Raw genomic sequence first — 52,367 nt, 5'->3', positions numbered from 1 at the left:
GAAGCATTTGAAGACCAAGTAAGAGAAATTTTATATAACTAAATACACAAATTATTACAGTTTGAAATTAGTTCAATTTAATATTGCAATTTAAGTAATTATTTCTCTTGAAAATTAATCTATTTTTTTAACCATAAATCTAAGAATTTATAAATTAAGTAATATATTAAAGCCCATGAAATAAAATCAATCATTAATTTTGTAAAATTCATCCCTTCTACAAAAAAATTATAATTAAAATTAACAAAATTAAAAATCAAACGTGTAATTATATAACTAAATATAAATGATAGAATACTCTGCTTCATAAATGCACTCCTTATATAAAATAGTTAAACCTATCTAAAAATTAATTTAACTTTAAAATAATTCATCTGTAATTTTTACAAAGTTACTAGCTAAATCCAAGATTAATTATTAGCTAATATAAAAACAAAGGGTTTTAGCTAAAACCCTTTGTTTTTATAATTTTCTATAAATCTCTCCATGGATGTTCATAAGTATCTGCATCATACTTATAATCTTTATGTTTATCTCCATACCAATCAATGTATGCATCCATAGCTTTTGAAGCAGCATATCCTACAAAAAAGCTAGTTACGGGGTCTAATCCACCATCAACAGATATTAATTCTTTCTCTTTCAACTCTCTCATTAATTCTTCACCCTTTCTTCAATTATATAGTTTTTTACCTCTCGAGAAGTACTACACCTATATATTACCATACTTGTGTTAATTTGTACACTGTACTATAGTACAAACTTCTTCCTCATTTCCACTTCTGACTATACTATCGTACAGACTTTCTTAATAATTAATTCAAAATTTATACGATAGTATAGTTTTAAGTGACCATAAATTTAAATAAAAAACGAGCTACTCGCTCGTTACTGAATATTACTATAAAATATTCTAAGTTAATTATATGACCTACTCAAATGTAATAGCTGCATCCCTTTTTACTAAAAAACCCAATTATTCCTATAAACATGCCTAGTAATAAAGTTTTTAATTGACGACTAGGAGCCACATTAAATATAGATGGTAAGTTGTTAATCATATCTTCTGTCATGTATATACTTATGTTAACTAGAGTAATTAATACAATAAGTATAACAACTGATAATAAAGATTTAATTCCCCAGTGCAAAGTATTAATTTTATCCACTATCCTTTTTATTGATTCATTTTTCATTTTTCATTGCTTTTTTTATTAATAAATGAGCTAATCCAAGCCCTAATACCAAAGATAAAAGTTCTATCAAAATAGATATTAATAAAATATTTGACACTCCTCTTTAATAAAAAGTATTCTTAAGAGTAAATAGTAGCTATTAAATTTCCTTTAACATTACCTGCTGAACTGAAAGTCTTGTTGCTGCACTACCAATAGTGTTTAATATTAAAGCATATCTGCTTCCATCAACCTTTAACACTGGATAACTTCCAATATATTCACCTGAAAATGTACAATCTCTTCCTTCATTCTTTAAGTATTGAACTGTTGCTTTTATTAATCTACTTGAATCAATATACATCTCGTCTAATTCTAATCTTATGGTATTTGTACTTCCAAAAGGAGTGTGTAATGAAAGGAAAAATTTGATCCCCTCTAGAAAATTAGTTATACTCTCTTTATCAAACATATAATCATCCTTTCAGATTTAATTTGTAATTCTTCTATCAAGAATTTATTAAAAACTTATATTGTATAATTGAGTGAAAAAGTTATGCAAATTACTGAAAAATTAATTTCTACAAGCTATAATATTAAAAAATTACTGGTTTTTTAATAGAGTTGCAGGAGACAGTATACATGAAAAATACAAGCGAAAAACTAATTTACAAATATTGATGGAATATAGGATTCCATCGGTTAATTATCAAAAAACTGCTTAAGTTGACACGTATGATTTATTTATATATTTTTCTTTAAAAATTGATAAAGCAGTTATTTTAAAACAACTTCTCGAAAAGGAGATCACACCTATATATTGCTATATAAGTTGAACTAATTATTTTTACAAAAAATTCAAATAAAAATATTTTTTACCACTAATTTATACTAATAGTTCAAAAGAGTTTTATTTATAAGTTAATTCTTTAGTTCTTTATTCGTGTTTCCTTGGTGTTAACTCGTGGCTAAAGAAATTTAAATTCTTTTTCGTGTTTTATACTTTATACATATTAGGATTAATTCAATTTATCATTCAAATTTAGAAACCTTTTTCCATAAAGTTTTAAATCCGTAATTTCTAACAATAGAATTTTCAGGAACCTTAACAAAAATAAATAAAGCACTAATTAAATCTAGACCAGATCCAATTATATTTGCTAAAATTATATATAAAATAAATTCAGAATCTATTCTATATATAAGTAATATTAACAAGAAACAAAAAGATAAAATAAAAAAAGGAAACAAATATACCAAAATCATCCTATTGCGTGTTATTACTCCATCATAATAAACATAAAAATATAATTTTCTTAAGTGCAATCCTAAAATTGTCTTGTCACTTAAACCAAAATTTGGATGACAAATAATATGTAGAAATTCATGAAAAGGAACAACAATAAATACAATATCAAAAAATATATTCAAATTTCTTAACTCTATTTCAAAAAAAGATTCAACCAATAGATATGAAAAGTATGCCAATAATATACCAAATAAAATACCATATATTATAAATTTATCTTCACATGGTTCTTCTAATATATTCCAATCATTTTCTTCTAACATAAATTCTTTGTTTTTAGGTATATCACCAATTTTGAGTTTCATTTACTAATATCACCAACTAATTTCTATAATTTAAATTGCTTATTGTATAATTAATTCAAAAGAGAAACCAACCTTATTTTACTTGGTTGGTTTCTCTATAAAATAATTATTCTTATGCTATGTCGTCACCATACTTCATTTTATTATATTGCTTCATCCCTAAGTTAGTTAAAGTTCCAAGAATTCTCCAATATGAAAAACCACTAAAAGGATAACCTGGCATACTCCCACCATCAACCATCATTAACTCTTGCTCATTCAATTCTTTCATCTATTCTTCACCCTTCCTCATTATTATTTTTGTCTCTGCAGAAACTTTCTAACTATATATTACCACAATTACTTTTATTTGTACACTGTACTATAGTACAAACTTTTTCCTCATTTCCACTTCTGACTATACTATCGTACAGACTTTCTTAGTAATTAATTCAAAATTTATACGATAGTATAGTTTTAAGTGACCACATATTCAAAAAATATTTAATTTCTCTACTACACAATTTAAAAAGGAGCCTTTCAGCTCCCATAAATATTTTTGTTTACTTATCACTACTTACTACAAGTCTTTTAGACTCAACCTGCAGAGAAATAAAGTTTCATCTTTTTTTAAGAAACTTTATAATCACGGAGGGTTTAAATTTAAACTCGAAGAACAAAAATTCCCTAGCTAATTTTTCCTATCTTATTTGACCATTTCCAAAGATGATAAATTTATTGGTAGTTAACTGATTGACACCCATTGGTCCACGAGCATGAAGTTTCTGTGTACTGATTCCAATCTCTGCACCCAAGCCAAACTGACCTCCATCGGTAAATCTAGTGGATGCATTGACATAAACAGCAGCAGCATCAATTAAATCTAAGAACTTATGAGCTTTAGTATAGTTCTCTGTAATGATTGCTTCTGAATGTTTAGAGCTATACTTATCTATATGCTCTAAAGCCTCATCTATATCTTTAACAACTTTTATTGCTAAAATATAATCAAGATATTCTGCCTCCCAGTCCTCTTCTGTAGCAAGCTCTACCTCAGCAACTATTTCTTGTACCTTAGCACAGCCTTTTACTAGAGTATCCTTCTGCTTTAACTCCTTTACAATCACAGGCAAAAACTCTTCTGTTATATCTTGATTGACAAGCAAAGTCTCCATAGAGTTACACACACCAGGGCGTTGGCACTTAGCATTGATAACTATTCTTTTAGCCATCTCTAAATCAGCCTCGCCATCTACATATGTATGGCAATTACCAACACCAGTTTCAATAACTGGAACAGTAGAGTTCTGAACTACAGCCTGAATCAAACCTGCTCCTCCACGAGGGATCAGCACATCTAAATACTCATTTAGCTTAAACATCACCTGTACTGCTTCTCTATCAGTACTTTCAACCAATTGCACGCTTCCCTCAGGCAATCCAGCTTGAACAGCAGCCTTAGCCAAAGCATTAGTGATAGCCTTATTGGAATTAATAGCATTAGAACCACCACGTAATAAGACAGCATTACCAGCCTTCAAACAAAGTCCTGCTGCATCAGCAGTTACATTAGGACGAGCTTCATAGATTATCCCTATCACACCTAAAGGAACTCTTACCTCTCCAATCTTTAAGCCATTAGGACGCTTCTTCATTCCTAAGACCTCACCAATTGGATCATCAAACTTGGCAACCTCCCTTAAGCCATCAGCCATCCCTTTAATTCTCTCTTCAGTCAATAATAACCTATCTAATAAAGACTCAGGTAGTTCGTGCTCACGACCATAATCCATATCCTGCTCATTAGCAGCTAAGATTTGTTCAGTCTGCTTCTCTAATTCATCGGCCATCTCTAATAAAGCCTTATTCTTAATCTCAGAACCGATATGAGCCAACTTCCTGGCTGCTTTCTTAGCTTGTTTAGCTTTGCTAACAACCTCTTCTCTTATACTCATCTACACCACTCCTTTTATTAGCTAATGGCTATCAGCTAGTAGCCATTAGCTAAATCATAAGTACTAAATTATCACGATGAACCACTTCATCATAATCTTGATAGCCCAGTCTCTCCTTAATCTTACTTGTATGTAGACCTTTAATCTCTTCAATCTCCCTTTGAGAGTAATTGACCAGACCTCGTGCCAAAATCTCCCCTGCTTGATTAACGATATCTACAACAGCCCCTGCTGAAAAACAACCTTGACTAGCTAATATACCACAGGGCAATAAACTCTTACCTTTTTCAAGTAAGGCTTTAACAGCACCTGAATCTATAACTATCTCTCCCTCTACATCTAAGTTAAAAGCAATCCACTTCTCACGGCTAGCTAACTTTTCTTGGGATAAGAATAATGTTCCTACCTCTGCCCCTTGGGTAATCTGTGACAAGACATTATCTAGACTACCATTAGCTATTATTAGAGGTATCCCAGAACGAGTAGATACCTTAGCAGCCCTAATCTTAGTAATCATGCCTCCAGTTCCTCGTTTAGTTCCTGCATCACCTGCTAATGCTTCTATTTCATGACTAATATCATCAATCCTACTAAGTAACTTAGCAGTAGGGTCATGACGAGGATCTGCTGTATAGAGCCCATCAATATCTGATAAAATAATCAATAAATCAGCATCAATCAAACTGCTTACCAGAGCAGATAAGGTATCATTGTCACCAAACTTAATCTCTTCAACTGCCACTGTATCATTCTCATTAATAACTGGAATTACTCCATAGTTTAGAAGCTGATTTAAAGTATTTCTGGAATTGAGATATCTCTTACGATCAGTTAGATCCTTCTGAGTCAACAATACCTGTGCCACTTTCTGGCCATACTCACTAAATAACTTCTGGTAGGTCTTCATCAGTATTCCTTGACCTATTGCAGCTAAAGCCTGCTTCTCTGGAATAGTTTGAGGGCGCTCTGCTAAATCCAGCTCACCCTGTCCTGCTGCCACAGCTCCAGAACTAACTAATATAACCTCTTTATCTTGATTCTTTAAATCGACAATCTCTCTAATTAACTTTTCTATTCTTCTTAAATTAAGCTTAGCATTCTGATAAGTCAAGCTACTACTTCCAACCTTAATCACAATCCTCTTTGCCCTTTTAACACTATCACGCATAAAAGTCACCCACTTTATCTCAGTAATCGGGAATCAGTTATCAGTAATCAGTAAGCTTTTACTGATTCCAAACTCCAGATCCCTGACTCCTGATAACTAAACTACCGTGATATATCCATTAAACTATATAATTTAACAACTTATTTACACTAAATATCCATACTAAAAATTACTTAGGCAGATTATATTTCTTAATCTCTTTATTCTCACGATAAAGCACAAAGACATTACCGATAGCTTGAATAAACTCTGCCTTACAAGCTTCTGCCAATTCATGGGCCGCTTCTTTAGCACTATATAATGAATTGTTCAATACTCTAAGTTTAATCAACTCTCTTGCCTCTAAAGTCTCATCAACCTGGGCAATTACATTTTCATTAATACCATCTTTACCGATTTGGACTATAGAGTCCATATTATGCGCCTTACTCTTTAAAAAACTACGTTGTTTTCCTGTTAACAATTTTATCACTCCTATTATTCTGAATATTCAAATTCCCATCCTTCAATCTCAATAGTGTCTCCTTCTTTAGCTCCAGCCTCTTTTAGAGCATCATCTACTCCCATCTTACGTAAGGTTTTAAGGAAGTAATATAAGCCCTCATCAGTAGTAAAGTCTGCCATAGCTGTTTTACGTTTAATCTCTTTACCAACTACTCTATAAACACCGTCTTCTTCTATTATCTCATAGGCATCTTCTGCTTCACCAGGCTGAGGTCCACGGATAATAACCTCTTCCTCTTCTGCAACCTCTTCATCAAAGAAGTCTGGTGCTTCCTTAACCAAGGCATCAGCCCGTTTAATCAATTCATTTAACCCTTTACCTGTAGCAGCAGAGATCGGATAAACCTCATAGCCTTCTGCTTCTAGTACCTCTTTGAGCTTGAGCAGATTCTCTTCTGAGTCTGGTAAGTCCATCTTGTTAGCCGCCACTATTTGAGGTCTCTCCATCAACTTTTCATTAAAACTCTCTAACTCTTGATTAATTCTTCTAAAGTCTTCTAAAGGGTCTCTTCCTTCAATCCCCGAGATATCTAAGACGTGAATTATCACCTTAGTTCTCTCAATATGGCGTAAGAAGTCATCTCCTAACCCTACACCAGTATGAGCACCTTCAATCAGTCCAGGAATATCAGCCATAACAAAAGAACTATAATCACCTACTTTAACAACACCCAAATTGGGCTTTAAAGTGGTAAAATGATAGGCACCAATTTTGGGTTTAGCTGCAGATACCTTGGAGATAATAGTTGATTTACCTACACTAGGATATCCTACCAGACCTACATCAGCTAAGACCTTCAATTCCAACTTAACCTTTCTCTCTTCTCCAGGCTCACCATTCTCTGAAAACTTAGGGGCTTGCCTAGTAGAAGTCTTAAATCTAGCATTACCTCTACCTCCACGACCACCATGAGCAATTACAACCTCTTGATGTTCATGAATTAAATCAGCAATTACCTTTCCAGTATCTACATCAGTTACTGTTGTCCCAGGAGGCACCTTGATAATCAGATCATCAGCATCTTTACCATGCATGTTCTTGCTTCCTCCACGCTCTCCTGACGAGGCTTCATAGAACTTTCTTTCTCTAAAATGTAATAATGTATTCAAACCCTCATCAACAGTAAAGATTACATTACCTCCATGACCACCATCGCCACCACTTGGTCCACCAGCAGCAACAAATTTTTCACGGCGAAAACTACTCATACCGTCTCCACCATCGCCACCCTTTACTTCAATCTCTACTTCATCTACAAACATCTTTTATCGACCTCCAATAAACAGTTGATAATCTATAATAATAAGGCTATTAATGTCTATGTGCTAAACAATCAACTGTTATTAACATTTCCTAAAATAGTTAATCTTATTAAGACATTATAACATAAACTAACTTTAAGTTTAAGCCTGAGTTTAAGATTATTTAAAATCAACAGTAGGGGACAGTCTAGACTGTCCCCTACATATTCTTTAACTAAAAAAAGCTCCCAGTCTACAACTGGAAGCTTTTTTGTCGATTTATGCCATAGCTTGAACTTGGTCTTCAGTATAAACACTTACTTGCTTCTTGTCTCTACCTTTTCTTTCGAAAGCTACGTATCCATCAACTGTAGAGAATAAAGTGTCATCTCCTCCACGACCTACGTTTAGGCCAGGGTGGAATTTAGTTCCACGTTGACGAACGATGATGCTACCAGCACTAACGTATTGTCCATCGTGTCTCTTAACTCCAAGTCGCTTAGCGATACTGTCACGACCGTTCTTAGAACTTCCAACTCCTTTTTTCTTAGCGAAAAGTTGTAAATTCATCTTAATCATTCTTTCCACCCCCTTCAATTATTTTTATATATTCCGAATACTCTTCTTGTATACCCTTTAGACCAACGAGCATTGTCTCTAAAATAGCCTTTACCTGTTGATCTTGAGCTATATCTGATACTAATTGACAATCTAACCATCCATCTTTAACATCTATATTTATATCAAAGTCTAAATAGTCTGTCAAACCTAAAACAGCAGTCTGCATAATTGCTGAAATTCCTGCACAGACAATATCTTGTCCATACTCTCCATATTCAGCATGCCCACTACCAGCAAAACTAATGATATTATATTCTGTATCTCTTTTAATTTCAATGGTAATCATTAGTCACCATTACGCCTCAATACTCTTAATTTCTATTGCTGTATAAGGTTGTCTATGACCATTCTTTTTACGGAAATTGTTTTTAGGCTTATATTTGAAAATGATAACCTTCTTACCTTTTCCTTGAGCAACCACTTCAGCAGTTACTTTAGCACCTTCTACAGTTGGAGTTCCAACCTTTAAACCATTGTCAGTAGATACTAATTTAACTTGGTCAAACTCAACAGTTTCACCAGCTTCATTATCTAGCTTTTCTACTCTAATTACTTGACCTTCTTCTACTTTATATTGCTTTCCACCTGTTTGAATAATTGCGTACATTCTGTGCACCTCCTCTACCTCAGACTCGCCGATCACTAGGTACTCTTTAGAGTTTTTTAACCCGTATCGTGCGGTTTTGGCAGTGGCTTATATAAACCACTCACGACTATGAATTCTAACATAGAATTCCAAAGATGTCAAGATGAATTTAAGTATAAGTATGAGTCTGAGAATTTACTTAACCTTAAACTCAAACTAAGACTTAATAATCAATTGTTTTTACTACTTCGGCTATTGCATAAGTCTTCTTAACTTCTATAATTTCAACTCTAACTCTCTGTCCTACAAGTGATCCACCTTCTAAAATATCAATTATATAACCATCTAATCTAGCAATTCCATCATCTAAATTGTTCATATGCCTCTCTTCTACTTTAAGGTTTAATCGCTCTCCTATATTTAAGGGCTTAGCTAGAACTTGAATCTCTGAATTAGAACCGATCTTTAATACATTAATATCCTCTAAATGTAACTCCTTATTACCCATGATGTAAATCTCTTTATTTAATTCTTTCTCCAACTTCTCTAAGTTTTTTCCAGATACTCCAATCAACCTAGAAGCTAGTTTAGGATGAACTTCCAACAATATAGCTTCTGCTCTACTCTCCCAGAATATCTCTTTAATTTTACGGATTACCTCTAAAAAGATAGTATCTTCAGACAAAATGCTCCCTGTCCCTTGACAATAAGGGCATTCTTGCTGTAAAAACTCGCCAACCCTCTCTCTTTCATTCTTACGGGTCATCTCTACCAGCCCCAATTTGGTTAAACCTAAGATATTACTCTTAGTCTTATCCTTAGTTAATTCTGATCTTAAAGTATCTAAAATCAACTCTCTATCTTTATCTATCTTCATATCTATAAAATCAATAATGATAATTCCACCGATATCTCTAAGCCTTAACTGTTTAGCTATCTCTTTGGCTGCTTCTAAATTGGTCTTAACAACAGTATCCTCTAAATTATCCTTACCAACATAGCTTCCTGTATTAACATCAATTGCTGTTAAAGCTTCAGTACTATCGATGATGATATATCCACCACAATTTAAAGGAACTTTACGTTTTAATAAGCTCTTAATCTCCTCTTCAATATTATAATAATCAAAGATAGGCTTAGGGTGATCATAATAATAGACTCTACTCTCCAATTCTGGTGAGATATGATCAAGGGTTCTTATCGCTTGATGATAATCTTTCTTGTTGTCTATAATCAACTTGTCAATTTCAGAAGTAAATTTATCTCTAATCACCTGTTTAACAGAGTTAAGATTCTTATAAATCAAAGAAGGTGCTCTCTCTTTACTTGCTTCTTCCTCTATTTCATTCCAAAGATCAAGTAGTAAGCTAAGATCCTTTTTAAGCTCTTGCTCACTTTTATAGGCTGCCACCGTTCTGACAATTAATCCTTTATCTTCAGGAAGAAGTTCAGAAGCTATATTCTTTAGCCTCTTTCTCTCAGAATTATCATCAATTCTCCTAGAAACCCCTACATGCCTTTTACTATTCATCAATACAAGGTATCTTCCTGCAAGGTTTAACTTACAAGTACCTCTAGGACCTTTAGTTCCTAAGGGCTCTTTGGTAATCTGTACTAAAAGTTGCTGCCCTGTTTTAATTAGTTCTTCAATTCTAAAGTTCTTTCTTTCTGCAAGAGGAATCAAGTCTTTAGCATGTAAAAAGACATTCTTTTCTAATCCAATATCTATAAAAGCTGCTTGCATCCCTGGAAGCACACTCTCAACCCTACCTTTATAGATATTACCAACTATCTGCTCAGAAAAATCCCGTTCATAAATAATCTCTACTAACTCTCTATTCTCCAAAATAGCAATCCTTGTTTCTAATCCCATATCATTAATAACTATCTCCTTACTCAACTTCTCACCTCCCCTGTACAGCAGTTGATAGTAAATAGCTTAAAAATAAAAATTTATCTTCATAAGTAATTTAATGGTTCTAAACTCAATTATCAACTATACACTGTCCACTATCTTTTTATCGCTTCTATTGGAGGAATAATTTCCCCATTATCTTCAATATATAATCCAGAGCGATGAATATTAACTAGCTTTGCAGGTTTAACAAATTCTAAATAGTCAGCTAAAGCATCAACAACCTCTTCAGGTCTAAGATTTCCCGAGCTTCCTGTCTGTATCAACATCTCAATCGTTGCCAAATCACTCTGCACCCCAATAACCTCTAACCTATATATCATCGGCTTGATATCAAAGACTCTATCCTTCTTTCTTCTTCTCTTTCTTCTAATTACAAGCTCCTTTTGAGATAAAAAGTTAGCTACCTCTTCTCTCAATTTATCTATACTAAGCTCTTCAGTCAACTCTAATCTAGCAAAATAACTTGATTGTCGAAGCAGCGAAGCTAAAGATTTGCTCTTAGATAGTAACTGCTTTGCTTCTAAAATTTCAATTCCTTGTGGTAAAACTTGATTTAAATTATCTTTAAACTCTTGGATATCGATATCTTCTTCCAGCTCAAAATCAATATATTCACTATCACTGGTCAATCCCACTGCCAAAGCAGTTGCAAAAGAAATATTAGGGGTAGGATTGTACCCTTGAGAATAAGCTATCGGAATATTTGCTCTACGCAAAGCTCTATTCATTGTATTTAAAAAATCTAAATGAGAGATAAACCTTACCTTATCACCCTTTAATACTCTAGCTCTAATCTTATTATTTCCCACTATTCTCACCACCTATTAGTGAGATTCTTGCATCTAAATTCTTCAAAATCCCACACCCAGTACAGTTATTAAATCTACAATCTGGTGTCAATTCTACATCAATAGCTTTCTGATACTCTTTCCTTAAATATCCCTTATCGACACCTACTTCTAAGTGATCCCAAGGTAGTCTTCCCTCTAAATTAAAGTTACGATAGACATACTCTTCTAAATTATACCCAGACTCTTCAAAGGCCTGCTTCCAACGCTGATAATCAAAGTGCTCACTCCAGCCATCAAATTTTGCTCCAAGCTCCCAAGCTCTTTGCATAACCTCAGCTGCTCTTCTATCACCACGAGCAAAGACAGCTTCCATAGTACTTAGATATGGATCAGTCCAAGTAAAGGATAAGTCCTTACCTCTTAGCTCATTTCGTAATAATTGTTGCTTCTCTTTAATCTCTTCTAAAGTATTGAATTTAGACCATTGAAAAGGAGTATGGGGCTTAGGTACAAAGGTAGAGACACTGACTCCTACCTTGACTCTTCGCTTATTATCAGAATTTCTTCTAATCTCATCGCCCATCTCAGCTACCTTCTTAGCCAAATCAGCAATCCCTTTGATATCCTCTAAAGTTTCAGTAGGTAAGCCCATCATAAAGTATAGCTTAACCCTTCTCCAACCCTCTTTAAAAGCAGCTTCAGTAGTCTTTAATAAGTCCTCTTCATTAATACCTTTATTAATAACATCCCGTAACCTCTGAGTTCCAGCCTCTGGAGCAAAGGTTAATCCCGTCTTTCTGACTGCTTGTAACTCTTTAGCTAAATCTACTGAAAAGGAGTCAACTCTCATTGAAGGTAAAGCAACACTTACTCTTTGGTCTTTATACTCTTCTAAGAGCTTCTTTGCTAAATCCTCTATCTTACTATAATCACTGGTACTTAATGATGATAAGGAAATCTCTTCATAACCAGTACTTTCAATCAACTTCTTTGCTAAATCCTTAATTCTCTCATGGCTTCTCTCTCTAACAGGTCGATAAATCATACCTGCTTGGCAGAAACGACAGCCCCTAGTACATCCTCTAGCCACCTCTAAAGTTACTCTATCATGAACAATCTCCATATAGGGCAAAATCAACTTCTCTGGATAATAGGACTCATCTAAATTCTGAATGACCCTCTTTTTTAAAATTTCTGGAGCATCATTCTTAGCTTCAAATTTAACTACCTCTCCATCATCATTATAATCTATCTCATAAAAACTAGGTATATAAAGACCTTCAATCTGGGATAAACTCTTTAATAGATCTTTTTTAGAAGCACCGCTATCCTTCCAAACTAAATATTGATCTACTAACTCTCCAATAGCAGCCTCAGCTTCTCCTAAGAGTACTACATCTACAAAAGGTGCTAGAGGTTCTGGATTAAAAGCACAAGGTCCTCCTACAATAACTAATGGAAACTCCTCACCTCTATCTTTACTTTTTAATGGTATTCCTGCTAAATCTAACATATTCAAGATGTTTGTATAACTCATTTCATACTGTAAAGTAAATCCTAAGATATCAAAGTCAACTACTTTAGCTCTGTTCTCTAGAGTAAATAATGGGAGATTATGCTCTCTCATCTTCTGCTCCATATCAACCCAAGGTGCATAAACCCTCTCAGCTACTGTATCTTCTCTTTCATTCAATAGATGGTATAAAATCTTAATCCCCAAATGGGACATAGCCACCTCGTAAACATCGGGAAAAGCAAGGGCAAACTTAACCTTCACCTGATTTAAATCCTTCTTAATCATATTCAACTCATTTCCCATATAACGGGTTGGCTTGCTTACTTCTGGAAGAATCTCTTCTATCTTATTAGCTAAATCTATTGTCATAAATTCCACTCCTTATCTTACAATTATTATCATCAACTAGAGGGGCGTAATATAGTAATATACTACGCCCCTAGATAACAGTCAATTATTAAAGTATTTATTTAATTTTTCAAATAGTAAAATATCGCAATATCTATCCTTTAAATCCATCTAATAATAAAGCAAAACTACTCTAACAGATCCCTTATTGGTTTATCTATTCCGTCATTAACTAAAGAGTTGATAAACTGATCCTCTGTTACCCATCCTAATAACTTCAAATCATAATCTACTACTCTAATCATATGAAAGCGATTAGGAACTAGCCGTTCAATGATATCTTTTAGTGGAGTATCTTCAACAGCAATTAACTGTTGAAGATATACAACCCTCTCCTTTAAAAGCTTCCCCTTCTTTTTAGCAATATATTGCATCAAGACATAAGAAGCATACCTACCTTCTTTTAAAGTAGCAAAGTAGATAAAAAAGGCTATAAATAATAGAATAATATTAGCATACCCATAACAAATCCCAATCACACCTATAATCCCCAAAAATATAGCTATCACTCTACTCAGTCTCAGTGTATAATATGTAGCCTCTTTAAACCCAATCTTATTGGTCAAAAATGCTCTAAGCACACGCCCTCCATCTAAAGGCAAAGCAGGAATTAGGTTGAATAATCCAATGGTCAAATTAATCTTAATAAAATAGAAACCTGATAGTAACGGAATGATCTTATACCTTAATAGAATTAGCGTTATTGCTGCTAGGATAAGGTTAAAGATAGGTCCTGCTAAAGAGATTTTCATCTCACTTTTAGGCTTTAGTTGAATCAAATCTCGAAATTTTGCTACTCCTCCAAAAGGCAATAACTCAATTTCATTGACTCTAACCCCTTCTTTTTGTGCTATCACAGAATGAGCCAATTCATGTAAGATTACAATAATAAAATTTATACTGGCAGTCAAGAATAATCCTGAAATAGAAAATAAGAATAATATCAACAAAAATAATATATTCAATTTAAATTTCATTCCTAGCATCTTTAGCATCCTATTGCCACCTTCTTTCATTAATATAAATATTAGTGGCAATAATCTATTATGTCTGTTAAATACAGTAACAAGTGACGAGTAACAAGTAATAAATCGCTTATCACTCATTACTTATCACTAGTCACTAAAAGAGCATCTTCTTTCTTCTAATATTAACATTCATAATAATAGCGATTGCTATTAAATTTGTCAGCAAAGAGCTACCCCCATAACTAAGAAATGGAAGGGGAATTCCTGTAACAGGCATTATCCCAATAGTCATACCCACATTCTCCAAAATATGGAAGGTGAACATCGATAAGATACCAACGACCAATAACTGTCCAAACTCATCCTTAGCTTCCATCGCTACCTTTATACCCCTCCATAAGAGTAGCAGATATAATAATAGAACTAATATAGCACCAATAAAACCAAATTCCTCACCTAAAACTGAAAATATAAAATCAGTATGCCGCTCAGGTAGAAAATTAAGCTGATTTTGAGTGCCTCCAAAAAGTCCTTTTCCTAAAAGACCTCCAGAGCCTATAGCAATTTTAGATTGAATAACATTATATCCTGCCCCCAAAGGTTCTAATTGTGGATTGACTAAAACCAATAACCTCTTTAACTGATATGATTTCAAAGGGATCGGTACCCCCCAATAAATATGGACTGTTATCCAAGCAACCACTGTACCTACTCCCGTTAAAAAAGTCCCTACTAGAAACTTAGCATTAGCTCCAGCTACATAGATCATTCCAACAAAAATAGCTATTAATACTAAAGCTGAACCCAAGTCATTCTGTAATAGAACCAATGCAAAGGGGATAGCCATATATATTGCTGGAACTGTTAGGCCTAAGATATGATAAACATTATATCTACCTTTAGATAAAACATCAGCTAAAGCAATAATCACAGCCAATTTAGCAGTTTCCGCTGGCTGAAAATTGACGGGCCCCAATTTAATCCACCCTTGTCCACCTTTAATAGTGCTTCCTAAAAATAAGACTATAATTAAAACTAAGATATTTAAAATATAGATAATATTGACGTAATCCCTCAAAATCCTATAGTCAAAAAATAGACTGATAGTAACCAGAGTAATTCCAGCTAAAGCAGCTATAATCTGTTTCTTTAAAAAGATATTTTGCAATAGGGGATTATCAGTAATATTAGTAGCACTCCCAATAATAACTAGTCCTGTTAAGATTAATAACAGAGTAATTATTGGTATTAAATAGTCGATATTCTTAATTAGCTTCTTAATTATAATCCCCTCCCTTACGAAATCTTAATATAATCTTAAATTATTATCTCTTTTCACTAATAAATTATATAATATTAAATAATATTAGTCCACCAAAAATTAAGACCAGGTTAACCTGGTCTTAATCTTCAAATCTATTCTCAAATAGTTAAAGGCTGAATAAAGTTTATAGAATAAAAGTTAAAATAACTCCAATATATGAGATAGAATGTAGAACTCTACCTCTTCTTCTTTAATCTTCTAACTGGTATATTAGCAATCAAAGCTACCGAATTATCTTGTCGCTCTAAATCCATATCTATTCTGTCATTATCTATATCTAAATATTTAGAGATTACTTCAATCATCTCTTCCTTCATTTCTTCAATTATCTCTGGAGACACCCCTATTCTATCATGCACTAACACTAACCTCAACCTCTCCTTAGCAACATCTTTACTAGAAACATCTTCCTTATTATTAAAAATTCCTTTCATTATATCCAACAAGCTTCTCTTCCCTCCCATAACCCTATTTTCATCATTCAAAAAGACTTAGAGTTAAATAGCTGTTATAAATAGCTATCATGTAAACTTTTCTTCATCAATAAGGTTTTTTTTTAGGGCTTTTATTGAGCTAAGAGCTTCAACAAAAATTCAGATCTTATATAATCTTAATACTTATTATCTTAATCCCACCAACCGCTTTATCTTATTTAATAGTCCTTCTTCCAAATCAATCAAGGGAACCTCTTCCCCTTCAATTCTGCGAGTGATATTCCAAAAAGCTTCACCTGAACGAGTATTCTCTAATAAGACTACTGGCTCACCTTTATTTGTAGAAACAACAATCTTCTCATCTTCCGGTACAATTCCTAATAATTTTATAGCCAAAATTTCAATCATATCCTCAATATCCATCATATCTCCACGATTTATCATATCTATTCGTACACGATTGATAATCAACTGTGGATCATGAACGCCTTCTGCTTCTAACATACCAATAATTCTATCGGCATCCCTAACTGCTGAAACCTCTGGAGTAGTTACTACTACCGCTTCATCAGCCCCTGCTATAGCATTTTTAAATCCTTGCTCAATGCCTGCAGGGCAATCGATGATAATATAATCAAATTCTTCCCTTAATTGGTCAGTTAATTCAACCATCTGTTCAGGATTAACAGAAGTCTTATCTCTAGTTTGAGCCGCAGGCAACAGACATAAACTACTATATCTCTTATCCTTAATTAAGGCCTGTTCTAATCTACAGTTTCCCTCTACCACATCAACAATATCATAGACAATTCTATTCTCCAAGCCCAAAACTACATCTAAATTACGCAACCCTATATCAGCGTCTATCAGTACAACTCTCTTTCCTAATTTGGCCAAACCAGTTCCTAGATTGGCAGTTGTTGTAGTCTTTCCAACACCACCTTTTCCAGAAGTAATAACATAAGCCTTTCCAGCCATCAAAATACCCCCTTTACTTTCTCAAATAATCAATAATAATCTGCTTACCTTTCAACGAAGCAATCTCTGGAGTGTTAGGAGAATTAGGAGGAATATCAGGAGCACGAGTAATATAATTAGCAATCCTAAGCTGAGTAGGCTCTAGTCTAAAAGCTGATATAGTAGCTGATGTATCGCCTTTAGCCCCCGCATGGGCAATACCCCTAAAATGACCCATAACCACTATATCACCTGCTGCTACAATCTCGGCTCCAGGATTTACATCCCCTAAAATTACAATATTCCCCTCAAATCTTACAGTCTGTCCTGAACGGATTGTACGTTTAACCAGTAATGTATCTCCTTCTTCCTTAGAGTCTACAAATCTATTATCATTATTGATAAACTCAATTACCGAAATACCCTCTTGTTCTCTGAATATCTCTAATAATTCACTCTTTTGTTTAGAAGTTAAGCCTCTCCTACCCAGTTTAATTCTAACCATCAGATCATCATCGAAAAAATCACCTGCTTGAATAAACTTACTCCTTAACTCTTCTTTAATATAATTAAATTCTAATTCATCATTTAAAATTATAATAAGCCCTTCTAAATCACCCTTAAAAGTCACTCCTCTATTCAACATCTTACTTCCTCCTAGATACTCAATGAATCCAAAATATAATAGTAACTATTAATCTTATATTCATAATATAATCCATTGATTTTATATCTCTTAATCAGAGCCTTCATCTTCAGAGATTAAGTCTAAATCAAAATAATCCTTTATAATCTCTTTTGCTATAGGTAATGTATTACCACTTGAGGTTCCATACTCAATGAAAACAACAATTGCTATCTCTGGATTATCAGCAGGTGCATATCCAGCAAACCATCCATGATTGGGTCTACCCTTTCCAGTTTGAGCAGTTCCAGTCTTTCCAGCTATAGTTATAGGCAGATCTTCAAAAGTCCTTCTTGCTGTACCATAAGTAGTAACTGCTTTTATCCCCTTTTGAATAGTATCTAAAGTATCTTTGGAAAGAGATAACTCATTTAATAACTTAGGCTCTAAATCCTTAATCAACTTACCATCTCTATCAACTATCTTATCAACTAATAAAGGTTGATATAACTTCCCACCATTAGCTACAGCACTAACAAGATTCACCAATTGAATAGGAGAAGTTCTTAAGTTACCTTGTCCAATAGATAAGTTAATACTATAGCCAGGATACCAAATCTTATCCTCATTATTCTTAAAATAACTCCTTCTCCATTCAGGATCAGGTACTAACCCAGTAGCTTCATTATTCAAATCAACTTCAGTTTTTTCTCCTAAACCAAACTTGCGAGCATATTCTTGTAAAACAGTCCTATCTTTCTTATATAATTGATGTCCTAATTGAAAGAAGACCGGGTTATTAGACCAAGCAATAGCTTCTAAAAAATCAAGCTTACCTCTACCTACATCAGACCAGTTGCGGAAAGTAACCCCACCAGTCTTATAATAACCTGGATCATAAAATTCTGTATCTGCCTTTACACCCAACTCCTCCATACCAGCCACTCCAGTTACTATCTTAAAGATTGATCCTGAAGGAGCACTGGTACTAATAGCTCTATTTAATAGAGGCTTTTTAGGATCGGTACTTAGCCTTGTCCAATCCTTTTGAGAGATTCCCCCTACAAATAGATTGGGATTGTAATCAGGTAAGCTTGCCATAGCCAAAATACTACCATCATAGGGGTTTGTCACTATTACTGCTCCCCCTCTAGGAGGTTCAATAATATCCTCATCCTCCTTGGCTTGCTCAGTCAATAAGTCCAGTTCTTGAGCCAATATTCTTTCAACATTCTCTTGTAATTGAGCATCTATATTCAAAACTAAATCATAGCCTGCAATAGGTTCTTCTATCCCAAGAGTCCTTATCTTTTCTCTTACATTATTAACCTCTACCAGTTCTCTTCCTTCTTTTCCACGCAGATACTTCTCATAATATAATTCTAAACCTGTTTTACCAATTATATCTCCAACATTATAACCCTTTTCTGAGAGATTCTCTAATTCACTGGCTGAAATTTCCCCTACATATCCTAAAACATGGCTAGCCAGTTTATCATAAACATATTCCCTCATTGGAGTCTCTTCTAAAATAACTCCAGGTAACTCACTTTTATTCTCTTCTAATAAAACCAACTCTTCATGGCTTATATTTCTCTTCAATCTAACGGTCTTTCCCTTTGCTGCTTTCTCAATCTTCTCATGGGCTAATGCTATATCTAAACCCATAATCTGATTTAGCTTTTCTAAAATCCCATCTAAATCTTCAACATCTTCTGGAATAATAGATAAGGTATAGGCCAACTTATTGGAGACCAATACTTTTCCATTTTTATCATAGATTCTTCCTCTAGGAGCACTAATCGACCTAAGAGAAGTTCTATTTCCTTCTGAAAGTTCTTTAAATCTCTGACCTTGATAGATCTGCAGATAATAAAGTCTAGCAATTAATAAGAGAAAGATAGCCACTAATATCAACATAAAGGGAATTAGTCTTTTCTCATTATTATCAATCAATAAATTTCCTCCTAGCCAAATAATTGTCAATTTTATAGATCACTATATTAATGACTATAGATAATATAGAATTATAAATCACCAAAGGAATGATCACAGATTTAAATACAGCCTCAATAGAAAGCCCTGTTAGAAGATAATCTGTAAAAGAGACTACTAATAACTGATTAATAATAGTAGCAATAGCTACTCCAACAGGAGGCACCATGATATTTTTGGGATAGATATGATCCTTAAGAAATCCAAATAAATACCCTACAATGGTTTTACTGATAGCATTAATTCCAAAAAGTCCACCAGAAAACCAGTCCTGTAAAAGACCTGTAATAAAACCTAAAACTCCTCCTACAGTCTTTCCACGATAGATAGCTAAGAGAGTGATTATAATTAAAAGTAAATCAGGTATGATATTATAAAAAAGGCTATAAGGAATTATAGTAGTTTGTAAAATCAAAGCCAGCAATATTAAAAAACCATATAATAAATAAACCATCATTCTCTTTCTCCTTCGAGTTGATGATCAGAATTTAAAGGTTCAAGCAAATCGACTTTAGTACTAAAATCAGTAATAACCAACACCTCTTCTACTCTTCTAACATCTATAAAGGGGGCTATTAATGCTGCTTGGGTTAGACCATAATTATCAGGACTCACTGATATAACCTTTCCTATCGGTAAACCTTTAGGATAATACTGTGAACCTGATGTAACAATTGTATCACCCACTCTAATATCAGCATCCCAAGCTAGATTGTTCATCAAAAGCCTACTCTCTTGAGTCTGCCCCTTAATCACCCCTAAATCACGGGAATCTTTTCTCTGAACAAGGCCTCCTGCTACAAAGTTACCATCATTAATCAATAAAATCTGTGCTGTATGTGCAGTAACTTGCTGGGTAATCCCTAGCAAATATCCATTTTTAGCAACTACAGGCATTTTGCGTCTAATACCAGCCTTGCTTCCCCTATCTATGACCAAAACATTAGACCAATTCTCAGAACTATGTCCAATAACACTTCCACCTACTACTTTATATGGTGCAAACTCTTTAAAATTTAATAATTCTCTTAATCTATGATTCTCTAGCATTATCTTCTCAATCTGCTTTAAATTATAATTTAAATTTTCTACCTTATCCTTTAGCTTCTCATTCTCTTCTTTTACACTCTTGTAATCTAAGATTACTCTAAAAGTCCCTTTAGAAAACTCTTCGATACTATTGACCACAACAAATCCCGGTTTCAATAAGTCGATAATTAAACCTTCAAATCTATTATAATCTCTATCCCTTCCTACAAGATTAATAAATCTGATCAAAACTATAACAAATATAATAATCAATATCTTCTTCCGATGTTCCTTTAAAAATTCTAACACAGCTATCACCTTAATCTCAGATTACTATTTTTGTAACTCTTTAAAATCAACCTATTACAATTACGATATTACAAGTTATGCAACCTATAACAACAAACCCTAGCCACCTAACCTCTATCTAAAGTTTGATGGCTGTAGAGTCTGTACTTCATAATAATAGCTTACTATAATAATCTAGGATAATCTTTTGGGACTAATCAATACATTTTTGAGGTTGTTTATCTCTTCTAATACTTTACCAGTACCATAGACAACACAATCTAAAGGATCATCTGCTAAATAGACTGGCATTCCAGTCTCCTGAGAGATAAGTTGGTCTAGACCTGCTAATAATGAACCTCCACCAGCCATCACAATTCCCCTATCCATAATATCAGCCGATAATTCTGGTGGAGTATTTTCTAAAGTACTCTTAACTGCTCTAATGATATCATTAACTGGCTCTCTTAAAGCCTGTTGAATCTCTTCAGCAGTTATGGTCACTGTCTTAGGCAGACCGTTGACTAAATCTCTACCTCTAATGTCCATAGTATCATCTAAACTAAGTTCTGAATTAGAGCCGATATAAGCAGAACCTACAGAAATCTTGATCTGTTCAGCAGTTCTCTCTCCAATCATCAAGTTGTATGTATTCTTGATATAATGTACAATTGCATCATCAAGCTCATCTCCACCAACTCTGATAGAATCTTTAGTTACAATCCCACCTAAAGAGATTACTGCTACCTCTGTAGTTCCTCCTCCAATATCTACAACCATATTACCTGTAGCTTCATGAACAGGGAGACCTGCTCCAATTGCTGCAGCCATCGGCTCTTCAATCAAATAAGCCTCTCGAGCACCAGCATGTAAGGAAGCATCGATAACTGCACGTTTTTCTACCTCAGTAACACCAGAAGGAACACAAACGATAATTCTTGGTCTGACCAGACGTTTACGTTTATGGGCCTTAGTAATAAAATATCTTAACATCTTCTCAGTAACTTCAAAATCAGCAATAACACCATCCTTCATCGGTCTAATTGCTACGATATTACCAGGAGTACGTCCAATCATCTTCTTAGCCTCATCACCAACAGCCAATACCTCCTCTTTAGAAGTATTCTTCTGAATAGCAACTACAGATGGCTCACGAATTAATACCCCTTTTCCTCTAATATAAACCAAAGTATTAGCAGTTCCTAAATCTATCCCCATATCTCTCGAGAATGGAGCAGTGAAAATATTCATTACCATAACTATATCCCCTTTCAGAATAACTGTTTAAAATAAATTTTTAGACTTCAAACTATTATATTTACCTTTACCAATAATTAAATGGTCTAAAACATCAATTCCTACCAACTTTCCCACTTTAAAAAGCCTTTTAGTGACATCTACGTCCTCTAAACTAGGTGTTAAGTCCCCACTAGGATGATTATGGGCTAAGATCATTGAAGCACCACTCTTTTTAATAGCATAGCGAAAGACCTCTCTAGGATGAACTATCGAGCTATTTAAACTACCTTTAGAAATTTCACTAATCCCTATAATCTGATTCTTAATATCAAGTAGAACAACTATAAACTTCTCTTGATGAGCATAGCCTATCTTAGGAATTAAGATTTCAGCTACTTCACCTGGCGAATTAATCTTAGTTAAATCTCTTCTTGCAATATTTAATCTTTTAGCAAGCTCTGCTACTGCCTTTAATTGAGTGGCTTTAGCTAGTCCAATTCCTTTAATCTCTTGTAGCTCCTCTATACTATACTCTACCAAACAATTTATCCCTTCACAAGTGGTCAACAGCTTATTAGCCAAATCCAGGGCAGTGTTCTTTTGAGAGCCTGTCCTTAATATCAAAGCCAATAGCTCGGCAGTCGATAAGGTTTCAGAGCCGTATTTTACCATCTTCTCCCTTGGTCGCTCTTCAGTAGGCATATCCTTGATCGTTAGATAATTATTAATACTCAATTTAAAGCTACCTCTATATCAAGTAGTCTTAACATCTCCACAAGCTTAACTAAGGATAAACCAACTACATTATAAAAACAACCATCTACCTTTTTTACAAAGACAGCACCTTGATCCTGAATACCATAAGCTCCAGCCTTATCTAAGCAAGCCCCTGTAGAGATATACTCTCTAATCTCCCTTTTATCCAAATCTCTAAAGATTACATCGGTCTTTTCATAATCTGTTAGAGCTTCTTCACCCTTAATTACTGTAATACCTGTCAAAACTTGATGGGTTCTTCCACTTAAATCAGATAGCATCTCAAAAGCCTCCTTATCATCCTTAGGCTTTTCTAAAATTTTATTATTTAAACACACTATTGTATCTGCTGCAATTATAACTCCTTCTTCAACTTTGGCAACAGCAGTTGCCTTCAAATAAGATAGTCTTTTTACCAATTCTTTAGGATCCACTTCCTTGACTTTAGATTCATCCACATCGCTTACTACAACCTTAAATTTAAGACCTAACTGTTCTAACAAGGACTTTCTGCGCGGTGAACCAGAAGCCAATATAATCTTTTTCATATAGATTCCTCCATACTACAGGCTTAGATAGCCTTCGGTATTTAATTCGTTAATTTTTGTCAAATTCCTGCTTATTTATTAAATCAAATTTTAAATATTTCTCTAATTTTAATACAATTATCCCTATAAATACACCTGTTGGTAAAGATAAGATTAAAAGATAGGGTAAATAAAATATTATCCTCCAGTTTGACATAAGAAGATAGGCCATAATTACTTGTCCTAAATTATGGGAAGCAGCCCCCCAGACACTAATACCAATCAAACTGAACTTAGAGCTATAATAATAAAAAGCACTCATAATCAGAAAGCTAAAGAGCCCCCCTGTCAAGCTTAAAAAGAAGCTTGTTGTCAAAAAAGTACCTATTATTAATGAAGAGATAATTATCCTCATTAATAATACCTGTAAGCCACTTAAAAATCCATAATTCACTAATACAAATAAAGTAATAATATTAGCCAATCCCAACTTTGCTCCAGGAAAAAATAGAGTGGTAGGCAGCATAAACTCTAGTATATGTAGTACAATTGCCCCTGCCACTAATAATGATAATATTAATTTATCTCTAGTAGAATTCATAAATTAAAACCTTCTTTCAATATTATAACAAAATCCTAGCTTTTATAAACTAGTTAACTCAATAAATACTAATTAAAAACAGATATAACTCCATAAAATTTATAATAAAAACATTATATATTTATTATAACATGATTAATTGCTGATTGTTATGATTTTTAAAGTAAACCTACTATAAGATAAACAGACCTACTTACCATTTCTATATTTATAGATCATTTAAGCTTGTTAATAAAATCTTTCTTTACTAATATATTCCCCAATTTATAAGAAATTAGACCTGCTAAAATAAAGATTAAAGACAAGAAAATAATTCTACCTTTTATAATACCTAAAGCTAACATCACAACCCCTCCATCTAAATTTATAATTACTCCTAAGGTTAATCCTTCTAAAACTTTCATATCTCTTAAATTTTCCGATACTATAGGATAGTATATTGATTTTAAAAAATTATCATACTTTGGATTATCATCTAAAATATAATACTCTTCTTTTACTGAGGTAATCTTTAATGTTCCCTTATTATAAGTAATTATATCTTTGAGAATAACTAGTGAAAAAATCAATAAAAATGTAATTGCAATAACCTTAGCCAAAATTATCGGTAATAAGATAACTAATAACTTCCCGATTATTCCGAAAATGATTAAAGTTACCCATCCCGATAAAGAAAATAATAGTAAAGATATATTCTTAACTTTTACACTACACCTCTCATAAATCATCCCATATAAAACACTATCTAAGCTAACAGCTATTACTAAAATTAATAAAGATAATAAGTACATCTACTCCATCTCCCTTCTATAGTTATCTGAATTTATAGCTTAGAAAAATATCAATTTTTTAGATAGATACACTTTAACTATAAACTGACACGAAGTATCGCAATATCTTTCTTTAGTATCAATCTCAATTGATCAAATAGATAACTATAGTATAGTTTATTAAGTAGCCTAAATAGTGTGTTAATATTTTTAGTCTAAAAGAAAAATTGGCTAGACCAACTTTACTATCAATCTCAAATTAAATTTTATTAATTATGAGAAGTTAAAGTTCAAATAATAAAATCAGGGATGAGAATTTTAATTCTCATCCCTGATTAATAAAAACCTAAATTATTTATTTACAGGTTTAACATGTATATTAGCTCTATATTCAGTTTCTGCCCAATAAATTCTTTCAGCCACTTCAGACTCAGGATTCAATTCTACCCCTTCTAGTATCATTTCCTTAAATCTATCATATCCAGCCCGATCAATCAAATGACCACCATGAAGATAAATTGGTTTATGCTCTAAGATTTCAGCAGAGAAGTCCTGCCAGTTACCGATAATCCCCATAATAACATCTTCAGTAACCCAGTTTAAGAACATTTTCCCCATACGAGGGTACTGTTTACCAGCTCTTCCTCCGATAATCACTCTATAAAATTTTGTAGCATTTCTTGTCCAAGCACCTGTTGGGCATACAGTAGCACATTCACCACAACCAGCACAACAACATGTATCCTTAATAATTTTACCCTGTGATTTCGATAAAACTCTTGTTGCATGACCCTGACAAGCATCTATACACTTCCCACACCCAATACAACGACCATAATCATATTCCATCTTGGCAATACCAATAATCCCAAAATCAGTAAAATGAGCTTTGGAACAATCATTAGGACAACCTGCTACACTCATTTTAATATGATAGTTACTTGGAAAGATAAGCTTTTCCAGCTTTCTAGCCAAAGAAGTTGTATCAAAATTTCCCTTAATACAATGCTGATTTCCTATACAAGCTGTAGTATTACGTGCACCTATAGTTGGATAACCCTTATCAGTATCATCCATCTCTACATCACATAATTCTACTTCGATCGCCTCAATATATGACTTAATATATTCATTAACAGCATCTATATTCTCATACTTAATTCCTGGTAAAGAGAAGGTCTGTCTTGTTCCAATATGAAACTTTCCATTCCCCCAAGTTTCAGCTACATGCTGTACCAAGGATAGATGTTTTGCATCTATTACAGCACCAGGAACTCGCATCTGAAGCATAAATTCACCAGGTACTTTAGATTGACGAAAACAATTTCTCTGTAGTTTTCCTATATTAATATCATGATTCATAAAATCATACCTCCTTAATTAATCTAATAAATCCTTAGCCTTAGTGTAATTAAATACAGGCCCTTCCAAACAGACATAAGTTTCATCTATCTTACAGTGACCACATTTACCGATAGCACAAGACATCTTTCTTTCAAAGGAGACCCAAATCTTCTCTTCTACCACTCCATTCTTTAACACCTCTTTAGCAGCAGCATCCATCATTACAGGAGGTCCTACTATTATTACATTATAATTCTCAAAACTATCAAAAGGTACCTTAGCTATATGATCAGTTACAAAACCAACCTCAAATCCATCTATCTTCTCTTTATCTAAAGTATAAATTGTATTGAATTCACTCTTAAACTTCTCTAAATCCTCTTCAAATAAAATACTATCTTCATCTTTAAAACCAGCGATTAAATATAAAGATTTTATACTATCTGAATTTTCATAGAAATATTTTAAAGTACTTCTAACTGGAGATACTCCTGTCCCACCAGCTATCACTACTAAATCTTTATCTTTGTACTCATTAATCGGGAATGAACTACCATAAGGTCCACGCATAAATAAGTTCTCTCCAACTTCTAGCTCAAAAACCTCATTAGTAACCTTTCCAACCTTTCTAATTGTAAATTCAAGCCAATTATCCCCTATACCACTTATAGAGATTGGTGCCTCTCCAACTTTGGGTAATGAAATTTGGAAGAACTGTCCATGTTCTACTTCTAAATCAGCTTCAACCCTAAAAGTATACTCAATCTCTGTTTCTTTAATAATATCTGTAATCTTATATGGTTTAGGAAGTGATATATTCTCACTCATCTAGTTTACCTCCTTTTGTAGTCTATTTACCTCTTCAGTTAACTTATTAATAGTTTTTGAAAAAGAGATTAGTTGATTACATCTGTCAGTACAACGACCACAACCAACACACATATGCTCTTCTCCAAAACGCTCTTTATAGTCATAAACTTTGTGAAGAGTTCTAAATCTCATTCTATCTGCAGGAGTATTTCTAAAGCTATGACCACCAGCCATCTCTGTAAAATCTTCATGCTGACAACTAGCCCAAACTCTTCTTCTCTCTCCTACCCTACCATTTTCACTATAAATAACATCAGAGGTAGTAAAGCAACTACAAGTTACACAAGCAGAAGTACAAGCTCCACAATCCTTACATCTTGCATTATAATCCTCCCACATCTTAAGATCATAAACCTTTTTTAGCATCTCTTTATCATCGATTTTAGGAAGATTGACCTCTTCCTGATTAGCTGTAACAAACTTATAGGTAAAATCTATCTCTTCTTCACTAGCAAAGAATCCTTCAAATTCATTATCCTTTACCTCTACTGATAGCTGATCTTCACCAAATTTAATAGCCAAACTATAGTCATCAGTCTGATTAGAACCCATTGAAATACAAAAACAGGTATCCCAATCTTCTTGACATTCCATTAGGACAAATTTCACCTTATCACGTAATCTTTTGTAATATACATCTTCATTATTACCATTCTCTAAAAAGATAGTATCAAGCCTTTTAATTCCATTGATATCACAAGGATGGGCAAATATTAATATCTCCTTATCATCTATCTGACTCTCTCTATACTCATATTCAGTAAAATGAAATAAGGTTTGAGTAATAGGGTGAATCACTTCCTTAGGTGAAAAATCTGACTTCTCATTATAAACTACATCTTTAACTGAATCAATCTCAGCATACCTAATCAAATCAGTGTCTGAATAACGCCCACGTTTTTCAAAACGAATTGGAGCATATACTCTATACTTCTTCTTTAATTCTTTTAAAACTTTATCCATCTTTTCAATGCTCACAGCATAACTCATATCATCCCTCCTAAAATTAGCTACCTAACCTAGAAATAATACTGCTTTCATCTGTAAATTAATACAAAACAAATTATTTCTTTCCTATTTTTATTCTACTACCCTATCATCTCAATGTAAAATATTCTCTAATTATGCTATGTATAAGTAATCACTTATATATATTTCTATTTATATAATCTATTAGTTATTTATAGTTTGAGGGATTTGAGTTAATATGGATATATTGAGACACTTTCAACTTCAGTGTATAGTGTGTAGTTGAGAGTTGATAGTTAAGTTCAAAACCTTAAAACATAAAGCTTTTAATCTTTTCACTATCAACTATACACTGTCAACTGTCAACTAAGACACGAAGTGTCGTAATATCCTTCCATTCCTCTATTTCTTCTGCTAATAAAAAAAGAAGGTGCAACAGCACCTTCTTTTTCAATCAAATTATTGATATTCAATTGCATCCTTTGGACAGACCTTAACACACTGTCCACAGTTAATACAGGCCTTAGTATCTAATTCATGCTTATTACCAGGATCCCCTGCAATAGCATCAACAGGGCATTTTTGAGCACATAAAGTACAGCCTACACAGTCCTCAGTGATTACAAGAACCTCTTCCTTTGGCTTTTCAATCTTAATCGTCTCATAAGGTGTCTCTAAGATAGCATCTGTTGGACAAGCCTGAACACAGGCTCCACAGCCCACACAAGTCTCTGCGTCAACTACTGGTAAGTTATTTACCATCTCTATTGCATCAACAGGGCACTTCTTAGCACATAAGGTACAACCAATACAGCCTTTCTCACAAGCCTGTTTAACCTCTTTTCCCTTTAAAACACTCTTACATCTAACTACTATATGTTCTGTATTGCTCATTAAAGCAATAATACTTCTTGGACATTCACTAACACACTTCCCACATCCAGTACATTTATCGGTATCGATTACTGGAAGGCCATTATCATCCATATACATTGCACCAAAAGCACAGACACTAACACAATCTCCAAAGCCTAAACAGCCATATTCACAGGATTTAGAATTAGCTACTCTATTAGCTGCTCTACATTTAGGTATCCCCTGATAATCTGCTTGATTGAAGGTTTCTGCCTTACCACCTTGGCAGAGAAGTTGAGCAATCTGTCTTTCTTTGGAAGATGCACCTGCATCAACGCCCATAATAGTTGCCACCTGCTCAGCTATATCTGGACCACCAACAGGACAACCATCACAGACAGTCTCCTCTTTTACTACAGCCTCAGCAAAGCTAGCACAGCCTGGATAACCACAGGCACCACAGTTAGCACCTGGTAGCACCTTCTCTATCTCTCCTTTACGTGGATCTTCTTCTACTTTAAATTTAACTGAAGAATAAGCCAGTCCTCCAGCAAATAATGCACCTAATAACCCCATACTCGGAATCGCATTTTTAAATATCTCAAAATCCATCTACTCCACCTCCAATTCTACAATCCTGAGAAGCCCATAAACGCCATAGCCATCAGTCCAGCAATTAATAAAGTAATCGGTGCTCCCTTTAACGCTGCTGGTACATCAGCAAATTCTAATCTCTCTCTCATTCCAGCCATTAAAACAATCGCTAAAGTAAAACCAGCCCCTGCACCTAATCCAAAGATTGTACTTTCAATAAAGTTATAATTATTCATCGGAATCATCAATGCCAATCCTAAGATAGCACAGTTAGTCGTAATCAAAGGTAAGAAGATACCCAATGCTTTATATAATGGTGGACTTACCTTCTTAATTACCATCTCAGTCAACTGTACAAAAGATGCAATCACTAAGATAAACGCCACATATTTCAAATATCCTAATCCTAAAGGAACCAAGATAAGACTATTAACAGCCCAGACACAGACAGCGGAAGTTGTCATTACAAAAGTAGTTGCTAACCCCATGCTAAAAGCCGTTGGTACCTCTTTAGAAACTCCTAAGAAAGGACAAATCCCTAAAAATTGAGATAGGATAAAGTTATTAGTTATTGCCGCTGTCATAAAGATCATTACTAAACTACCAAATAATTCTCCTAAATCGCCCATCTCTTAACCTCCTTTAAATATTTTAGCTACTAGCCACTCGCTGATAGCTAGTAGCAGATTTATACAGTGTGGCAGCTCTCTCCAGTAGAATCTTGCAGATCTACCTTCACACTAGCTGCTCTATTTTTGAAGTAATTCATTACACCTAAAACTGTACCCAAAGTCAAGAAGGCTCCTGCTGGCAAGACCATAATCAGCCATGGTTGGAACCACTCTCCCATTACCTGTATTGCAAGAGATGTTCCTCTAAATACAGTCCCAAAACCGATTACCTCACGAATAATTCCCAAGAAGGTCAAAGCCCAAGTAAAGCCAACTCCCATCCCCAAGGCATCAGCAATGGTACGGTGCACAGGTTGCTTAGAAGCAAAGGACTCAGAACGTCCTAAAATCAAACAGTTTACTACAATCAATGGAATAAATAACTTAAGTGATTCAGCAATTGCCGGTACATAGGCCTTAGCCGAATAATCAACTATCGTTACAAAGGTAGCAATAATAACAATAAAGCTAGGAATTCTAACTTCATCAGGAATTAATCTCTTTACCAGTGAATTTACAATTCCAGAACCCAATAATACAAAACTAGTTGCTAAACCCATCGCCAATCCATTAGTTGCAGTATTGGTTACTGCTAAAGTTGGACACATCCCCAACAACATTACAAAAACAGGATTCTCTTTCCACAACCCTTTCACAAAATCTTTCCATAAGGTTAACATATTACTCACCCCCACTATAAGCCTGTTCTACTGTAGCAATAGCATCCTTTAAGATATTACTTACTGCTTGAGAAGAGATTGTAGCTCCTGCAATAGCATCTACATCCTCTTTAGCTACAAAATTATCGGAGAAAGATTTACCCTGAAACTGACCCTTAAACTCTTCCTCAGCCATTCTAGCTCCTAAACCTGGTGTATCTAACTGGTCTAGAATCTTCACTTTCAATAATTTTTGATTCTCAACATCCATTCCAATCATCAAAATAATAGTACCTTGAAATCCATTACCCTCATGCTGAAAGGCTATTCCTACAGGGCTTCCTGCTTCATCTAAGCCTTGATATAATTCTAATCCGCCTTTCTCTAGCTTTTCATACTTAACTGCTCCTGGTAGAACATCCAAAATAGCCTCTTTTTTAGCTTGGGCAGCATGTTCATTAATCAATGGAGTCGTTGCTTGGTAGACCAAGCTCAATACTAGAGCCGAAATAATCATAATCGAAGTCAATACAACTATTAGCTTGATATCTATCTTCTCTTTACCCATTTATCTTCACCTCGCCAAAAGCCCTTGGTAAAGTATACTTATCAATAATTGGTACAAACATATTCATTAATAGTATAGAGTATAATACCCCTTCAGGAAGTCCACCATAAACTCTGATAATTACTAATAAAATTCCACAGCCAATACCAAAGATCCATCTTCCCTTCTTGGTCACAGGAGTTGTTACCATATCTGTAGCCATAAAGAAGGCTCCTAACATAAGTCCCCCTGCTAAAAGATGAAAAATAGGTCCACCTTTACCAACAAAAGTAGTTAATACTGCTACTGTTCCTAAATATCCTGCTGGAACTCTCCAATCAATATAACCTTTATAAAGAAGATATAGCCCTCCTAAAATAATAGCTACAGCTGAGGTCTCACCTAAAGAACCCCCAACTCTACCTAAAAACAAATCCTTAAGTGCAATAGCGGTAGGATTATCTGCACCCAAAGGTGTCGCACTAGAGGTTACATCAATCAACTTCCAAGTGGTCATTGCTACTGGAAAGCTTGCCAATAAGAAGGCTCTTCCTACCAAAGCAGGATTAAAGAAGTTATATCCCAATCCTCCAAAGACCTGTTTTCCAAGTGCAATCGCTATGATACTTCCTACTATTGCCATCCAGATTGGTAGCTCTGGTGGTAAGGTCAAAGCCAATAATAGCCCTGTGACTAAAGCACTAAAATCACCGATAGTTACTGGTATTCCCCTTAATTTTTGAAATAAAGCCTCTGTAGCAACTGCTGTAATGGAACATGCTATAATTAACATCAAAGCAGAACTACCAAAATAGTATATTGCTGTTAAAGTAGTCGGTAATAAAGCCAACACCACATTGAACATAATATTAGAAGTACTCTCTTTACTTCTAACATGAGGCCCTGGCGAAACCGTTAGTTGTGTTCTATTACTCATTACTAAGCCTCCAATCATTCGCTTTTTCTTAATTCAGCTTGTAGATTCTCTTTTCCTAATTTGACCCACTGCAAAATCTCAATATTAGCTGGACAGACATAGGTACAAGATCCACATTCAATACAATCAAGAACATGATAATCCTGCAACTTCAAGTTCATATCAGCCTTAGTCAGATTAACTAGTGCTGTTGGTAGCAACTTCGCCGGACAGGCATCTACACAACGAGCACACCTAATACAGGGCCCTGCTTCAGGGTAAGCTCCCAATTCATCCTTACTTAAAACCAGAATTCCTGAAGTACCTTTGGTAGCAGGAAGATCTAAATTGCTTTGCGCCTGCCCCATCATGGGACCTCCTAAAATTACCTTACCTGGAGTTCCTATAAATCCACCTGACTCCTCAATTAATTGACTTAATGGTGTTCCAATTCTAAAGATTAAATTCTGTGGATTTTTGACTGCCCCTGTAACTGTAACTGTTCTTTCAACCAAGGGCATACCTACCTGAATGGCATCAGTAATTGCTACTGCTGTACCTATATTATTGACAACTACTCCCACATCAAGGGGTAAACCTCCTGAGGGTACTTCTTGGTCTAATATGGCCTTAATTAATTGCTTCTCTCCACCTTGAGGATACTTAACCTCCAAGGGAACAACACTAATCTTATCTTCAGCTTTGATAGCCTGCTGCATGCTTTTTATTGCATCTGGTTTATTGACCTCAACCCCAATATAACCCTCCTTAGCATCCACCATCTTCATCAAAGCCTGCAACCCATAAATAACCTTCTCTGCTTGCTCCACCATAGTGCGGTGATCAACAGTCAGATAAGGTTCACACTCAGCACCATTTAAGATAACCTTATCAACATTCTTGCCCTCTGGAATAGATACCTTGACATGAGTTGGGAATGTAGCTCCTCCCATTCCAACAATCCCTGCTTCTTTAACAATATCCTTTAATTCTTCAGCAGATAAATCCTTTAAATCACCTTTAGCTTTAATCGATTCATCCTGCCTATCTTCAAAATCATTTTTGATTTTAACTGATAAAGAACCATTAACTTTCTCTACAGCCAAAACCTCTCCTGATACACTTGCATGTATATCAGCAGAGACAAAGCCTGTTGCTTGCCCAATCTTCTGACCTAAGTTAACTATATCCCCTTTCTTAACTAGAGGCTTAGCAGGTGCCCCAATATGCTGTTGAAGAGGAATAATAACTTCTTCAGGTTGACTAGCAAGCTTAAAAGCTTTGCCTGCTGTCAACTCTTTATTGTACCTTGGATGAATCCCCTGTTCAAAAGTTCTAGCCTTCAACCTTTTCACCCCTTTTTCATAGTACTTTTAGATTAGTAGCTTAAGAAGATTCAATAATAGAAAGAACAAATTAAGCTAAGCTTAATATATGTATACAAATCAATTAATTTCATAGCATATTACCAAAATAAACCATATCTTTTTGCAAATCACCCTAGATATAATTTAATAGTAATTATGAAATGTTATGAAATACAATACCATTAAACTTAGCTTTTATATCATTTTTTCTGATTCATTTATTGTTTTTAATATTAAACCTTCTTTTGCTTAAAATTAATTAATTTTATATTAAATTTTTGTAAATAAAAATTTAATTATACTCTTATATTACAATTTTAGAATAAGCAAGTCAAGTATTTCGCCCATAATTATAATTTTCACAATTTTATGTGATATTTCTCACAGTATATCAGCTTTCCTCCCGTTTACTCCCTTTAAGGCCCATTCTATCTCCTTTACCTTTGGGGCTTTCATATATAATCTCATACTCCTTTTTATATCCTGAAGATAATGAGCATCAGAATTACTAATAAATGAATAAGTATCAATTGTACTAAACTTATCAATTATCTTGGAAACCTTAGACTTTGAAGATACTTCAAAGATGAACCCATCCAAATCAGGTGGTATAAACCCTAAATTTGATATAATACTATAATTAGGCTTATCTATATGAGAAGGAATTGCTATCCCCCCTATACTTTTTACCTCTTTAATTACCTGACTGATACTCAAAGAGGTTGCTGTCAATAGTAGCCTCTCTACTCTACCAATATACTCATCACTCTGATCAGTTAGCAATTGGGGACCAAATATCTCCTCATTATTCTTGAAATCAGGTAAAGAAGCATATACCTTATCTTTCCACAACAAAACCTGCTCCAAAGTATCAAATAAACATATTAGATGTATCTCCTCAGCAGTCTCTACTTCCATCCCAGGGATAATAGTTAAAGGAGTATCCTTAGCCAATTCTAAGGCTACTCCAATATTCTCAGCTGAATTATGGTCAGTGATTGCAATTAAATCCAAACCTAGCTCTAAAGATCGATTAATTATATTCTGGGGAGTCATCAATAAGTCACCACAGGGTGATAAGACACTATGAATATGAAAGTCAGCCAGAAAAGATTTCATCACTATTCAATTCCTAATTGATATAACTTGCCTGACAACTCATAAGTATCTAATTTGCTTCTTAAAATATTAATTTCTAGCTCTTTGGCTTTTTTGATAGTATCATCATCAATAGAAAAATTCTCTGTTACTAAAATTCCAGCCAACTCTATTAATTGAGCAATCGCTACTATATTCTGGTGCCCCTGAATAGTCAACCACAGATTACCTGCACTACTTCTAGCCATCACATTACTCAACAGATCAGAAGCATACCCTCCTGTTACTTCAACCTCTAAATCCCCTTCTACTACAACCTCTAGATTTAATCTCTCAACCAACTCTTTAATCTTCATCATCATCACTCTCCTCTTTATTTCTTTTCATTACTGGTGGTAGAGCATGAGCTAAAGTCGCCATCTCATCGGCCAAATCAGCTACCTGTTGGCGCAGGATAAAGATACAATCAGTTCTACTGGCTAAGCCATTAATAATATCTTCTGCTAAAGTACGACAATCTGGAGCACCACAAGCAGCACAATCTAGACCTGGCAAAATTTCTATCTCCTTCTCTAGCTTTGTTAGTTTAGCCATAGCTACAATTAAGTCATCATCCAAAGAAGCAATGGATTTCTCCTTAAAAGAATTTTGTAAATTCATATCATACTTATTCAAGTCCTGCTCCACAAGGTTAATCCCTTTTTTAACTAGATTATGAATATTAAACTCTGCTAAGAAGGGATTTTTCACATTAAATACCCCACCAACACATCCTGGTTGGCAAGCTACCATCTCAAAGTATTGAATATGAGCAAGATCACCTCTATCTAGCTCTTCTAAAACACTCATCACATTATGAATTCCTGCCACCGAAACGGTACTTATACCTTCTAACAGATCTGCTTCTCCTCCACCACTTGCCCAACTGATTCCAAAGTAGGGTATATCATAACCCTCTATCTTACAGCAATCATCTAAATTATCAACTCTTTTTATTAACTCATGATAAATTGTATCTACTGCTATCGCCCTGTCTAGATAACTCTCTTCCATACCCAAAGGATTATTTACAGTAGTCATCTTGGCTGGACAGGGAGTAATAAAGAAGATACCTATCTCTTCATCCTTAGCCCCTAACTCTGCTTTGATAAACTCCCGTGCTCTTTGGGCTACAATCTCTACAGGTGATTTAAAAGGAGCTAAATATCCCAATAATTCTGGATAGAGAAGCTGTATTAATCTCACTACCCCAGGACATGATGAAGAGATTAAGGTTCTATCATTATCCCTTATATACTCCTTAGTAACTTGGGTTAAGGCTTCAGCCCCTAAGGCTACATCCCAAATTTGAAAAAAGCCTATATCTTTAAGGGCTAACATTACTTTAGCAGGATTTATATCCTGGGTAAATTGCCCATAAAAACTAGGGGGAACTAAAGCAACAGGATACTTATACTCCTTTAGATCAGCTAAATCATCAGTAGCTCCATACTTAGCATGATATTCACAGCTTCTAATACACTCTCCACAATCTATACAGTACTCTTCTTTTATCTTTGCTTGACCTTGATGAACCCGGATAGCATTTGTAGGGCAGTTCTTAACACAATTAGTACAGCCCTTACACTTATCTGGCTTTAATAGCACAGAATGAATATTACTCATTGGAATCACCACTCTCTCTAAGAGAAATCCTTGCCTCTATCTCAGTTCCTTTGCCAACCTCCGTTTCTACATTCAATTCATCAGAATAACGCTTAATATTACAAAGTCCCATCCCTGCTCCAAAGCCCATTTCTCTTGCTTTCTGGCTTGCTGTTGAGTATCCTGGTTGAAAGGCCTTCTCTAAATCAGCAATTCCAGGACCTTTATCAGAAGCAATAACTCTAATCTCAGAAGGAGTAACCTCTGCTTTTAAACTCCCCCCATAAGTATGAATAATAATATTAATCTCTAATTCATAGGTAGCAATAGCTATTTTGCGAATTGTTTGGGCAGGAATACCCAATTTATGGAGAAGACTCTTTAACTTGCTAGAAGCCTCCCCTCCAACAGAGAAATCACCAGCTTCCACTTCACAATCTAAAATAACCTGCTTAATCTCATCTTTTTGCAAATTAATCCCTCCACAATAGCTTGTCTGATTTCTATTCTAATTTCGCCAATTTCTCTGCTCTTAAGCCAGCAGAATATAATAAACCACAAGCTTGGTATAATGGCTTATCAGTACTCATCAAAGGAATACCCCTATCTTTTGCCAGCTCTATTGTCTCCACTGGTGGTTGTTTTCCCCTTACAAAAATAATTAAAGATAAATCAGTCATCTCTGCAGTCCTGATTACCTGTGGATTGGTTAAACCAGTTAATAATACAGTGTTTTCTTTAGAAAAGGCCAATACATCACTCATCAAATCGGCTCCACATCCACTTAACAGTTCTAATTCTTCAGATCCTTCTACTATAACTTGAGCAGATAATATCTCTTTAACCTCTTTTAGCTTCATTATTATTCTTATCCTCCTTATAGAGTCAAACTTAATTTAGTAAGAACTTTATTATAGATATTCTCAAGCCTAAAGTTAGATCACTATAGGCAATCTAATAATTATATGATAAATAAAAAAGCCCATTCTCTGCATTATATTAGTTATATAGGCAAACTAGAAGAGAAAGGACAATTAAAATATTTATCAATATAATTATATCACCAATCATATTGAAATTAAATCCTTTCTCTAAAGTTCAAAAAATGTAAATAATAGAATAAAGAGATATTAGGACAATAACGAGTGGATAGGAAAAATCCAATTGAGGATTTTTCCATTACGAAGGGTTCAAAGAACCCGAAGGATGAGTGACAAAAAGAGCTTTTTACTCGTTACACGTCACTCGTCACTGATTGTTAAAATATCGCTATATATCCATTATTCGATATTAACCACTATCATTACTGAAATAATTTAATATTAGTTAGATAGCAAGATCACAATTCTTCACAAAAAATGATTAGACCCACAATAATTGTGGGTCTAAACTTTAATGTTTAATATAAGTTGGAAAACCATAATTTTTAAGCTCTAAGCCTAACTCTTCTGCTGCTTGCTTGGTCCTAAAAGCACCCACCTGCACTCTATAGGGATCTCTACTAGTAATATATGCAGTAAAGCCCTTATTTTGCAACTGATCTACTAATCCTTGGGCATTGGACTCTTTAGCAAAGGCACCTACCTGTACTACATATAAGTCCTGATCTAAATTTGGACTTGTCATTGTATCCTCTGCCTTTTCTTCCTCTTTATCTACATCTTCTTCCTCTACCTTTTCAGCTGAAGTTGTTTGTTTTTGATTATTCAATTTCTGATCACCATCTATTCTTTCCTCAGTTACAATCTGATCATTAGCTACTGACTTAATCTTCTCTTCAGGAGCTGTCACATAATCCAAAAACCAACTGCAGACAAAATATCCAAAGATACTAGCTATAATCGCCATAGAACCTAACATCACTGCTAAGGACATACCTGATTTTAAATTCTTATTATTTCTCTTCATAATTCCTCCCCTTCTCTTCTTACTATACTTTTTAAATTTAATAAAAATAAATCCTCTATAATCCTATTTAATATTTATTGACCTAATCCTTCAAATAATTATATAAGTAATTAAACTATACTTATTCAAAGAACTTACTAAAATACTATGCAGAGAGATTATTATTTATTAATAATCTTCTCTATTTAATTAAAGATCACCCTCCAAAAACAACAATAAAATCTATATGAATTTCTTAGCTAAGATCCTTTTGTCTGATTCTATTTAAGTTATATTTGTTTTTCATCTCCTTCATTCTAGTAATATTTACTATATTAAAGATTTTATACTTATTTTACCGATAAATTTTAGTATCTGAATTAACTCAAATCTATAATAAACAATAGTACTAAACACAGTAAAGATTATCATGTTAACTATTATAATTACATCTTATGCTAGTAGAAAGGGTGATACAATATATCCATAAAGAGACACTGGTTATATTCAAATTATTAATTAACACAACAAGTTATATCCTCCTATTAGAAACCATAAATAATAAAGAAGTAGAGTTGATAAATCAACTCTACTTCTTTTCTTTAAGCAAAAAACTTCTAGCTTCTGCTACTGTATATAAAGAGCCACTAATCAAGATCAAATCCTTCTCTTTCGCTTCAGCAACTGTACTTTCAATTGCCTTTTCCAATTTCAATTGTGTCTCTAGATTAAAATTATATCTCTCCACCTTCTCTTTTAGACTTTCGATATCGATTACCCTATTACTACTATTTTGAGTTAAAATAACCTTAGTAGCCTTTGGTACAATATTAGAAACAATTCCTTCCACATCCTTATCCCCTAAAATACTTAAAATTAGGAATAAATTCTGATAATCTAATTTATCCAGCACATTTAATAGGCTCTGTACACCAGCTACATTATGGGCGCCATCTAGGATAATTGTTGGCTTAGATGAAATAACCTCTACTCTACCAGGCCATTTTACTTTAGAGATACCAGCTTTAATCTCATCTATAGTTAGAGGGTAGCTATCTTCTATAGCCTCTATTGCTCCAATAGCAGTAGCCGTATTTAAGATTTGATGTTTACCTAATAGAGGTAGTTGTAATTCATTATAGGACCTCTTCCCACTCTCTAAATCAAATAACTGATAAGCTAAATCACTTCTATGCTCAGTCCAATTAAATTTATCATTGATATTAATCAACTCTGCATTCTGCTCATTAGCTACCTTAGTAATCTCTCTCTTAACTATATCATCATCAGTAGCTGTAATTACAACTTGTCCCTCTTTAATCACACCAGCCTTCTCCCAAGCGATCTTTCTTAAGTCATTACCCAAGCGATCAGTATGATCAAGACTGACATTTGTGATTATAGATACCAGACTACTCTTGATAGCATTAGTAGCATCATATCTACCACCTAAGCCTACCTCCAATACTAACAAATCGACCTCTTGCCTATAATAATATAAGAAGGCTAAAGCTGTTACAACTTCAAAATATGTAGGATGCTCTAACTCTTCTGCCACCCTATCAATCACAGGCTTCATATCTTCTATCAATTCTTCTAAATCTTCATTACTGATGTTAATATTATTTATTCTAATTCTCTCATTAAACTCAGTAATATGAGGAGATGTATATGTACCAACTTTATAGCCTGCTTCTTTATAGATAGAGGTTAGAATTGCTGATGTTGAACCTTTTCCATTAGTCCCTGCAACATGAATAATATCTAATTTATCTTGGGGGTTATCTAGATAACCTAGTAATAACTTGATTCTATCCAATCCTAATCTAATTCCCCTATTATTTAAAGTATCTAAATATTTTATCCCTTTCATCTTATCACCTCATCATAATATTTAAAGTAATTCTCAATCAGCAGTAGCTACTAGCAAATCAGCCTTTAATGATAGTTAGCAGTTCTGAATTTGATAATACTTCACTACCTAATTTTAACTAAAATTAAGCTAAAATAAAAGAAAAATAAATTTATTTACATGTTTTTTTACCACTAGCCCCACTATCTTTTATACTTTGATCCTATTCTCTGTCTTGATATCTAAAGGAATCTCTATTGAATTTAAATTTGTCTTTATAGATAGATATTCCACACTTCAAGATTAAGTTTAAGCTTGAGTCAACCATAAAAACACTGCTTTAACCTTTACTTAGATACCAATAAAGTTTTGGCCTAGATTCGTAGAACCATCTCCTGTAAATATTAAAGGCTAGGGATTCAACCCTAGCTTTTTTGTAAATAACAAAAACAGAAAAGCTACATCTTCTCCTGTAGCTTTTCTACAAGCCCCTGGACATCACGAGAAGTTTTAGCTAAGACTTTAGCAGATTCAGCAATCTCATGAATTGTAGCTGACTGCTCCTGAGTAAAGGCACTGGCCTCTTGGGTAGCAGCAGCATTATTCTCTAGAGCTTCACTAATATTTTCAATTAGATTAACAGTCCTTTGTGAAGTCTTGACAGTATTCTCCTGCACCTCTTTGACCATAGAGTACCAATCTTCTCTACAGCATTACTAGATTCTTCAGCTAAATTCTTAATCTCCTGAGCCACTACCGCAAATCCTCTACCATGTTCACCTGCTCTAGCTGCTTCAATTGAGGCATTTAATGCAAGTAAATTTGTCTGACTAGCTATCTTTTCAATAGTATTGATAGCTACTTCAATCTTTTCTGAAGCCTCCTCAGACATAGAAGCTAAACTTCTAATCTCATTTGTAGCATTATGTGCATGAACAGCCTGATCTTGACTACGTTCAGAAATATCAATTACATTATTGGTCAATTCACTAGAGGAAGTACTTAATTCATCAGTTGAATTGGCTAAGTCATGGGATACCTCTGTTATACTCTCACTTGCACCACTAAGGGTAGTAATTACTGTATCTAACTCCATAAAGGAAGATATGTAGGTCTCCATAGCAATTTGCATATCCAAGTTAGTTATCTTTAAATAAGCCATTATGGCATCACTAGCTCTATCTAAGTCATTATTGTAATAATCAATTATCTTAGGTAGAGAAAATCTATAATAAATAGCATATCCTCCGATATAATACTTAGGTCCTAGCTTAATTCGGTCATGAACTTTACCTATGGCAAATCTCCGCTTAAAATACTCTACTCCATATCCACCCTCTACTCCATCTACTAGTTCTAAGAAATACTGTTTTTGAGTATCCTTTAACCTATTGACAGTACTGTGAGTGTCTATAATCTTTTTCATTGGAGCAAAGCCATAGATATGATCATAAAATTCATTAACCACCCCATCAGCAATATCATGAAATAGATCTTTCATCTCCTTTAGTAGCTCAATATCCTTTTCACTAAAATCTACTACCTGTTTTCTATGATTAATCTCTTTTTCTGTCAGATCTTCTATATTAGAAATCCCAGCAGAAAACTCATACATCATATTCTGGGGATTAAAACCTTTTTCCTTCATCCTATCCATCATCTCTTTAGGTATATCACCCCTCATAATATCAAGCATTTTAGAGTGATTAAAATGTTTCATAGTCTATCCCTCCCTTGGAAATTAATTCAATCTAGATAATAGATATATCCAGACCACAACAAATGGCTGCCAATAAAATCACTTACTAATCATTGTTATTTCTTTATAGCCTATTAACTATTATGTACTTATTCTTATTTCTATATTTATATTATTCTAAAATATAACAAAGTTATTATATTATAACTTATCGATAATTATCCTTCCTTATCATAAGATGAAGAATAAATGGCAATAAAAAAAGTGTAAGGCCTTAATCTCAAGGCCTTACACTTTTTTTATTAATCTTTTTATTCTTTACTTATTAATCTTTATTATTTAACAACCTCTACTTTTAATAAGTTTGTTGTACCAGGCTCAGATACAGGAGTACCTGCTGTAATTACAACTACATCATCTTTTTGAACATATCCAGCTTCTACAGCTGCATTCATAGAATCTTTAATCATCTCATCAGTTGAATCAGTAATATCAGCTAAGATAGGCTTAACTCCCCAAGATAAGATTAATTGATTGAATACTTTCTGATCAGGAGTAACTGCAACAACTGGTGTTTCTGGTCTGTATTTAGATACCATTCTTGCAGTGTATCCAGATTGAGTAGTAGTAATAATAGCAGATGCATCCAACTCATAAGCACTCTTGCAAGTAGCATGACTGATAGAGTCAGTGATAGTATTTCTTGATTCTAAAACATCTCTATCCATTAATCTAGCATACTCTAATTGCTTTTCTGTTTCTACAGCAATTCTAGCCATAGTTGCTACAGATTCAACTGGATAATCTCCAGCAGCTGTCTCACCAGAAAGCATTGTAGCATCTGTACCATCATAGATAGCATTCGCTACGTCACTTGCTTCTGCTCTAGTAGGACGAGGATTCTTTTGCATAGAATCTAACATTTGAGTAGCAGTAATAACTGGTTTACCAGCTTTATTACACTTTCTGATCATCTGTTTTTGAGCTGCAGGAACATTTTCAGGTGGAATCTCTACACCTAAGTCACCACGAGCAACCATTAAACCATCAGCTACTTCTAAGATTTCATCAAGGTTTTCTACACCCTCTTGATTCTCAATCTTAGGAATAATCTTAATATTAGCATCATGCTTATCTAAAATCTCTTTAATTGCTAATACATCAGAAGCCTTACGAACAAAAGAAGCTGCAATAAAGTCTACTCCTTGCTCGATACCAAATTCGATATCAGCTATATCCTTTTCAGTGATTGCAGGTAAGTTAACAGATACACCTGGTAAGTTAACTCCCTTTCTACCACCTAACTTACCTCCATTAACTACTTCACAAATAACATCTGTATCAGTAGTCTCTTTAACCTTTAATCCAATCAAACCATCATCGATTAAGATTGTATCTCCAGCTTTCATATCTTTAGGTAAGTCTTTATATGTAACTGAAGTCTTAGTTGTATCTCCTAATATATCTTCTGTAGTCAACACAAACTCTTGACCCTTCTCTAAAGTAACCTTCTCATTACCAGTCTTTAAAGCACCAGTTCTAATTTCAGGTCCTTTAGTATCTAAAAGGATTGCAACTGGTATACCTTTCTCTTTAGATAATTCTCTAATATTCTTTACTCTAGCACCATGCTCCTCAAAATCACCATGTGAAAAATTAAGTCGTGCTACATTCATCCCTGCATCCATTAATTGGGATAACTTCTCCTTAGATTCACTTGCAGGTCCAATAGTACATACAATTTTAGTTCTTCTCATTACTTACTCCTCCTCAAAATTAATTTAAATATATAGATAAAATATTAACTATTATATAATTCAAAATCAAATTTCTCCTCAAAATTGATTTGAACTATATAGATAAAATATTAGCTAATTGATATAACTCTTCATCAAACTCCTTATTGCCTTCAATTGCATCTTTAATCTCAGCAATATTTATTCTATTATGTACTAATCCAACCATCTTATTAGTCTCTCCAGCTAATAGCGCATCAACAGCAGCAGCACCTAATCTACTTGCTAGCAATCTATCTCTACCAGTTGGAGCACCTCCACGTTGAATATGTCCTAGGATAGAAACTCTAGTTTCAAATCCAGTTCTTTCATTAAGTTCTTTACCTATAATAAAGGCATTACTTTGATTAACATCTCTATTAGTAGTAAATTCTTGACCTTCAATCTCTACACCTTCAGCCACTAAGATAATTGCATGAATCTTACCTGCTTCATAGCCAGCTTGAATATTATTACAAACCTCATCAATATTAAACTTCATCTCTGGTACTAAGATAGCTTCAGCACCACCAGCTAGCCCTGCTGCTAAAGTTAAGAAACCAGCATGTCTTCCCATAGCCTCAATAACAAAAGCTCTTTCATGGGAACTAGCAGTATCACGAATTTTAGTAATTGCATCAATAATAGTATTCATAGCAGTATCATAGCCAATAGAATCATCGGTACAAGCAATATCATTATCGATTGTGGCAGGAACACCAACTGTTTTAATTCCAGTTTCATTAGTTAATAATGTAGCCCCTGTAAAAGAACCATCACCACCAATAACTATTAGACCTTCAATTCCTTCCTTTCTTAATTGCTCAGCACCTTTAGCTCTACCTTCTGGAGTTCTAAACTCATCACAACGTGCAGAACGCAAGAAAGTTCCACCACGATCAATAATATCACTAACAGAATTCTTATCTAACTTAATAAAATCACCTTCAATAACACCAGCATAACCCCTATTAACACCAACAACTTCTACACCAGCATGAATAGCCTTTCTAACCACTGCTCTAACAGCAGCATTCATGCCTGGTGCATCACCTCCACTAGTTAGTACAGCAATCTTCTTCATTAATATACTCCCCCTTGCCTTTTTAAATTAATCTATAACTCACTTAATATCTTCTCACTCTCTTCTTTAATTTGCCCCATCTTTCTAAACTTATTGTACCTTTGCTTTAACAACTCTTCAGGACTTAATTCATTTAATTTATTAATCTCTTTTAGAATTTCATCTCTTAACAGCTGAGCACTAAGCTGATAGTCTTTGTGGGCACCTCCAGGAGGTTCAGAAACAATCCCATCAACAATCTCTAACTCCATCAAATCCTTAGCAGTAATCTTTAAAGCCTTAGCAGCAGTCTCTGCTTCTTTAGCATCTTTCCATAAAATCGCAGCACAGGCCTCTGGCGAACATACAGAATAATAGGTATACTCTAACATTAATACTCTATCTCCTACACCTATACCTAAAGCACCACCACTACCACCTTCACCAATGATTACAACGATAATAGGTACTTTAATACCTGCCATCTCCATCATATTTCTGGCAATAGCTTCAGCTTGTCCTCGCTCTTCTGCACCAACACCTGGATAAGCTCCAGGTGTATTGATTAAAGCAATAATAGGACGATTGAACTTATCGGCTTGTTTCATCAATCTTAATGCCTTTCTATAGCCTTCAGGATGAGCCATCCCAAAGTTACGTTCAATATTGTCCTTAGTAGTCTTTCCTTTTTGGTGTCCTATAATTGTTACTGGAACGTCTCCTATCCTTCCAATTCCACCAATTAGAGCTTTATCATCACTAAACTGTCTATCACCATGTAGTTCGATAAATTCATCACAAACTAACTCAATATAATCCAAAGTTGTAGGTCTTTCTGGATGACGAGCTATCTGTAAAATTTGCCATGGCTCTAAATTTGAAAATATCTCCTCTTGTAAAACCTTAGCCCTTTTATTCAAACGCTCTATCTCTTCAGTTAAATCAATCTCTTTCTCTTCCATAAAGCTCTTTAGTTCATTCACCTTTTCTTCTAATTCAACAAGAGGTTTTTCAAAATCCAAGTAATTACTAGGCATCTCTTTCACCTCTCATACTACCCATTTGATGGATATCTAATATTTTTCCTAATGTATGTTTAAGTTCAGATCTTTTAACAACCTTATCGATCATTCCATACTTTAATAAGAACTCTGCAGTTTGAAATCCTGCTGGTAAATCTTTATTAATAGTCTGTTTAATAACTCTAGGTCCAGCAAAACCAATCTTTGCTCCTGGCTCAGCAATATTGATATCACCTAAGGAAGCAAAACTAGCTGAAATCCCACCGTAAGTTGGATCAGTTAAAATAGATATAAATAATTGCCCTGCTTGCTCAAGCTGCTTTAAAGCAACACTGGTTTTTGCCATCTGCATCAAAGAAAGCATTCCTTCATACATTCTAGCACCACCACCGCCACCAGCAACAATAATTAAAGGCAACTCTTGGTCAATAGCCCTTTCAATAGCACGGGTAAGCTTCTCACCAACAACTGAGTTCATACTTCCCATTAGAAATCTTGAATCTAGTGCAGCTAAAGAGACAGTATGACCATTTATATCGCCAATACCAGTAATAACTGCATCCTTTAAACCAGTCTTTCTTTGATACTTTTCCACCTTCTCTTCATAGTTAGGAAAATCTAATGGATTTATCGCTTCTAAATTAGCATCATACTCTTCAAATTTGCCTTCATCAATCAATAATGATATCCTTTCAGTAGCAGTTAATCTAAAATGCTTACCACAACTTGGACAAACCTTTAAGTTCTCAGCCAATTTCTTATTAAAAATAATCTCCTTACACTCTTTACACTTAGTCCATAAGTCATCTGGCATCTCTTTTCTGCCCTCTTTGCCAGACCCTTCAACTTCCGAGCTTCTTCTGCTAGGTCTACTCTTCCGTTCAACAGTAACATACTTAGATTTCCCAAAGAAATCTTTTAACACTCTTCTTCACCTCACTAAATTAAAGGATAGAAATTATCCCAATGAATAATATTTCAGTCTACTTAATTTAATAAAAATTTAAGTGCATGAAACTATTACTCTCTAATCCTCAATTAATCTAATTTTATTAGAAACCAAAGAGATTTTATTCTTTAGATGTAATCTATTATATATTAGTTATTTACCCCGATATTTTTAATTTATACTAAAGTCAAAGGGCAATTTGATATTTCCTGACTTTATTATTATAAACCAAATTAATAATTTCAAAACGATTATGTAAAAATTTTAAATAAACATTATTTTTAAATGCTGGTCTTATTATAACACAAAATGAATAAATTGCAACTTTAGTATATTAAATTTTCAGATTTTATTTATAATTAAAACTATTTTTACTCTTGGTTATAAGCTTTCTTACAAAGACAATTTCATCCAAAAGAAGCCCCTTACGTCATCATTATTTCAATTATAACAAAAGATTTATAAATTATTCTCAATTATTAAAGCAATATAATCAGGTTTTAAATTTAAAGAATTTATACTAAAATATACATACAAATTACGGAAGTTTAGCTGCATAATTAATCAATATTAATTATAAAAATTCATTAAAAAGGGTAATCCAAATTGGACTACCCTTTAAATAATATAAGTAAATTAGACTTTTAATTAATTAAGAGGAGAAGTCAAAGTTGAAACAATCTCCCCTACACTATTAATGAACTCAGCTTCACTCTCTGGAAGTAATTCCAAATTATCCTCTAACCTCTTAATAATAGCACTACCAACAATAGCCCCATCTGCAAAGGAGGCAACCTCTTTGACATGTTCTGGCTTAGAGATTCCAAAACCAACTGCTACTGGGGTAGAAGTTAAAGATTTAATCTCTTCTACTTTTGCCTTTACCTCTTTAGAGACCTCTCCTCTCTCTCCTGTAGTCCCTAAAGTAGCCACTGCATAGATAAATCCTTGTGAATTCTCTGCTAACTCTTTGATTCGCTTTGGAGAACTATTTAAAGCTACTAATGAAATAATATCTACCTCATTACTTAAAGCTCTTAATTCCTCATCTTCACCCATCGGCAAGTCAGGAATAATCAGACCATCTACACCAACCTCTTCACAGCTGTTGATTAGTCTTTCTAAACCATAATTAAAGATAGAATTAAAGTATCCCATTAAAACTATTGGAATTTGACTCTCAGTTCTAATCTCTTTAACTAACTTAAAAATATCTTTTAAGTTAGTTCTATGGGCTAAACTTCTCTTTCCTGCTCTTTGAATAGTAGGTCCATCTGCCAAAGGATTAGAAAAAGGAATCCCTAACTCTATTATATCTGCTCCATTTCTTTCAGCCTCCAAGACCAACTCTTTAGTTAACTCTAAAGTAGGGTCACCGGTCATCAAAAAAGGAATAAAGGCTTGTTGTCCTTGATCCTGCAATCTAGCAAAAGTAGTAGCAATTCTACTCACTATAAGTCAACTCCTACATATTATTTTTATTATTTAATCTTTATAATTCTACTCCTAATCTATCTGCTAAGGTATAAACATCCTTATCTCCTCTTCCAGATAGGTTCATAATAATAACTTGATCTTGATCTAATTCCGGAGCCAATTTTAGAACATGGGCAATTGCATGAGAACTCTCTAAAGCTGGAATGATTCCTTCACTTTCACATAATACTTGGAAGGCATTGACAGCTTCATCATCGGTAACTGATACATATTCTGCTCTGCCAATATCCTTAAGATAACTATGTTCTGGTCCTACACCTGGATAATCTAATCCTGCTGAGATAGAGTGAACTGGCATAATCTGACCATTATCATCTTGTAGTACATAGGTCTTAAAACCATGGATAACACCTTTTCTTCCTTTAGCCATCGTTGCAGCATGCTTATCAGTATCTACACCTAATCCCGCTGCCTCTACACCAATCATCTTGACATCCTTATCTTCAACAAATGGATAAAATAATCCTATAGCATTACTTCCTCCACCAACACAGGCTACTAGATAATCAGGTAATCTTCCTTCTTGTTCAAGAATCTGCTCTTTAGCCTCTTCACCAATCATTGATTGGAAATCACGAACTATTGTTGGATATGGATGTGGACCTACAGCAGAACCTAATAGATAAAAGGTATCATCAATTCTCTCTACCCAGTTTCTTAAGGCAGCATCTACTGCATCACTTAGAGTTTGAGTACCATCTGTAACTGAAGTTACTTTAGCACCTAACAACTTCATTCTAAATACATTTAAAGCTTGACGCTTAACATCCTCTGCTCCCATAAAAATTTCGCATTCCATACCAAACATTGCGGCTACAGTAGCTGTTGCTACACCATGCTGCCCTGCTCCCGTTTCAGCTATAACTCTCTTTTTACCCATTCTTTTAGCTAATAGAACTTGACCTAAAGCATTATTGATCTTATGGGCTCCCATATGATTTAAGTCTTCACGCTTTAAGTAAATCTTAGCTCCACCTAGCTTTTTAGTTAAACGCTCTGCATAATATAATGGATTAGCTCGCCCTACATACTGTTTTAAATAATAGTTAAACTCCTCTTGAAATTCCGGGTCATCCTTATATTTATCATAAGCCTCTTCTAGCTCTTCTAAAGCTGGAATAATCAATTCTGGAACATACTTACCACCAAATTCACCAAATAATCCTTTAACATTATCTTTTAACTCTGCACTCATCTCTTCTCATCTCCTTATTTTGATTTTAAGTTAATATATTGTGTTAGTTTTAATTGTAGATATTCAATTCTAAAGTGAGACATAATAGTTATATAGCGACACTTTAGTAATCAGTGACGAGTGACAGATAACGAGTAAGAAGCTCTTCTCATCACTTGTCACTCATTACTCATTACTGTCTTAATATCTCTATACAACGCCATATCAAAATTTCGCTCTATAATCATCTACATTAAAAAATCAAGATTATCTTCCAATAAATTAAACCCCATCATAACAAATAATTAAATACTATGGTTCTCTTATCTCTTCTGAGCCATCTTTAACATTGTATTTCCACCTTTTTGGAACTCATAATCTACTATAACTTCATTAACAGAATAACCTATTTCACTATATTTATTGATAACTTCATCTACATATAATGATCTTACCCCATTTAAATCTAACAAAGGAAATATCCTAACCTCTCTTGCTACACGTAGCATCTCATCTATTGCTTCTATATGAAATTCCAGAGATAGATTATCAGTATATAAGAATAGAAAATGTGATGATAATGCTAAATCAAATTGCTTATCTTCAAAGGGCAGATTTGGTAGCATCGCATAAAGATATCTATTTTCTTGCTTTCCTAGATCATAATCTGCTAAGAATTTTTCCATTGCCGACATTCTAATCCTACCTAAATCTTCTACATCTTTTATTGTAGTCCAAATAAATTTATCCTTATTCTGTTCAGTCTGCTCGATAACATCTTGGTAGGTTTCATCAATTCGCTTTGCAATATCGTCATTAGTAAACTGATATATAGGGTCAATTGATATTATTTCTTTCCCTTTTTCTTTCATAGTATAATTAAAGCTTGCTGGACCATCTCCACAGCCTAGGATAGATTTATCCAAATCTACCTCAGTTAAATTAAACATATCTACATATTCCTCAAAGGTTCTACCCCAGGGAACAACTGATTCATATTTAATTTCCATTACACATCTATAACTCAATTCCTAAATTATCTGCTACAGTATATACATCTTTGTCACCACGACCAGAGAGGTTGACAACTATAATCTGATCCTCTTTAAGTTCTTTTGCCAACTTTAAAGTATAAGCTACAGCATGAGAGCTTTCTAAAGCTGGAATAATTCCTTCTAATTCAGACAATAACTGAAAAGCTTCTAAAGCCTCTTGATCAGTAACTGAGACATACTCAGCTCGATTAATATCTCTAAGATAACTATGTTCAGGACCAACACCTGGGTAATCTAACCCTGCGGAAATAGAATATGCTGGAAGAATCTGACCATATTCATCCTGTAAGACATAGGTCTTAACACCATGAATGATACCTTTAGTACCTTTGGTTAAGGTAGCAGCATGCTTATCAGTATCTACACCATGTCCAGCTGCCTCTACACCAATCATCTTAACATCCTTATCTTCAACAAATGGATAGAACAAACCAATAGCATTACTTCCTCCACCAACACAAGCCACTAAATAATCAGGTAACCTATCCTCTGCTTCTAAAATCTGCTCTTTAACTTCTTGACCAATTATTGCTTGAAAATCCCTTACGATTGTAGGATAAGGATGAGGACCTGCTGCTGTACCAAATAAATAGAAGGTATCTTCTATTCTCTCTACCCAGTTTCTAAAGGCAACATCTATAGCATCACTTAGAGTAGCTGTCCCTTCTGTCACTGGAGTTACCTTAGCACCTAAGAGTTTCATCCTAAATACATTCAGGGCTTGACGCTCTACATCCTCTGCTCCCATAAAGACTTCACATTCCATACCAAACATTGCTGCTACAGTAGCCGTAGCTACACCATGCTGTCCTGCCCCTGTTTCAGCTATAATTCTCTTCTTACCCATCCGTTTAGCCAATAAAACCTGACCTAAGGCATTATTAATCTTATGTGCCCCAGTATGATTCAGGTCTTCACGTTTTAAATAGACCTTTGCGCCACCTAATTTTTTAGTCAAAAGTTCTGCATAATATAATGGATTAGCTCGCCCTACATAATGCTTTAAATAATAGTCCAATTCCTCTTGAAATTCTGGGTCATCCTTATACTTAGCATAAGCCTCATCTAGCTCATCTAAAGCCGAAATCACCAACTCTGGTACATACTTACCACCAAATTCACCAAATTGACCTCTTCTCTTTAACTCTACACTCATCTCTTCTCATCTCCTCTAATTATTTTTTATTATAAGTGTCTGTGTGAGGGTTAAAATACAAATCTAAAGTTTTATTTTGAAATCACACTCATACTACACACTCTTACTTCTTTACTCTTCTAATAAACTCTTCTAATCTCTTCTTATCTTTAATTCCAGCTTGGGCTTCAACTCCACTACTAACATCTACTCCATAAGGATTGACTGAGTCTATTGCTTGCTTGACATTGGCAGGATTTAAACCACCAGCAATGATAATTTCTCCATATTCTTTAGCCAGTTTAGCAAGCTCCCAATTAAAGGTTTTACCTACTCCCCCCAGCTTATTAGGATGGTAGGTATCAAGTAGATATTTATCAACCTGATACTCCTTTAACTGCTCTAAATAGCTTTCATCTTTGACTCTAAAAACCTTAATAACTGGTATGTTAAACTCCTGACAATATTCTGGACTCTCATCACCATGAAGCTGCAAATAATCTAAGGAACAGCTACTAATTACCTCTGCTATCTCTTCTAAAGACTGATTGGCAAAGACCCCTACCTTCTTAACATCCTCTGGTAACTGCTCAATAATCTCCTTTACCTTATAAGGACTGACCTTTCTAGGACTCTTAGCAAAGATAAAGCCTAAATAATCTGCCCCATATTCAACAGCCACTTTAGCATCATCTAAATTAGTAATCCCACAGATTTTAACTTTTGTCATCCTAC

54 protein-coding genes, 1 pseudogene and 1 other annotated feature (1 of these 56 only partly in view) are annotated in these 52,367 nt (G+C 34.2%); all 55 genes and pseudogenes read right to left on the bottom strand.

Features of this window, described 5'->3' with window-relative positions:
• Positions 1-472: 472 nt before the first annotated feature.
• Positions 473-655, bottom strand: coding sequence for a hypothetical protein (locus tag BX659_RS09455; RefSeq protein ID WP_097018296.1), 183 nt, complete (start codon positions 653-655; stop codon positions 473-475).
• Positions 656-1,335: 680 nt separating this feature from the next.
• Positions 1,336-1,647, bottom strand: a complete 312-nt coding sequence (locus BX659_RS09450; protein ID WP_097018295.1) for a hypothetical protein — start codon at positions 1,645-1,647, stop codon at positions 1,336-1,338.
• 560 nt (positions 1,648-2,207) lie between these two features.
• Positions 2,208-2,789 carry a DUF3267 domain-containing protein gene (locus BX659_RS09445; protein ID WP_097018294.1) on the bottom strand — a complete coding sequence of 194 codons (582 nt, stop codon included), beginning with the start codon at positions 2,787-2,789 and terminating at the stop codon, positions 2,208-2,210.
• 112 nt (positions 2,790-2,901) lie between these two features.
• Positions 2,902-3,060: a hypothetical protein gene (locus BX659_RS19010; RefSeq protein WP_172431916.1), complete on the bottom strand. Its 159-nt coding sequence runs from the start codon at positions 3,058-3,060 to the stop codon at positions 2,902-2,904.
• A 409-nt stretch (positions 3,061-3,469) separates the two neighbouring features.
• Positions 3,470-4,723, bottom strand: a complete 1,254-nt coding sequence (locus BX659_RS09440) for a glutamate-5-semialdehyde dehydrogenase (RefSeq protein ID WP_097018293.1) — start codon at positions 4,721-4,723, stop codon at positions 3,470-3,472.
• Between the two features lie 49 nt (positions 4,724-4,772).
• Positions 4,773-5,891: a glutamate 5-kinase gene (gene proB / locus BX659_RS09435; RefSeq protein ID WP_097018292.1), complete on the bottom strand. Its 1,119-nt coding sequence runs from the start codon at positions 5,889-5,891 to the stop codon at positions 4,773-4,775.
• Between the two features lie 169 nt (positions 5,892-6,060).
• Positions 6,061-6,354 carry a ribosome assembly RNA-binding protein YhbY gene (gene yhbY, locus BX659_RS09430; RefSeq protein ID WP_097018291.1) on the bottom strand — a complete coding sequence of 98 codons (294 nt, stop codon included), beginning with the start codon at positions 6,352-6,354 and terminating at the stop codon, positions 6,061-6,063.
• A 14-nt stretch (positions 6,355-6,368) separates the two neighbouring features.
• Positions 6,369-7,658, bottom strand: coding sequence for a GTPase ObgE (gene obgE, locus BX659_RS09425; protein ID WP_097018290.1), 1,290 nt, complete (start codon positions 7,656-7,658; stop codon positions 6,369-6,371).
• A 258-nt stretch (positions 7,659-7,916) separates the two neighbouring features.
• Entirely contained in the window at positions 7,917-8,216 is a 300-nt protein-coding gene (rpmA, locus tag BX659_RS09420; RefSeq protein ID WP_068719171.1) for a 50S ribosomal protein L27, read from the bottom strand.
• The gene (locus BX659_RS09415) at positions 8,209-8,544 is read right to left on the bottom strand and encodes a ribosomal-processing cysteine protease Prp (protein ID WP_097018289.1); all 336 of its coding nucleotides are present in this window, start codon (positions 8,542-8,544) and stop codon (positions 8,209-8,211) included. The genes rpmA and BX659_RS09415 overlap by 8 nt, the downstream gene beginning before the upstream one ends.
• A gap of 9 nt (positions 8,545-8,553) precedes the next feature.
• Positions 8,554-8,865: a 50S ribosomal protein L21 gene (gene rplU / locus BX659_RS09410; RefSeq protein ID WP_097018288.1), complete on the bottom strand. Its 312-nt coding sequence runs from the start codon at positions 8,863-8,865 to the stop codon at positions 8,554-8,556.
• Positions 8,866-8,876: 11 nt separating this feature from the next.
• Positions 8,877-8,951, bottom strand: a sequence feature (ribosomal protein L21 leader region).
• Between the two features lie 116 nt (positions 8,952-9,067).
• Positions 9,068-10,744 carry an Rne/Rng family ribonuclease gene (locus BX659_RS09405; RefSeq protein ID WP_097018287.1) on the bottom strand — a complete coding sequence of 559 codons (1,677 nt, stop codon included), beginning with the start codon at positions 10,742-10,744 and terminating at the stop codon, positions 9,068-9,070.
• Positions 10,745-10,854: 110 nt separating this feature from the next.
• Positions 10,855-11,571, bottom strand: coding sequence for a TIGR03936 family radical SAM-associated protein (locus BX659_RS09400; RefSeq protein WP_097018286.1), 717 nt, complete (start codon positions 11,569-11,571; stop codon positions 10,855-10,857).
• On the bottom strand, positions 11,561-13,438 hold the full coding sequence (locus tag BX659_RS09395) for a TIGR03960 family B12-binding radical SAM protein (RefSeq protein ID WP_097018285.1): 1,878 nt from the start codon (positions 13,436-13,438) through the stop codon (positions 11,561-11,563). Before BX659_RS09395 ends, BX659_RS09400 begins: the two co-directional genes overlap by 11 nt.
• Positions 13,439-13,605: 167 nt before the next feature.
• A complete protein-coding gene (locus BX659_RS09390) occupies positions 13,606-14,472 on the bottom strand; it encodes a site-2 protease family protein (protein ID WP_097018284.1) in 867 nt (288 codons plus the stop codon).
• A gap of 127 nt (positions 14,473-14,599) precedes the next feature.
• Positions 14,600-15,733: a rod shape-determining protein RodA gene (gene rodA, locus BX659_RS09385; protein ID WP_097018283.1), complete on the bottom strand. Its 1,134-nt coding sequence runs from the start codon at positions 15,731-15,733 to the stop codon at positions 14,600-14,602.
• A gap of 212 nt (positions 15,734-15,945) precedes the next feature.
• Entirely contained in the window at positions 15,946-16,215 is a 270-nt protein-coding gene (gene minE / locus BX659_RS09380; protein WP_097018282.1) for a cell division topological specificity factor MinE, read from the bottom strand.
• Positions 16,216-16,389: 174 nt separating this feature from the next.
• Entirely contained in the window at positions 16,390-17,181 is a 792-nt protein-coding gene (gene minD, locus BX659_RS09375; protein WP_097018281.1) for a septum site-determining protein MinD, read from the bottom strand.
• A 13-nt stretch (positions 17,182-17,194) separates the two neighbouring features.
• Positions 17,195-17,806, bottom strand: a complete 612-nt coding sequence (gene minC / locus BX659_RS09370; protein ID WP_097018280.1) for a septum site-determining protein MinC — start codon at positions 17,804-17,806, stop codon at positions 17,195-17,197.
• A 90-nt stretch (positions 17,807-17,896) separates the two neighbouring features.
• Positions 17,897-19,741, bottom strand: coding sequence for a penicillin-binding protein 2 (mrdA, locus tag BX659_RS09365; RefSeq protein ID WP_097018279.1), 1,845 nt, complete (start codon positions 19,739-19,741; stop codon positions 17,897-17,899).
• Positions 19,734-20,237: a rod shape-determining protein MreD gene (gene mreD / locus BX659_RS09360; RefSeq protein ID WP_253250746.1), complete on the bottom strand. Its 504-nt coding sequence runs from the start codon at positions 20,235-20,237 to the stop codon at positions 19,734-19,736. The genes mrdA and mreD overlap by 8 nt, the downstream gene beginning before the upstream one ends.
• Positions 20,234-21,118 carry a rod shape-determining protein MreC gene (gene mreC / locus BX659_RS09355; RefSeq protein ID WP_097018278.1) on the bottom strand — a complete coding sequence of 295 codons (885 nt, stop codon included), beginning with the start codon at positions 21,116-21,118 and terminating at the stop codon, positions 20,234-20,236. Before mreC ends, mreD begins: the two co-directional genes overlap by 4 nt.
• A 174-nt stretch (positions 21,119-21,292) precedes the next feature.
• Positions 21,293-22,354: a rod shape-determining protein gene (locus BX659_RS09350; RefSeq protein ID WP_097018277.1), complete on the bottom strand. Its 1,062-nt coding sequence runs from the start codon at positions 22,352-22,354 to the stop codon at positions 21,293-21,295.
• Positions 22,355-22,381: 27 nt separating this feature from the next.
• A complete protein-coding gene (radC, locus tag BX659_RS09345) occupies positions 22,382-23,071 on the bottom strand; it encodes a RadC family protein (protein ID WP_308870887.1) in 690 nt (229 codons plus the stop codon).
• Positions 23,068-23,640 (bottom strand): Maf family protein, encoded by a 573-nt coding sequence (locus BX659_RS09340; protein WP_097018276.1) that lies wholly within the window; start codon positions 23,638-23,640, stop codon positions 23,068-23,070. Before BX659_RS09340 ends, radC begins: the two co-directional genes overlap by 4 nt.
• A gap of 49 nt (positions 23,641-23,689) precedes the next feature.
• Positions 23,690-24,220, bottom strand: a complete 531-nt coding sequence (locus BX659_RS09335) for a Gx transporter family protein (RefSeq protein WP_097018275.1) — start codon at positions 24,218-24,220, stop codon at positions 23,690-23,692.
• 215 nt (positions 24,221-24,435) lie between these two features.
• Positions 24,436-25,011, bottom strand: coding sequence for a hypothetical protein (locus BX659_RS09330; protein ID WP_097018274.1), 576 nt, complete (start codon positions 25,009-25,011; stop codon positions 24,436-24,438).
• Between the two features lie 330 nt (positions 25,012-25,341).
• Entirely contained in the window at positions 25,342-26,352 is a 1,011-nt protein-coding gene (asrC, locus tag BX659_RS09325; RefSeq protein WP_097018273.1) for a sulfite reductase subunit C, read from the bottom strand.
• Between the two features lie 18 nt (positions 26,353-26,370).
• Positions 26,371-27,162, bottom strand: coding sequence for an anaerobic sulfite reductase subunit AsrB (gene asrB / locus BX659_RS09320; RefSeq protein WP_097018272.1), 792 nt, complete (start codon positions 27,160-27,162; stop codon positions 26,371-26,373).
• Positions 27,163-28,194 (bottom strand): anaerobic sulfite reductase subunit AsrA, encoded by a 1,032-nt coding sequence (asrA, locus tag BX659_RS09315; protein ID WP_097018271.1) that lies wholly within the window; start codon positions 28,192-28,194, stop codon positions 27,163-27,165.
• A 438-nt stretch (positions 28,195-28,632) separates the two neighbouring features.
• Entirely contained in the window at positions 28,633-29,640 is a 1,008-nt protein-coding gene (locus tag BX659_RS09310; RefSeq protein ID WP_097018270.1) for an RnfABCDGE type electron transport complex subunit B, read from the bottom strand.
• Positions 29,641-29,657: 17 nt separating this feature from the next.
• Positions 29,658-30,251 (bottom strand): electron transport complex subunit RsxA, encoded by a 594-nt coding sequence (gene rsxA, locus BX659_RS09305; protein WP_097018269.1) that lies wholly within the window; start codon positions 30,249-30,251, stop codon positions 29,658-29,660.
• Positions 30,252-30,310: 59 nt separating this feature from the next.
• On the bottom strand, positions 30,311-30,973 hold the full coding sequence (rsxE, locus tag BX659_RS09300; RefSeq protein WP_097018268.1) for an electron transport complex subunit RsxE: 663 nt from the start codon (positions 30,971-30,973) through the stop codon (positions 30,311-30,313).
• A 1-nt stretch (position 30,974) separates the two neighbouring features.
• The gene (locus tag BX659_RS09295) at positions 30,975-31,520 is read right to left on the bottom strand and encodes an RnfABCDGE type electron transport complex subunit G (protein ID WP_097018267.1); all 546 of its coding nucleotides are present in this window, start codon (positions 31,518-31,520) and stop codon (positions 30,975-30,977) included.
• Positions 31,513-32,436 carry an RnfABCDGE type electron transport complex subunit D gene (locus BX659_RS09290; RefSeq protein ID WP_097018266.1) on the bottom strand — a complete coding sequence of 308 codons (924 nt, stop codon included), beginning with the start codon at positions 32,434-32,436 and terminating at the stop codon, positions 31,513-31,515. Before BX659_RS09290 ends, BX659_RS09295 begins: the two co-directional genes overlap by 8 nt.
• A 14-nt stretch (positions 32,437-32,450) precedes the next feature.
• Complete coding sequence (gene rsxC, locus BX659_RS09285) at positions 32,451-33,761, bottom strand: electron transport complex subunit RsxC (protein ID WP_097018265.1); 1,311 nt, start codon at positions 33,759-33,761, stop codon at positions 32,451-32,453.
• Positions 33,762-34,163: 402 nt separating this feature from the next.
• Entirely contained in the window at positions 34,164-34,901 is a 738-nt protein-coding gene (locus tag BX659_RS09280; protein ID WP_097018264.1) for a PHP domain-containing protein, read from the bottom strand.
• Between the two features lie 2 nt (positions 34,902-34,903).
• Positions 34,904-35,236: a DRTGG domain-containing protein gene (locus BX659_RS09275; protein ID WP_097018300.1), complete on the bottom strand. Its 333-nt coding sequence runs from the start codon at positions 35,234-35,236 to the stop codon at positions 34,904-34,906.
• On the bottom strand, positions 35,226-36,545 hold the full coding sequence (locus BX659_RS09270; protein ID WP_097018263.1) for a [Fe-Fe] hydrogenase large subunit C-terminal domain-containing protein: 1,320 nt from the start codon (positions 36,543-36,545) through the stop codon (positions 35,226-35,228). The genes BX659_RS09275 and BX659_RS09270 overlap by 11 nt, the downstream gene beginning before the upstream one ends.
• On the bottom strand, positions 36,538-36,996 hold the full coding sequence (locus BX659_RS09265) for an ATP-binding protein (RefSeq protein WP_097018262.1): 459 nt from the start codon (positions 36,994-36,996) through the stop codon (positions 36,538-36,540). The genes BX659_RS09270 and BX659_RS09265 overlap by 8 nt, the downstream gene beginning before the upstream one ends.
• A 31-nt stretch (positions 36,997-37,027) precedes the next feature.
• Entirely contained in the window at positions 37,028-37,384 is a 357-nt protein-coding gene (locus BX659_RS09260; RefSeq protein WP_097018261.1) for a DRTGG domain-containing protein, read from the bottom strand.
• A gap of 532 nt (positions 37,385-37,916) precedes the next feature.
• Positions 37,917-38,432 (bottom strand): SPOR domain-containing protein, encoded by a 516-nt coding sequence (locus BX659_RS09255; RefSeq protein ID WP_097018260.1) that lies wholly within the window; start codon positions 38,430-38,432, stop codon positions 37,917-37,919.
• Between the two features lie 568 nt (positions 38,433-39,000).
• Positions 39,001-40,284 (bottom strand): bifunctional folylpolyglutamate synthase/dihydrofolate synthase, encoded by a 1,284-nt coding sequence (locus BX659_RS09250; protein WP_097018259.1) that lies wholly within the window; start codon positions 40,282-40,284, stop codon positions 39,001-39,003.
• A 437-nt stretch (positions 40,285-40,721) separates the two neighbouring features.
• The gene (locus BX659_RS09245; protein WP_181186432.1) at positions 40,722-40,940 is read right to left on the bottom strand and encodes a hypothetical protein; all 219 of its coding nucleotides are present in this window, start codon (positions 40,938-40,940) and stop codon (positions 40,722-40,724) included.
• The gene (locus tag BX659_RS19430; RefSeq protein WP_097018257.1) at positions 40,895-41,983 is read right to left on the bottom strand and encodes a globin-coupled sensor protein; all 1,089 of its coding nucleotides are present in this window, start codon (positions 41,981-41,983) and stop codon (positions 40,895-40,897) included. The genes BX659_RS09245 and BX659_RS19430 overlap by 46 nt, the downstream gene beginning before the upstream one ends.
• A gap of 320 nt (positions 41,984-42,303) precedes the next feature.
• Positions 42,304-43,719: pseudogene (gene pyk / locus BX659_RS09235) on the bottom strand (pyruvate kinase); the annotation flags it as partial.
• Between the two features lie 94 nt (positions 43,720-43,813).
• Positions 43,814-44,821 carry a 6-phosphofructokinase gene (gene pfkA, locus BX659_RS09230; RefSeq protein WP_097018255.1) on the bottom strand — a complete coding sequence of 336 codons (1,008 nt, stop codon included), beginning with the start codon at positions 44,819-44,821 and terminating at the stop codon, positions 43,814-43,816.
• A gap of 32 nt (positions 44,822-44,853) precedes the next feature.
• A complete protein-coding gene (gene accA, locus BX659_RS09225) occupies positions 44,854-45,837 on the bottom strand; it encodes an acetyl-CoA carboxylase carboxyl transferase subunit alpha (protein ID WP_097018254.1) in 984 nt (327 codons plus the stop codon).
• Positions 45,830-46,747 carry an acetyl-CoA carboxylase, carboxyltransferase subunit beta gene (accD, locus tag BX659_RS09220; RefSeq protein ID WP_097018253.1) on the bottom strand — a complete coding sequence of 306 codons (918 nt, stop codon included), beginning with the start codon at positions 46,745-46,747 and terminating at the stop codon, positions 45,830-45,832. The genes accA and accD overlap by 8 nt, the downstream gene beginning before the upstream one ends.
• A 672-nt stretch (positions 46,748-47,419) precedes the next feature.
• A complete protein-coding gene (gene trpA, locus BX659_RS09215) occupies positions 47,420-48,223 on the bottom strand; it encodes a tryptophan synthase subunit alpha (protein ID WP_097018252.1) in 804 nt (267 codons plus the stop codon).
• A gap of 40 nt (positions 48,224-48,263) precedes the next feature.
• Positions 48,264-49,463: a tryptophan synthase subunit beta gene (trpB, locus tag BX659_RS09210; RefSeq protein WP_097018251.1), complete on the bottom strand. Its 1,200-nt coding sequence runs from the start codon at positions 49,461-49,463 to the stop codon at positions 48,264-48,266.
• A gap of 302 nt (positions 49,464-49,765) precedes the next feature.
• Positions 49,766-50,452, bottom strand: coding sequence for an SAM-dependent methyltransferase (locus tag BX659_RS09205; protein WP_097018299.1), 687 nt, complete (start codon positions 50,450-50,452; stop codon positions 49,766-49,768).
• Between the two features lie 7 nt (positions 50,453-50,459).
• The gene (gene trpB, locus BX659_RS09200) at positions 50,460-51,653 is read right to left on the bottom strand and encodes a tryptophan synthase subunit beta (protein WP_097018250.1); all 1,194 of its coding nucleotides are present in this window, start codon (positions 51,651-51,653) and stop codon (positions 50,460-50,462) included.
• 103 nt (positions 51,654-51,756) lie between these two features.
• Positions 51,757-52,362 carry a phosphoribosylanthranilate isomerase gene (locus BX659_RS09195; protein WP_097018249.1) on the bottom strand — a complete coding sequence of 202 codons (606 nt, stop codon included), beginning with the start codon at positions 52,360-52,362 and terminating at the stop codon, positions 51,757-51,759.
• Positions 52,359-52,367 carry the end of an indole-3-glycerol phosphate synthase TrpC gene (gene trpC, locus BX659_RS09190; RefSeq protein ID WP_097018248.1) on the bottom strand. The gene runs 762 nt beyond the window's last position, so the window shows 9 of its 771 coding nt (coding positions 763-771); its start codon lies off the right edge, out of view; it ends in the stop codon at positions 52,359-52,361. Before trpC ends, BX659_RS09195 begins: the two co-directional genes overlap by 4 nt.

This window comes from Orenia metallireducens, from assembly GCF_003001995.1.
Taxonomy (GTDB): Bacteria; Bacillota; Halanaerobiia; order Halobacteroidales; family Halobacteroidaceae; genus Orenia; species Orenia metallireducens_B.
Note: the sequence above shows the minus strand (reverse complement) of the source record. Positions and strands in the feature narration are given on the sequence as shown.

Excerpts from the sequence above, each read along its gene's own strand:
- BX659_RS09455 (WP_097018296.1), bottom strand. The coding sequence starts at position 655 with ATGAGAGAGTTGAAAGAGAAAGAATTAATATCTGTTGATGGTGGATTA.
- BX659_RS09450 (WP_097018295.1), bottom strand. The coding sequence starts at position 1,647 with ATGTTTGATAAAGAGAGTATAACTAATTTTCTAGAGGGGATCAAATTT.
- BX659_RS09445 (WP_097018294.1), bottom strand. The coding sequence starts at position 2,789 with ATGAAACTCAAAATTGGTGATATACCTAAAAACAAAGAATTTATGTTA.
- BX659_RS19010 (WP_172431916.1), bottom strand. The coding sequence starts at position 3,060 with ATGAAAGAATTGAATGAGCAAGAGTTAATGATGGTTGATGGTGGGAGT.
- BX659_RS09440 (WP_097018293.1), bottom strand. The coding sequence starts at position 4,723 with ATGAGTATAAGAGAAGAGGTTGTTAGCAAAGCTAAACAAGCTAAGAAA.
- proB (WP_097018292.1), bottom strand. The coding sequence starts at position 5,891 with ATGCGTGATAGTGTTAAAAGGGCAAAGAGGATTGTGATTAAGGTTGGA.
- obgE (WP_097018290.1), bottom strand. The coding sequence starts at position 7,658 with ATGTTTGTAGATGAAGTAGAGATTGAAGTAAAGGGTGGCGATGGTGGA.
- rpmA (WP_068719171.1), bottom strand. The coding sequence starts at position 8,216 with ATGATTAAGATGAATTTACAACTTTTCGCTAAGAAAAAAGGAGTTGGA.
- BX659_RS09415 (WP_097018289.1), bottom strand. The coding sequence starts at position 8,544 with ATGATTACCATTGAAATTAAAAGAGATACAGAATATAATATCATTAGT.
- rplU (WP_097018288.1), bottom strand. The coding sequence starts at position 8,865 with ATGTACGCAATTATTCAAACAGGTGGAAAGCAATATAAAGTAGAAGAA.
- BX659_RS09395 (WP_097018285.1), bottom strand. The coding sequence starts at position 13,438 with ATGACAATAGATTTAGCTAATAAGATAGAAGAGATTCTTCCAGAAGTA.
- BX659_RS09390 (WP_097018284.1), bottom strand. The coding sequence starts at position 14,472 with ATGCTAAAGATGCTAGGAATGAAATTTAAATTGAATATATTATTTTTG.
- minD (WP_097018281.1), bottom strand. The coding sequence starts at position 17,181 with ATGGCTGGAAAGGCTTATGTTATTACTTCTGGAAAAGGTGGTGTTGGA.
- minC (WP_097018280.1), bottom strand. The coding sequence starts at position 17,806 with ATGTTGAATAGAGGAGTGACTTTTAAGGGTGATTTAGAAGGGCTTATT.
- mreD (WP_253250746.1), bottom strand. The coding sequence starts at position 20,237 with ATGATGGTTTATTTATTATATGGTTTTTTAATATTGCTGGCTTTGATT.
- BX659_RS09350 (WP_097018277.1), bottom strand. The coding sequence starts at position 22,354 with ATGGTAATGAATATTTTCACTGCTCCATTCTCGAGAGATATGGGGATA.
- BX659_RS09340 (WP_097018276.1), bottom strand. The coding sequence starts at position 23,640 with ATGAAAAAGATTATATTGGCTTCTGGTTCACCGCGCAGAAAGTCCTTG.
- BX659_RS09335 (WP_097018275.1), bottom strand. The coding sequence starts at position 24,220 with ATGAATTCTACTAGAGATAAATTAATATTATCATTATTAGTGGCAGGG.
- BX659_RS09330 (WP_097018274.1), bottom strand. The coding sequence starts at position 25,011 with ATGTACTTATTATCTTTATTAATTTTAGTAATAGCTGTTAGCTTAGAT.
- asrC (WP_097018273.1), bottom strand. The coding sequence starts at position 26,352 with ATGAATCATGATATTAATATAGGAAAACTACAGAGAAATTGTTTTCGT.
- asrB (WP_097018272.1), bottom strand. The coding sequence starts at position 27,162 with ATGAGTGAGAATATATCACTTCCTAAACCATATAAGATTACAGATATT.
- asrA (WP_097018271.1), bottom strand. The coding sequence starts at position 28,194 with ATGAGTTATGCTGTGAGCATTGAAAAGATGGATAAAGTTTTAAAAGAA.
- BX659_RS09310 (WP_097018270.1), bottom strand. The coding sequence starts at position 29,640 with ATGGATTTTGAGATATTTAAAAATGCGATTCCGAGTATGGGGTTATTA.
- rsxA (WP_097018269.1), bottom strand. The coding sequence starts at position 30,251 with ATGGGCGATTTAGGAGAATTATTTGGTAGTTTAGTAATGATCTTTATG.
- rsxE (WP_097018268.1), bottom strand. The coding sequence starts at position 30,973 with ATGTTAACCTTATGGAAAGATTTTGTGAAAGGGTTGTGGAAAGAGAAT.
- BX659_RS09295 (WP_097018267.1), bottom strand. The coding sequence starts at position 31,520 with ATGGGTAAAGAGAAGATAGATATCAAGCTAATAGTTGTATTGACTTCG.
- BX659_RS09290 (WP_097018266.1), bottom strand. The coding sequence starts at position 32,436 with ATGAGTAATAGAACACAACTAACGGTTTCGCCAGGGCCTCATGTTAGA.
- BX659_RS09280 (WP_097018264.1), bottom strand. The coding sequence starts at position 34,901 with ATGAAATCTTTTCTGGCTGACTTTCATATTCATAGTGTCTTATCACCC.
- BX659_RS09275 (WP_097018300.1), bottom strand. The coding sequence starts at position 35,236 with ATGAAGATTAAAGAGTTGGTTGAGAGATTAAATCTAGAGGTTGTAGTA.
- BX659_RS09270 (WP_097018263.1), bottom strand. The coding sequence starts at position 36,545 with ATGAGTAATATTCATTCTGTGCTATTAAAGCCAGATAAGTGTAAGGGC.
- BX659_RS09260 (WP_097018261.1), bottom strand. The coding sequence starts at position 37,384 with ATGAAGCTAAAAGAGGTTAAAGAGATATTATCTGCTCAAGTTATAGTA.
- BX659_RS09255 (WP_097018260.1), bottom strand. The coding sequence starts at position 38,432 with ATGAAGAGAAATAATAAGAATTTAAAATCAGGTATGTCCTTAGCAGTG.
- BX659_RS09250 (WP_097018259.1), bottom strand. The coding sequence starts at position 40,284 with ATGAAAGGGATAAAATATTTAGATACTTTAAATAATAGGGGAATTAGA.
- BX659_RS19430 (WP_097018257.1), bottom strand. The coding sequence starts at position 41,983 with ATGAAACATTTTAATCACTCTAAAATGCTTGATATTATGAGGGGTGAT.
- pfkA (WP_097018255.1), bottom strand. The coding sequence starts at position 44,821 with ATGAAGAAGATTGCTGTACTAACTAGTGGAGGTGATGCACCAGGCATG.
- accA (WP_097018254.1), bottom strand. The coding sequence starts at position 45,837 with ATGCCTAGTAATTACTTGGATTTTGAAAAACCTCTTGTTGAATTAGAA.
- trpB (WP_097018251.1), bottom strand. The coding sequence starts at position 49,463 with ATGAGTGCAGAGTTAAAAGATAATGTTAAAGGATTATTTGGTGAATTT.
- BX659_RS09205 (WP_097018299.1), bottom strand. The coding sequence starts at position 50,452 with ATGGAAATTAAATATGAATCAGTTGTTCCCTGGGGTAGAACCTTTGAG.
- trpB (WP_097018250.1), bottom strand. The coding sequence starts at position 51,653 with ATGAGTGTAGAGTTAAAGAGAAGAGGTCAATTTGGTGAATTTGGTGGT.
- BX659_RS09195 (WP_097018249.1), bottom strand. The coding sequence starts at position 52,362 with ATGACAAAAGTTAAAATCTGTGGGATTACTAATTTAGATGATGCTAAA.